At 36.8% G+C, this 57,671-nt stretch carries 49 protein-coding genes and 1 tRNA gene (1 of these 50 running past the window's edge); 21 read left to right on the top strand and 29 right to left on the bottom strand.

The features are described from left to right. The 5 genes from argS to H562_RS0102750 form a co-directional block, all read left to right on the top strand. Window positions 1-20 carry the final stretch of an arginine--tRNA ligase gene (gene argS / locus H562_RS0102775; RefSeq protein WP_027376117.1) on the top strand. It extends 1,741 nt beyond the left edge of the window, so only the last 20 of its 1,761 coding nucleotides appear in the window; its start codon lies off the left edge, out of view; it ends in the stop codon at window positions 18-20. A gap of 168 nt (window positions 21-188) precedes the next feature. Continuing rightward, window positions 189-1,238, top strand: a complete 1,050-nt coding sequence (locus tag H562_RS0102770; protein ID WP_027376116.1) for an AMP-binding protein — start codon at window positions 189-191, stop codon at window positions 1,236-1,238. A 109-nt stretch (window positions 1,239-1,347) separates the two neighbouring features. After that, entirely contained in the window at window positions 1,348-1,740 is a 393-nt protein-coding gene (gene arfB / locus H562_RS0102765) for an alternative ribosome rescue aminoacyl-tRNA hydrolase ArfB (protein ID WP_027376115.1), read from the top strand. 505 nt (window positions 1,741-2,245) lie between these two features. Next, the gene (locus tag H562_RS0102760) at window positions 2,246-3,220 is read left to right on the top strand and encodes a deoxyhypusine synthase family protein (protein WP_027376114.1); all 975 of its coding nucleotides are present in this window, start codon (window positions 2,246-2,248) and stop codon (window positions 3,218-3,220) included. A 231-nt stretch (window positions 3,221-3,451) separates the two neighbouring features. After that, a complete protein-coding gene (locus H562_RS0102750) occupies window positions 3,452-3,748 on the top strand; it encodes an MGMT family protein (protein WP_027376113.1) in 297 nt (98 codons plus the stop codon). A gap of 78 nt (window positions 3,749-3,826) precedes the next feature. Here H562_RS0102750 and htpG read toward each other — a convergent pair whose 3' ends face one another. Beyond that, window positions 3,827-5,719 (bottom strand): molecular chaperone HtpG, encoded by a 1,893-nt coding sequence (gene htpG, locus H562_RS0102745; RefSeq protein ID WP_027376112.1) that lies wholly within the window; start codon window positions 5,717-5,719, stop codon window positions 3,827-3,829. 738 nt (window positions 5,720-6,457) lie between these two features. Beyond that, a complete protein-coding gene (recA, locus tag H562_RS0102740; RefSeq protein WP_027376111.1) occupies window positions 6,458-7,471 on the bottom strand; it encodes a recombinase RecA in 1,014 nt (337 codons plus the stop codon). A gap of 147 nt (window positions 7,472-7,618) precedes the next feature. Between recA and H562_RS0102735 the strand changes: the two genes are divergently transcribed. The 8 genes from H562_RS0102735 (at window position 7,619) to H562_RS15760 (ending at window position 12,016) form a co-directional block, all read left to right on the top strand. After that, window positions 7,619-7,689, top strand: a tRNA-Gln gene (locus H562_RS0102735). Between the two features lie 214 nt (window positions 7,690-7,903). Beyond that, window positions 7,904-8,212 (top strand): ArsR/SmtB family transcription factor, encoded by a 309-nt coding sequence (locus tag H562_RS0102730; RefSeq protein ID WP_027376110.1) that lies wholly within the window; start codon window positions 7,904-7,906, stop codon window positions 8,210-8,212. A 35-nt stretch (window positions 8,213-8,247) separates the two neighbouring features. Beyond that, entirely contained in the window at window positions 8,248-8,715 is a 468-nt protein-coding gene (locus H562_RS0102725) for a DUF6428 family protein (protein WP_027376109.1), read from the top strand. 15 nt (window positions 8,716-8,730) lie between these two features. Beyond that, a complete protein-coding gene (locus H562_RS0102720; RefSeq protein ID WP_027376108.1) occupies window positions 8,731-9,363 on the top strand; it encodes an arsenate-mycothiol transferase ArsC in 633 nt (210 codons plus the stop codon). A gap of 3 nt (window positions 9,364-9,366) precedes the next feature. Next, a complete protein-coding gene (gene arsB / locus H562_RS0102715; RefSeq protein WP_027376107.1) occupies window positions 9,367-10,413 on the top strand; it encodes an ACR3 family arsenite efflux transporter in 1,047 nt (348 codons plus the stop codon). 424 nt (window positions 10,414-10,837) lie between these two features. Continuing rightward, the gene (locus H562_RS0102710; RefSeq protein WP_027376106.1) at window positions 10,838-11,212 is read left to right on the top strand and encodes an ArsR/SmtB family transcription factor; all 375 of its coding nucleotides are present in this window, start codon (window positions 10,838-10,840) and stop codon (window positions 11,210-11,212) included. Further along, window positions 11,209-11,808 carry a mercuric transport protein MerTP gene (gene merTP / locus H562_RS0102705; protein ID WP_027376105.1) on the top strand — a complete coding sequence of 200 codons (600 nt, stop codon included), beginning with the start codon at window positions 11,209-11,211 and terminating at the stop codon, window positions 11,806-11,808. The genes H562_RS0102710 and merTP overlap by 4 nt, the downstream gene beginning before the upstream one ends. A gap of 1 nt (window position 11,809) precedes the next feature. Continuing rightward, entirely contained in the window at window positions 11,810-12,016 is a 207-nt protein-coding gene (locus tag H562_RS15760; protein WP_083993621.1) for a GDCCVxC domain-containing (seleno)protein, read from the top strand. A gap of 119 nt (window positions 12,017-12,135) precedes the next feature. Here H562_RS15760 and H562_RS14545 read toward each other — a convergent pair whose 3' ends face one another. From H562_RS14545 to H562_RS0102585, 24 genes are all read right to left on the bottom strand, one after another. Beyond that, window positions 12,136-17,721 (bottom strand): helicase-related protein, encoded by a 5,586-nt coding sequence (locus tag H562_RS14545; RefSeq protein WP_233701966.1) that lies wholly within the window; start codon window positions 17,719-17,721, stop codon window positions 12,136-12,138. 44 nt (window positions 17,722-17,765) lie between these two features. Continuing rightward, window positions 17,766-18,488: a hypothetical protein gene (locus H562_RS0102695; RefSeq protein WP_233701965.1), complete on the bottom strand. Its 723-nt coding sequence runs from the start codon at window positions 18,486-18,488 to the stop codon at window positions 17,766-17,768. A gap of 77 nt (window positions 18,489-18,565) precedes the next feature. After that, a complete protein-coding gene (locus H562_RS15310) occupies window positions 18,566-20,722 on the bottom strand; it encodes a JAB domain-containing protein (RefSeq protein ID WP_051190370.1) in 2,157 nt (718 codons plus the stop codon). A gap of 32 nt (window positions 20,723-20,754) precedes the next feature. Beyond that, window positions 20,755-21,459 (bottom strand): hypothetical protein, encoded by a 705-nt coding sequence (locus H562_RS0102685; RefSeq protein WP_027376103.1) that lies wholly within the window; start codon window positions 21,457-21,459, stop codon window positions 20,755-20,757. Then, window positions 21,449-22,279: a M23 family metallopeptidase gene (locus tag H562_RS0102680; protein ID WP_394330163.1), complete on the bottom strand. Its 831-nt coding sequence runs from the start codon at window positions 22,277-22,279 to the stop codon at window positions 21,449-21,451. The genes H562_RS0102685 and H562_RS0102680 overlap by 11 nt, the downstream gene beginning before the upstream one ends. Window positions 22,280-22,289: 10 nt before the next feature. Next, entirely contained in the window at window positions 22,290-24,278 is a 1,989-nt protein-coding gene (locus H562_RS0102675; RefSeq protein ID WP_027376101.1) for a type IV secretion system DNA-binding domain-containing protein, read from the bottom strand. Window positions 24,279-24,289: 11 nt separating this feature from the next. Next, window positions 24,290-25,159 (bottom strand): conjugative transposon protein TraN, encoded by an 870-nt coding sequence (gene traN / locus H562_RS0102670; protein WP_394330164.1) that lies wholly within the window; start codon window positions 25,157-25,159, stop codon window positions 24,290-24,292. Beyond that, window positions 25,152-26,369, bottom strand: coding sequence for a conjugative transposon protein TraM (gene traM / locus H562_RS0102665; protein WP_027376099.1), 1,218 nt, complete (start codon window positions 26,367-26,369; stop codon window positions 25,152-25,154). Before traM ends, traN begins: the two co-directional genes overlap by 8 nt. Continuing rightward, the gene (locus H562_RS0102660) at window positions 26,359-26,718 is read right to left on the bottom strand and encodes a hypothetical protein (protein ID WP_156831951.1); all 360 of its coding nucleotides are present in this window, start codon (window positions 26,716-26,718) and stop codon (window positions 26,359-26,361) included. The genes traM and H562_RS0102660 overlap by 11 nt, the downstream gene beginning before the upstream one ends. Window positions 26,719-26,723: 5 nt before the next feature. Then, a complete protein-coding gene (traK, locus tag H562_RS0102655; RefSeq protein ID WP_027376097.1) occupies window positions 26,724-27,338 on the bottom strand; it encodes a conjugative transposon protein TraK in 615 nt (204 codons plus the stop codon). A 49-nt stretch (window positions 27,339-27,387) separates the two neighbouring features. Continuing rightward, the gene (locus H562_RS0102650) at window positions 27,388-28,611 is read right to left on the bottom strand and encodes a membrane protein (protein ID WP_027376096.1); all 1,224 of its coding nucleotides are present in this window, start codon (window positions 28,609-28,611) and stop codon (window positions 27,388-27,390) included. Window positions 28,612-28,614: 3 nt separating this feature from the next. Next, window positions 28,615-29,439: a hypothetical protein gene (locus H562_RS0102645; RefSeq protein ID WP_156831950.1), complete on the bottom strand. Its 825-nt coding sequence runs from the start codon at window positions 29,437-29,439 to the stop codon at window positions 28,615-28,617. Between the two features lie 35 nt (window positions 29,440-29,474). Further along, the gene (locus H562_RS0102640) at window positions 29,475-30,149 is read right to left on the bottom strand and encodes a hypothetical protein (RefSeq protein WP_027376094.1); all 675 of its coding nucleotides are present in this window, start codon (window positions 30,147-30,149) and stop codon (window positions 29,475-29,477) included. 9 nt (window positions 30,150-30,158) lie between these two features. After that, a complete protein-coding gene (locus H562_RS0102635) occupies window positions 30,159-30,836 on the bottom strand; it encodes a hypothetical protein (protein WP_027376093.1) in 678 nt (225 codons plus the stop codon). 17 nt (window positions 30,837-30,853) lie between these two features. Continuing rightward, a complete protein-coding gene (locus H562_RS0102630; protein ID WP_027376092.1) occupies window positions 30,854-31,510 on the bottom strand; it encodes a hypothetical protein in 657 nt (218 codons plus the stop codon). Then, window positions 31,497-34,562 carry a TraG family conjugative transposon ATPase gene (locus H562_RS0102625; RefSeq protein ID WP_027376091.1) on the bottom strand — a complete coding sequence of 1,022 codons (3,066 nt, stop codon included), beginning with the start codon at window positions 34,560-34,562 and terminating at the stop codon, window positions 31,497-31,499. The genes H562_RS0102630 and H562_RS0102625 overlap by 14 nt, the downstream gene beginning before the upstream one ends. Before the next feature lie 16 nt (window positions 34,563-34,578). Beyond that, window positions 34,579-34,806, bottom strand: a complete 228-nt coding sequence (locus H562_RS0102620) for a DUF3482 domain-containing protein (protein WP_233701963.1) — start codon at window positions 34,804-34,806, stop codon at window positions 34,579-34,581. A gap of 77 nt (window positions 34,807-34,883) precedes the next feature. Continuing rightward, complete coding sequence (locus tag H562_RS0102615; protein ID WP_394330162.1) at window positions 34,884-35,177, bottom strand: DUF4134 domain-containing protein; 294 nt, start codon at window positions 35,175-35,177, stop codon at window positions 34,884-34,886. A 62-nt stretch (window positions 35,178-35,239) separates the two neighbouring features. Further along, window positions 35,240-35,779, bottom strand: coding sequence for a hypothetical protein (locus tag H562_RS0102610; RefSeq protein ID WP_027376088.1), 540 nt, complete (start codon window positions 35,777-35,779; stop codon window positions 35,240-35,242). 40 nt (window positions 35,780-35,819) lie between these two features. After that, entirely contained in the window at window positions 35,820-36,470 is a 651-nt protein-coding gene (locus H562_RS0102605) for a ParA family protein (RefSeq protein ID WP_027376087.1), read from the bottom strand. An 11-nt stretch (window positions 36,471-36,481) separates the two neighbouring features. Then, entirely contained in the window at window positions 36,482-37,972 is a 1,491-nt protein-coding gene (locus H562_RS0102600; protein ID WP_027376086.1) for a relaxase/mobilization nuclease domain-containing protein, read from the bottom strand. Next, window positions 37,969-38,322, bottom strand: a complete 354-nt coding sequence (locus H562_RS0102595) for a hypothetical protein (RefSeq protein ID WP_034690471.1) — start codon at window positions 38,320-38,322, stop codon at window positions 37,969-37,971. The genes H562_RS0102600 and H562_RS0102595 overlap by 4 nt, the downstream gene beginning before the upstream one ends. Window positions 38,323-38,568: 246 nt before the next feature. Continuing rightward, the gene (locus tag H562_RS0102590; protein ID WP_156831949.1) at window positions 38,569-40,515 is read right to left on the bottom strand and encodes a T9SS type A sorting domain-containing protein; all 1,947 of its coding nucleotides are present in this window, start codon (window positions 40,513-40,515) and stop codon (window positions 38,569-38,571) included. 8 nt (window positions 40,516-40,523) lie between these two features. Further along, window positions 40,524-42,056 carry a hypothetical protein gene (locus H562_RS0102585; protein ID WP_027376083.1) on the bottom strand — a complete coding sequence of 511 codons (1,533 nt, stop codon included), beginning with the start codon at window positions 42,054-42,056 and terminating at the stop codon, window positions 40,524-40,526. A gap of 1,046 nt (window positions 42,057-43,102) precedes the next feature. On the opposite strand from H562_RS0102585, the gene H562_RS0102580 reads away from it, so the two are divergent. The 8 genes from H562_RS0102580 to H562_RS0102545 all read left to right on the top strand — a co-directional run bounded on the left by H562_RS0102580 (window position 43,103) and on the right by H562_RS0102545 (window position 54,075). Continuing rightward, window positions 43,103-43,660, top strand: coding sequence for a restriction endonuclease subunit S (locus tag H562_RS0102580; RefSeq protein ID WP_027376082.1), 558 nt, complete (start codon window positions 43,103-43,105; stop codon window positions 43,658-43,660). Between the two features lie 6 nt (window positions 43,661-43,666). Further along, window positions 43,667-45,199, top strand: coding sequence for a type I restriction-modification system subunit M (locus tag H562_RS0102575; RefSeq protein WP_027376081.1), 1,533 nt, complete (start codon window positions 43,667-43,669; stop codon window positions 45,197-45,199). Window positions 45,200-45,201: 2 nt separating this feature from the next. Continuing rightward, window positions 45,202-46,416 (top strand): restriction endonuclease subunit S, encoded by a 1,215-nt coding sequence (locus H562_RS0102570; protein ID WP_027376080.1) that lies wholly within the window; start codon window positions 45,202-45,204, stop codon window positions 46,414-46,416. Between the two features lie 15 nt (window positions 46,417-46,431). Continuing rightward, window positions 46,432-47,739, top strand: a complete 1,308-nt coding sequence (locus H562_RS0102565) for a nucleotide-binding domain-containing protein (RefSeq protein WP_027376079.1) — start codon at window positions 46,432-46,434, stop codon at window positions 47,737-47,739. A 13-nt stretch (window positions 47,740-47,752) separates the two neighbouring features. Beyond that, window positions 47,753-48,310 carry an SLATT domain-containing protein gene (locus H562_RS0102560; protein WP_027376078.1) on the top strand — a complete coding sequence of 186 codons (558 nt, stop codon included), beginning with the start codon at window positions 47,753-47,755 and terminating at the stop codon, window positions 48,308-48,310. A gap of 11 nt (window positions 48,311-48,321) precedes the next feature. Next, entirely contained in the window at window positions 48,322-49,992 is a 1,671-nt protein-coding gene (locus tag H562_RS0102555) for an RNA-binding domain-containing protein (protein WP_027376077.1), read from the top strand. A 148-nt stretch (window positions 49,993-50,140) separates the two neighbouring features. Next, window positions 50,141-53,365 carry a type I restriction endonuclease subunit R gene (locus H562_RS0102550; protein ID WP_027376076.1) on the top strand — a complete coding sequence of 1,075 codons (3,225 nt, stop codon included), beginning with the start codon at window positions 50,141-50,143 and terminating at the stop codon, window positions 53,363-53,365. Next, a complete protein-coding gene (locus H562_RS0102545) occupies window positions 53,365-54,075 on the top strand; it encodes a M48 family metallopeptidase (RefSeq protein WP_034690463.1) in 711 nt (236 codons plus the stop codon). The genes H562_RS0102550 and H562_RS0102545 overlap by 1 nt, the downstream gene beginning before the upstream one ends. 544 nt (window positions 54,076-54,619) lie before the next feature. Here H562_RS0102545 and H562_RS15705 read toward each other — a convergent pair. The 3 genes from H562_RS15705 to H562_RS0102530 all read right to left on the bottom strand — a co-directional run bounded on the left by H562_RS15705 (window position 54,620) and on the right by H562_RS0102530 (window position 57,508). Next, on the bottom strand, window positions 54,620-54,898 hold the full coding sequence (locus H562_RS15705) for a hypothetical protein (RefSeq protein ID WP_185096056.1): 279 nt from the start codon (window positions 54,896-54,898) through the stop codon (window positions 54,620-54,622). Window positions 54,899-55,154: 256 nt separating this feature from the next. Then, on the bottom strand, window positions 55,155-55,934 hold the full coding sequence (locus H562_RS0102535) for a toprim domain-containing protein (RefSeq protein WP_316928497.1): 780 nt from the start codon (window positions 55,932-55,934) through the stop codon (window positions 55,155-55,157). A 476-nt stretch (window positions 55,935-56,410) separates the two neighbouring features. Further along, complete coding sequence (locus H562_RS0102530) at window positions 56,411-57,508, bottom strand: hypothetical protein (RefSeq protein ID WP_027376072.1); 1,098 nt, start codon at window positions 57,506-57,508, stop codon at window positions 56,411-56,413. Window positions 57,509-57,671: the final 163 nt, after the last annotated feature.

The raw sequence follows: 57,671 nt of genomic DNA, 5'->3' as shown, positions 1-57,671 counted from the left end.
ACACGGTTGACCGGATGTAAATTTTGGGCGTGCCCCTTTTGCCACTGTCAAGCCTTCAAGGTTTTAAAAACCTTGAAGGCTCCCCCACCGCCAAGGGTCGGTCTCCGTCTCCCAATCCCCGAAGGATCGGGGGATTTCCGCCTCCGCCCTCACGCGGCGTAGCGCTGACCCATAATTTATATCCAAGTATGAAGATTAACTTTCCAACCACAGACTTCCCGCTCGCCGAAACAGAATTTGACCGCGAAGTTCTTTCTTTTCTGGACGAATGGTTTTCTGAGTCAGAAACAGTGAAAGTACAGTCCTCCGGCTCTACCGGGACGCCAAAAGTTTTTGAAACAGAAAAAGGCCGCATGCGCAGCTCAGCAAAACTCACTTGTGATTTTTTTCAACTAAAAAAAGGTGACAGCGCGCTGCTTTGTTTACCTGTGCAGTACATTTCGGGCAAGATGATGGTGGTGCGCGCTGTGGAAACACAGCTCAGCCTGAGCGTTGTTCTACCGTCAGCAAAGCCTCTTCAGGACTTGGAAGAAGAAACTCACTTCTGCGCGATGTCGCCTTTGCAGGTGGAAAACTCACTGGATAAACTTCATTTGCTCCGAAATCTGATTATAGGTGGCGCTGCAGTTTCAGAAACATTAAAAAATAAAATTCACACTTCGCTGGCTTCTGTGCGCGCGCAGACAACGATTTATGAAACCTATGGTATGTCGGAAACGCTGTCGCACATTGCGCTTAAACAGATTTTTCCGGTGAGCGATGACTATTTCCAGGTTTTGGGCGACGTAAAGATTGATCTTGATCCACGCGGCTGTTTGATGATCAACGCACCAAAGTTAAATCCGGAAATTTTGGTCACGAACGATTTAGTCGAAATAAAAGAAGCTAATGAAGGAGGGCAAGCTCCGGCAAAATTCCGGTTTTTGGGCCGTATAGATAATGTGATAAATTCTGCAGGTCTTAAGATTTATCCCGAGCAGTTAGAAGATCTCGTAAAAAGAATCCTGCCACGTGAAGTTGTTTTTCTGGGCCTTCCGGATGAAACACTGGGTGAAAAACTCATCCTCGCAGTTGAGGGTGAAGAAAATCCTTCCATTTTTCAAAAGCTGAAAACCGTTTCCTACCCCACCAAAAACCATCAGCCAAAAGAAATATTCTTCGTAAAAGAGTTTCCGCGGATTCCGAACGGGAAAATCAACAGACTGAAACTGAAGAAAGATATTCTTGCCCTTAAATAAAAGATCGGGATTAAGAATTTTTAACGGCAAACTGAAAATTTTCTATTTAAATAAACCTTACTTTTTTCCTTTTGCGTATTAACATTTAAATTTGTTAATTACATGTCCAATGAAAGATTTCAGGAGAGAACTCACTTATAAAACCTCGCGCAGCAGTGGCGCGGGCGGACAGAACGTGAACAAGGTAGAAACTGCAGTCACGGTTTTATGGAACGTACACGAAAGTGAATCTTTCTCCATCGAAGCCAAGGAAATGATTTTCGCCAAACTCAAGAACCGGATCAATGCGGAAGGTGTATTGCAGCTCACCGCTTCCGAAAGCCGCACGCAAATTCAGAATAAGAAAACCGCAACCGAAAGAATCCTTCAGCTTGTAGAAAAAGCACTGTTTATACCCAAACACAGGAAAGCTACAAAACCTTCGCGCTCTAAAATCGAAAAACGGATTAAAGCGAAAAAGCAGCTTTCGGAGAAAAAGGAAAACCGCCGGTTTAAATTGTAAAGCCAATGTTAGGTAATGTTGATTATGGTATTTGTTTGACTGCCGTGATAAAATTTTAAGGATTTCGCCCTTTCAGGGCTCCTAACTATTCACCTTCTTTTTCACAGGACTGCGTCCTGGGCTGATGACATCATCCTTTCAGGACTGGATTGCACTTTACAATTGCAATTAAAAAAATCGTGGCTTATGTACGCGAAGATCAGATCAGGATTTCGCCCTTTCAGGGCTCCTCAACTATTCACCTTCTTTCTCACAGGACTGCGTCCTGGGCTGATGATATCGTACTTTCAGGACTGCCCTGCACCTCACAATTGCAATTAAAAAAGTCGCGCCTTACCTACGCGTCACGATCAGTCCTATTCTGATGACATCATCCTTTCAGGATTGTGAGGTTATCAACTGAGATCTTTTTTTTCGCTAAAGTCCCCGCTCGCCGGTTCTGCGCGTCCCGCTTCTCGCCGGCGAAAATTCTTAAAATTCCTTACCTTTGTGAAAACAAAAAATTATGAGTAAACCGATCACGGAATTTATTGAAAAATATTATCTGCATTTTAACTCTGCCGCCTTAGTCGATGCCTCCAAAGGTTACGTGGCGCACCTGAAAGACGGTGGAAAAATGATGATTACTTTGGCCGGTGCCATGTCTACCGCAGAAATCGGTAAGATCCTCGCCGAAATGATTCGTCAGGATAAGGTAGATATCATTTCCTGCACGGGTGCCAATCTGGAAGAGGATCTGATGAACCTCGTGGCGCATTCACATTACGTTCGTGTTCCCCATTACCGGGACCTGACACCGCAGGAAGAATGGGATCTGCTGGAAAAAGGCCTGAACCGTGTGACAGACACCTGCATTCCCGAAGAGGAAGCTTTCCGGCGTCTGCAGAAACATATCGTAGAGATTTGGAAAGATGCTGAGGCCAAAGGTGAACGCTATTTCCCGCATGAATATATGTATAAAATGCTTCTTTCAGGAGTACTGGAGCAGTATTACGAAATTCCGAAAGAAAATTCGTGGATGCTTGCTGCGGCAGAAAAAAATCTGCCGATCGTGGTGCCGGGTTGGGAAGATTCTACCATGGGAAATATTTTTTCGAGTTACTGTATAAAAGGTGAACTAAAACCTTCGACGATGAAATCCGGCATTGAATACATGATGTATCTTGCAGATTGGTATCCGAAAAACTCGGGTGGAAAAGGTGTTGGTTTCTTCCAGGTTGGCGGCGGAATTGCCGGCGATTTCCCGATTTGTGTAGTGCCGATGCTTTATCAGGATCTGGAAATGACGGACATTCCGTTCTGGTCGTATTTCTGCCAGATCTCTGACTCTACAACTTCTTATGGCTCTTATTCCGGTGCAGTTCCCAACGAGAAAATCACCTGGGGTAAACTGGACATCAATACACCGAAATTTATAGTTGAAAGTGACGCAACCATCTGTGCGCCGCTGATGTTTTCTTACATTTTGGAAAACTCCTAAAGTTCGGAATTGCTATAAAAACTGTGATCCTCCATTTTTTGGGGGATTTTTTTTGGAGCAGATCAGATCCGGACTCTCCGAAAGCTCGGTCGCGCTTTCCGCTGTATCTTTCGGCGGCGCTGGCGCGCCGCCGAAAGGATGCCGCTGCAATCACGGCTATAAGAAAAGCAACAGTGTATTGCGCAGTTTTTTCCTTGGGATTTATTTTCACAAAAAGATTACCTTTAAGCAATGGATCCGCTGTTTCGAAAACATATTTACGATATCACCCGCGCTATTCCCCGCGGCAGGGTGACGACTTACGGCGCCATTGCTCTGGCCGCGGGCTATCCGCACCACGCCAGGCATGTCGGCCAGGCTATGGGTTTTGCACCGCCCGATGTGCCGGTGCAACGCGTAATTGGTGCCGGCGGCAGGATTGCTGTCATGGCACATGCTGCCATTCTCAGCGGCGAAGGTCTGCATGTAGAAAACTTTCGGGTAAGGAGTTTTGACAAGGTGTTCTGGAATCCGCTCGAAGAGCTGTAAGTCATCAAAAAAAACCTGCCAACATTCTAAAATGCTGACAGGCTATTGCAAAACTGAAAAACAGTTATCTCTTTATATTTATTTACTCAGATTCTGATAACTTCTCTGGATAAAATCGGTAAGATCTTTGCCCTTCAACAGATTTTGGGAGAGTTTCGCCAAATCCAAAGCATATTTAATTTTTGAATTTTTATCCTCAGCACTGTCTGTTTTCAAAATGTCAGACGCCAGTTCACTGTTTGAATTCACCACCAGATTATACATTTCCGGGAAACCGCTCATACCAAACATGCCGCCGCCACCTGTCGCCTGCATATCTTTCATTCTGCGCATAAACTCGGGCTGGGTGATGATGAACGGCGCTTCCGTACTGTCCAGATCCTCTACCTGTATTGTAAACTTTGTATCATTTACAGCTTCTTCAATATTCTTCTTCAGTGATTCTTTTTCAGTATCGTTCAGTTTGGAGACTGCAGCATCTTCTTTCCTGATCAGATTATTGATGTGGTCTGCGTCAACTCTTGCAAAAGTGATCTTTTCCTTTGCCTGCTCCAACTTCTGGATAAGGTGTGGCACGATCGGTGAGTCGAGCAGCAGTACTTGGTAACCTTTCTCTTTGGCAGACTGTATGTAACTGTGCTGCTCATCAGCATTGGTTGCATACAGAATTACGAGATTACCGTCTTTGTCGGTTTGGTTATCTTTGATCTTTTCAGAAAGTTCGTTCCACAGATAGTAGTTCCCGTCGGTTGTCGGATAAAGCGCAAACTTATCGGACTTATCGAAGAATTTTTCTTCTGAGATCATTCCGTATTCGATAACGATCTTGATGTCGTTCCATTTTTTCTCGTAATCCTCGCGGTTTTCATTAAACAGGGAGACCATTTTATCGGCCACTTTTTTAGTAATGTAGGAAGATATCTTTTTTACCGCGCCGTCAGCCTGCAGATAAGAACGCGAAACATTCAGCGGAATATCCGGAGAATCGATCACGCCACGCAGTAACATAAGGAAATCCGGTACAATCCCCTTCACCTCATCGGTTACGAAAACCTGATTTTGGTAAAGCTGAATTTTGTCTTTTTCAATATTTAAACCGTTAGTGAGTTTAGGGAAATAAAGAATTCCGGTAAGGTTAAACGGATAATCTACATTTAAATGAATATTAAAGAGGGGTTCCTCAAACTGCATTGGATACAGCTCATGGTAGAACGCTTTGTAATCAGCCTCAGTCAACTCACTTGGAGTTTTTGTCCACGCGGGGGTTGGATTGTTGATGATATTATCAACTTCTACGGTTTCCGGCTTCGCATCTTCAGCGGCATCTTCCGGCAAAGGAAGCGTTTCTTTCTTAGTTCCAAACTTAATAGGAACAGGCATGAATTTATTATATTTCAACAACAGTTCGCGAATTCTGGACTCTTCCAAAAACTCTGTAGAATCTTCAGCGATGTGGAGGATAATTTCTGTTCCCCTGTCGGTTTTTTCTGAAATTTCTTCCAGCGTAAATTGCGGACTTCCGTCGCAGATCCATCGTACCGCAGGTTCGTCTTTATAAGATTTGGTAAGGATCTCCACTTTTTCCGCCACCATAAACGCGGAGTAAAAGCCAAGACCAAAATGGCCGATGATTCCGGAATCTTTTGCGGAATCTTTGTATTTTTCCAGAAATTCTTCCGCACCGGAAAAAGCCACCTGATTGATGTACTTCTCTACCTCTTCAGCGGTCATACCGATGCCCTGATCTTTGATCCGGAGTGTTTTATTTTCTTTATCCACGGAAACTTCAATTTGCGGCGTACTGTCGGAAATCTCGATCTCGCCGATGCTGCGCAGATGTTTAAGTTTTAGGGTCGCATCAGTTGCATTAGAAATAAGTTCGCGCAGGAAGATTTCGTGATCGCTGTAAAGAAACTTTTTTATCAGTGGGAAAATATTATCCACCGAAACATTAATATTTCCTTTTGTCATGTTAATTGATTTTTAAGTTCTGCTGTTGGTTTCTCAAAAAAAACACCAATCTTCCGAAGGTGACATTTTGTCAAAGTTTCGAGGGAGTTAGGAAGTGCTTTACCATTTAAATAGCTTTTAAAAATTGGGAGAGAGAGAGAGAGAGGATCATGGCTGAAGCCCAAAACCCCCGGAATAAATTTTGGATAAAGCCGAAAACAGTCTGAAGGAATCGGGCTAAAGCCCGCCGCTATCGATCCAATAATACCAAAGTTTTTAATAGTTATATTATAAAAAGCAAAGCCTTTGGCAATAATCTTTTACTAAGTCCAGCGCGCAAAAAAATGAAAATAGAGTTAGAATCTATTAATCTTGCTTAATGGTAAAGACCTCCGGAATTTTAAATGATCATGTTAAAAATTCCGTTTTCTTGTATCGCTTCCGCAATCAGTTCTTCGAATAGCAGAAAATGTAGAATAAAGGAAAAAGTGCTTAACGAATAAGTTTTGGCTAAAGCCGAACGCAATTTTTTTTAAAAAGAAAGCGGGCTAAAGCCCGCTCCTATTAATCCAGCTGGATTCTTTAAAATAATTACTGTAAAAAAACAAAGGTCAGTTTGCGCTAAAGTCGAGCGCAATTTTTTACAAAAAAAAAGCGGGCTAAAGCCCGCCCCTATTGATGACCAATGGAAAATATTTAGTGCGGATATCAAAAAAGACAGCAAAATTATGCTGTCTTTCTGTATAAAGTTGACTTAAGTTACTTACTGTCTTTTCGGGATTTGACCTCCTCCTTGATCTTTGCTTCAAGTTCGTCGGCAAGTTCAGGATTGTCTTTCAGCATATCACGTACCGCATCACGGCCCTGACCGAGTTTTGTATCCTCGTAACTGAACCACGAACCGCTTTTCTTCACAACACCCATGTCCACGGCTGCATCCAGGATTTCTCCGGTTTTAGAAACGCCTTCGCCGTACATGATATCAAATTCCGCCATTTTAAATGGTGGAGCGACTTTATTTTTTACGATCTTCACTTTTACGCGGCTTCCCACAGCCTCGTCGCCCGTTTTAATCGGCGCACTGGCCTTTCTGATATCAATCCTTACGGAGGCGTAAAACTTCAGCGCATTTCCGCCGGTTGTAGTTTCCGGATTTCCGAACATTACACCGATCTTCTCCCGAAGTTGGTTAATGAAAATAACAGTTGATTTGGTTTTTGAAATTGTACCGGTTAGTTTCCTCAGCGCCTGCGACATCAGTCTCGCATGCAGACCCATTTTAGAATCGCCCATTTCACCTTCGATCTCGGCTTTTGGCGTCAAAGCTGCGACAGAGTCAATCACCACGATATCTACGGCTCCTGAACGGATCAGGTTGTCGGCGATTTCCAGCGCCTGCTCGCCGTTATCAGGCTGGGAAATGATCAGATCATCCAAATTGATTCCCAGCTTTTTTGCATAACCTCTGTCGAAGGCATGCTCGGCATCGATAAAAGCTGCTATGCCGCCTGCTTTTTGCGCTTCTGCGATCGCGTGCAAAGTCAGCGTAGTTTTACCGGAGGATTCCGGACCGTAAATTTCGATCACCCTTCCTCTTGGATAGCCGCCCACGCCCAATGCCAGGTCAAGACCCAGGGAGCCTGAAGGAATTACTTCGATGGAATCGTCTACAGAAGTGTCGCCCAAAGTCATTACGGTGCCTTTTCCGTAGGTTTTATCAAGTTTATCCAGCACTAAGGCAAGTGCTTTTTTCTTATCTTCGATACTGCTCATTTGTAATAATTATTTGCTCAAAAATACGATATATTAATTAATTAACCGAGCGGGAATTATAATTTCTCGCGGCAAATAAAAATAATTTTTCAATTTTTTTTGTTCGGTAAAGAAAATTTTTCTAGATTTGCACCACCAAAATCAAATAGACCCATGGTGTAACGGTAGCACTCTGGTTTTTGGTACCATCAGTTGGGGTTCGAATCCCTGTGGGTCTACAAACAACTACTGTTAATCAGTACTTTACGATTATTAGGGACTAAATCAGGGACTAAACGTTCCTGATTTTTTCTTTTATAACTGTCAAAAAGTTTCCTCAGAAGACACTCCTCATTCTCCAATTAAACAAAAGAAAATAATTACACCTTGAAATTTATAGGAATTGATTTATTTATCGTAATATTGCGATTAAACAATAAATAAGTAATACATATGTACACTGAAGATCAAAATGAAATCGCACTATTCGCAAAAGTCTTCGGACATCCTGCGAGAGTGGCTATTCTACAACAGTTATTTAAAATAGATGCCTGCTACTGCGGGGATTTATCAGAAGAGATTGGTTTAGCACAACCAACCATTTCCCAACACTTAAAGGAGTTGAAAAACACAGGATTAATCAAAGGAACAGTAGAAGGCGTAAAAGTCTGCTATTGTATTGACAAAGAAAATTGGAGTAAAATGAAAAAATTACTGCACGGATTTTTAGATCAAAATATTCCTAATGCGGATTGTTGTTAAATTATATAGTAAATCAATCATAAAATCAATATAAAATGAAACTTTCAGAAATTAAGAGCAAATTGAATAAATTGGAAACCATCGCTTTTCAATTGCCCAACGGAGAATTAGTGCCTAGTCACTTCCACGTGACTGAAATCGGAAAAATCACCAAAAACTTCATTGATTGTGGGGGAATAGTTAGATATGAAGAAGTGGTGAATTTGCAATTATGGAATGAAAATGATTATGACCACAGATTGCAACCAGAAAAATTATTGAACATCATCGAGCTTTCCGAGAAGACTTTGAACATTGGCGATTTGGAAATAGAAGTTGAGTATCAAGCTGACACGATAGGGAAATTCGGATTAGACTTTGACGGAAAAAACTTCTTATTGACCAATAAACAAACAGATTGTTTAGCAAAAGACAAATGCGGAATCCCAGCAGAAAAATCCAAGTTGGTACTATCGGAATTAAACAATGCGTCAACTTGTACGCCAGGTGGTGGTTGCTGCTAAAATTAAATTATAGAGATGAATACTACAAAACCAGCATTATTTTCAAGGATAGAAGAAGTAATTCAGACGATAGAACCAAGAACAATTTCAGCCGATCGCCAAGTCGTTTTGCAACCCTTAATTGATTTTATTCAAGGGAAGGTTTTAACTAATCAGGAAGTCAGAATTAACTTTATCTGCACGCACAATTCACGGCGAAGTCATCTATCTCAAGTTTGGGCACAAACCATGGCGCGCTATTTCCAGATCGATAACGTTTTTTGCTATTCCGGCGGAACAGAAGCTACGGCAATCTTCCCGACGGTTATAGACACTCTTGAAAAAGCAGGATTCCAGATCCAGATGATTTCAAAAAATCAAAATCCAGTTTATAGCATTAAATTTTCTGCGAACGAACATCCAATTATTGGGTTTTCAAAGAAACTAGACCACGATTTCAATCCAAAATCTGGTTTTGCAGCAATCATGACTTGTGATTCAGCCAATGAAGCATGTCCGATTGTTTTTGGTGCCGATATACGGATTCCGATCATGTATGAAGATCCAAAAGTAGCAGATAACACGCCTCAACAAGAAGAAAAATATCAGGAAAGAAGTATGCAAATTGCAACCGAACTATTTTATGTATTCTCTAAAATAAACGCTTAAAAAATGGCAACAAAAAAACTAAGTTTTCTCAATAGTTATTTGACTCTTTGGATATTTACCGCGATGGTTATTGGTGTTGGAATTGGATATTTTTTTCCATCTTTTCCAAGTATGATCAACTCTTTCAGCAGAGGGACCACTAATATTCCAATCGCGATTGGATTGATTGTTATGATGTATCCGCCTTTGGCAAAAGTGAATTATGCGTTGCTTCCGAAAGTTTTTAAAAACACAAAAATCCTTTCTACTTCACTGCTTTTGAACTGGATCATCGGTCCGATTTTAATGTTTGTATTGGCCATTACGTTTTTACGTGATTATCCCGAATATATGGTAGGAGTTATTTTAATCGGACTGGCACGATGCGTGGCAATGGTCTTAGTTTGGAATGATCTGGCAGAAGGCGATAGCGAATATGGCGCCGGTTTGGTGGCACTTAACAGTATTTTTCAAGTCTTTGCGTATAGTTTTTATGCATGGATTTTTATTACGGTGCTTCCTCCTTATTTCGGTTTTGAAGGGGCGATAGTTGATATTTCTATTGGCACCGTTGCAGAAAGTGTTGCAATTTATCTCGGATTACCTTTTTTACTTGGAATTGTAAGTCGGCTCATCTTAGTTAAACAAAAAGGAGAAAAATGGTATTCCGAAAAATTTATTCCTGCCATCTCACCCTTAACTTTAATTGCACTGCTATTCACAATCGTCATTATGTTCTCGCTAAAAGGGGAACTTATCGTAGAAATCCCAATGGATGTTTTAATTATCGCGGTGCCGTTGGTTATTTACTTTAGTTTAATGTTTATCATCAGCTTTTTTGCTACCAAAGCCATAGGAGCCAATTATAAACAAAACGCGGCAGTTTCATTTACAGCCGCTGGCAATAATTTTGAACTTGCCATAGCTGTTGCGATCGCCGTTTTCGGACTCAATTCAGGTCAAGCGTTCGCGGGAGTAATTGGACCGTTGGTTGAAGTTCCAGTGCTGATCTTGTTAGTTCGGGTTTCTTTCTGGTTGAAGAAAAAATATTACAACAATGAGCATTTATAATCTAATAATTGATGTTGGACAGGCAGGGTTATACAAGTAAGTCAATCAAATTATATAATCTTTTATACAATCTCTAAAAGTCTGGAGATGCATGTTTACAAACTTCATGCTATATGAAGTGAGCATCAAGCACACGATGTGGTTCAAAAAATGCAGTTCGTCCACTCAAATATTTTACGAAAAAGGGTGTAATGTGGGACAGCCTAAAGAACAATTTGATGTTTAATTTGATGTACTAGTTTTTTAAGTAAAATGGAATAATCGGAAATCGTTTAATATTTATTGCAAATAAAAAAAACAGCAACAGAAATACCGAACCTTAGTGGTAAGGTTATGATGACACAACCCGACAGATAAATCGGGTTTTTTTGAACTTTTTTATTTAAGTAGTTGCTTAAATAAACAAATTGAATACCTTTGCATTATGGATAACATTTCTTGCATACGACAACAAGCGGATATTAAACAAATAAACCGTTGTAAAGACAGAGTTTCGGAACTCAGCGGCTCGTTTGACTATTTGTCGAACGGACTTGAATTAGCGGGTAACAACGTAAGACTGAAAATTCTGTTTCTGCTTTATGAAGAAAAACGTCTTTGTGTTTGCGACATCAGCGACATTCTTGGTATGACAATTTCCGCAATTTCTCAACATTTGCGAAAACTCAAAGACAGAAAACTAATCGAAACGGAACGAGAAGCACAAACCATTTTTTACTCGTTGACGAAAGAGTATGAAAAAATGTTGAAACCATTTTTCAAAATACTTGACGAAAACAAAATTTTAGAAACAATATGAAAACCGACAACAAACTAATCGGAGCAGGACTTTTGACAGCTATTGCAGCTTCATTATGTTGCATTACACCAGTATTGGCTTTAATAGCAGGAACAAGCGGACTTGCATCATCTTTTTCTTGGCTTGAACCATTCAGACCATATTTTATTAGCTTGACAATTTTGGTGCTTGGATTTGCTTGGTATCAAAAATTGAAACCTAAAAAACAAATTGACTGCAATTGCGACATAGAAGAAAAACCACAATTCATCCAGTCAAAAAAGTTTTTAGGAATTATTACTGCATTTGCAATCGTTATGCTTGCCGTTCCATATTATTCGAGCATCTTCTACCCAAAGACGGAAAAGCAAATCATCGTTTTTGACAAATCCAATATTCAAAAAGTGGAATTTTCAATTAGAGGAATGACTTGTACCAGTTGCGGTGAACACGTAAATCACGAAGTGAATAAATTGAAAGGAATTATAAATTCAAATGCATCATATGAAAACGGAAACGCAATCGTAGAGTTTGACAATTCCAAAATAAACATTACCGAAATTGAAAAAGCAATTAACTCAACAGGATATTCTGTAACCAACAAAAAAGAAAATTAAAATGGAAACCATATTAAAATCAATAATCACTTGCCCAAATTGTGGACACCAAAAAGAAGAAACAATGCCGACAGACGCTTGCCAATATTTTTACAAGTGTGAAAAATGCAAAACTGTTTTAAAACCACACGAAGGTGATTGTTGCGTATATTGCAGTTATGGAAGTGTTGCTTGCCCCCCAATTCAGCAAGAAAAAAAATGTTGCTAAAAGAAAACTGAAAGATATACAATATGTATTTTGAATGCCTTTTTGAAATCTTTGGATTCATATTATAATAATTATTATACTATTTTTAACGTGTTTTTTTTGCTATCTAAACACGTTACCTATCTTCTCCCAATAAATCTATAACTCTCAACAGCCAGAGCAGGATTCTTTACCATTACTTTTACCTTATCGTTTAACCCGGGGGGAAGAGCGTCTCCAAATAAGGTTCTGTTCTCTGATTCTCTTTCCTTCACATGATCTTTATTGGCACTCCTCTCCATCTGTAATTCTTTTTCTTCCTGATATTGCTTTATAAGCGCATCTTTTGTGAGTGGCAATTCTTCTATTTTCGCTGCAATAATCGCAATATTATCCGCAGTACTTTTTGTTTGTTTTTCTATTTCAGTCACATTAACACCTTTAGATGCAAGATTGGTAATTGTATTTTGTACTTCTGCTTTGGCTAAATCAATGGTTTTCTGGTAAAATGGCAGTTGGTTTTCCCAATATTCCGAGTTGCCGTCGGAAGTATTATCTGCGTACTCTTTGATTCTATTGTAAGAAATTTCTGCTTTGGTAACTTCTCCCTGTACCTTTGTAAAATCTTCATATTTTCTTAAAACAAAAGCACTATCTGCAAGAAATTTATTCTTTTCACTTTCTAATTTTTTTTTCAGCATTTCTATTTCAATTTTCGCTCTTGTTTCGGGATTGGTGATGATTGAAGTTTTAAGTTCCTGTGTACTGATATCCGAAATGTCTAAAACATCTGCTCCTTTTTTCATTGCTTCTAAATATCTCGCCTGTTTTGCCTGCAATTTTTGCAACATAAAAACATCAATGCTGTCGTTGGTTAACATAAAGTTGATACGGACGTTTTCATTTCTGTTTCCTTGTCTCCAGGCGCGACCTTCAATCTGTCGAAGTGAAGTGAAGTTGTATGGTAAAGTAAGTAAATAGACGTCGGTTGTATTTTCTTGGAGATTCATTCCTTCTTGAATGGCTTCGCTACCGATAACAATTTTAATTTTTCCAGCGTTAAAATCATCTTGAATGGAAATTCGTTGCTTCTTACTTGTTGCTCCAGTTATAATTCCTATTTCTTCTGGTTTATAATTCACCTCTTTAATGAGGTATTCTTTCAATTTTGGAAATTGCGCTACTGCCAATTCGGAATAAATAATCTGTCCAGAATCTGGAAGATCCTTTTTATTTTGTCGAATCAGATTCATTGTTTCTTTTAATTTTGGAGAATTTTCTATAAATTCATTCAAGGTTGGTTCTTCTCTTTCATAATAAATTGATAGATAAGGTGAAAACGCGATTAATCTCGCGTTAAGAATATGAGTCAGAATTGCTCCTTTCGCATCATCATCAAAATTTTGATTTAATAATTCATATTGCTCTTTCGTCAAATCATTTTGCTCAATTTTGTATTCTTTATTTATTTTATTCGGACGAATTAATTCCAAATTATCTTCCTCTCCTTTTATATCAATAAATTCAGAAAGCAATTGCTGGAATAACTGATTGTTCTTAAATCTTCGCACATTTGGTTTAAATTTCACATCACCTTTTGCATCAATTTCCATATCATTATCCGCTTCCATAAAAGTTTCGAAGAACGTATTCACATTAAAATATCCAGATTCTTCCAAACGTTTGTTGGCAATTAATGATAATATGGAATAATATTCTAAAGGTTTATTGGTAAAAGGTGTTGCGGAAAGTAGCGTTACATTTCTTCCGTTTTGTTTATCCTGAATATATTGCGCGGCCATCCAAGTATTGATTCCCAATTTAGAAGTCTGTTGATTTTGATTCCTGAAATCTGATGAAAACCTCCGATCTTCAATTTTCACTTTTCCCACGATATGATTAGCATTGTGAACTTCGTCGTAAGTCAAATGGTCAAATCCAAAGTCTTCCCAATCGTAGATTTTTCCGCGTTTCATTTTGCCTTCAATTTCTTTTTCTTTCTGCAGCTCAATCTGTAACTCTCTTTCTGTGTTGGTTACACTTTTAAGTTCATTGGCAGAAATGTAATTGAATTTTGACGACAACTCTTCAGTAATTTCATTTGAAAACCCAATATTGTTAAATCCTTCATATGTAACAATAGTGATTTCTCCCTCCTTATTATCAAAATTTGACAAGTCATAGTCTTTTCCAAGATTGCCTAAAACATTGACTTTAGCATTGGGAATTGTTTCAAAAATAGTTTCTACCCACTGTTTTAAGATACTATCGTTAGGAACTACTATCAATGGTTTTTTTGAATTTCCTCTGTGCATTGCTTCATGCAAGGAAAGAATCCCGGATAATGTTTTCCCGAAACCCACTTCATGCGCCAAAAGCCCTACTCCTTTTGTAGTCTGCCTTCCTATCCCAGATTTTTGAACTTCTGTTAATCGTAGTTCAGTTCCCTTAAAGTTTTGATGAATTTTGGAAAACAGCGGAAATTTTGAATAATCCGGAACGTGAATATGATTGTAATTTTTGTTGAACTCTTTAACGAATCGAACTCTTAAATCATCAGACAATTCCTCTCTGATAAATTTTGAAAACAAATCATTTGCGGCCGTTTTTCTTCTTTCACGAATTAGAGCGTTTCGCTCTTTATCGCTTCCAGTAACCGTTTCATTATCCACAAAACTTCGAACTTCCCAAGAAGATGACCCCGCGAAAGCATCGCTGGGAAGTTGGCTAACGAAATCTTTAAATTTTTCCGCAAGATTATATTCAACAATTACCGTTTCAGTCTCTCTTTTTTCATGATTATACTGCTCTTTTTCTATAGTTCCTAATTTAAAATTATGTACAAATTCATGATTTGGATTGATCGAGATCTCATCTAAACTTTTCAGTTTTGGAAGTACATTTAATAAAAGTGCCTTTTGCTTTTCATAATACTTCTTTTCGAGACCCATAATTCCCCAATCTTCTTTAAAATCCTTTTCGAGTTGGTCTAATTTCTCATAAATATTTCCTTCTGCATAATAAAAATCATGAACATATTTTCCGTCTTGGTAGTTAGCGTATTCAAAATGCCTAGAGTGATTATTAATCGTGCCATCATATGAAGTGGCTTTAAATGTTGCTATTTGGTCCTCAGTAATGTCTGAACTGTTTTGCAATGATGCATCTACAACACGATCTTCTTTCGCAAATTGGTATTTCAAAATACCTTTTTTAATTAATGGCTGTGACTGAAATTCATATTCAAAATTTTTAATGGTTTCTGATTGAAGTATTTTATCTGCTTTCTCTCCAAGATCTCTTAATTTTTCATTTGAAAAAATCTCCGGTTCATGAGATATTTGGACTTTCCACTTTGCGAATTTTTCAATTTGTGCAACAATAGAAGGGGATTTAAACTTGACGGTATTTAGTATTAACAGGGCTTTCTCTAATTTTTCTAAAACAGTTTTTTTAAGTAGTTCATCTTCAATTTTAGAATTGTCCCGAATATCTTTTTGCGAAATTTCAGGAATTATATTTATTAGCGGAACGATCTTGTCAACATCATGTACATTAATTTCTAAATCCTCGAAAAGATTGCCAATTCTTACCGCTTCTTTTTTATTTCGAAGATTACTCAGTAAAGCAATAGCATCGTCCAAATTGCCATGAACGTAAAACTCCGAACGGCCGAAGCGATTGGTTTTCTCTCTAATTTCCCCTAAGATATTTTGTGGGTTTTTATCGAAGTAATCAGAAAGATTTTGAGCGGGAGATTGACTGTTCTTTTTAAGAATTATAATATCCGTTCCAATCTGTGTACCCGCAAAAGCACCACTTGGCAAACGAAAAGCACTTAATAATTCAGCATTATTCAACTTTTTCTGACGGTTTAACCAGCCGGAAGGAACAACCATTGCCAAAATTCCATCTTGTTTCAAAGAATCTAGACCACGTTTAATAAAATAATCCTCATATTTTGAGATTTTACTTTCCTCCCCCAATCCTTTATAAAAACCTCTGTGTTCTCCATAAGGAGGATTTCCAATGACCAAATCATACTTCTCGATATAATCATTTGGACCTCTTTTGTTTCCATTATCGTCAATAAATTCTGTTTCAAAAGATCGGAGATTGATTTCTGCTTCCGGATGAAAGATCTTTGCAATTTTCGCAGTGGTTGGGTTTATTTCAAATCCTTTTACGTGAGATTTCATGGCTAATTCATCAGAGGCATTGATGAAATTTCCTGTTCCAACACTTGGCTCTAACACAAATATTTCTTTTTTATTTTTAAACTGATCTGATATTAAATTGCGAACTACCCCGACAATTTTGTGGTCTGTGTAATATTCATCAAGAATTCCGCGTCCTTCTTTGGCAGTTCCTCCGCTCTTAAACTGTTTGCAAATATCTTTAAGTTCATCTGTAATGATTACGGCTTCATTAATCAATATTTTGCCAGTTTCAGAAACGAAACAAGCCGCAGAAACTACTTCTGCGACTTGTTCATTGGTCAATTTTTGACCTTTATATTTTTCTATTAACTTGTCTAACTCTGTCGACTCTGTGGAAATTTGTATTAATTTTCCATCCAAGGGAGTTTCTCTACCTTCATTTTTCGAAGCATCTTCTCGTTGTGCATTTGTAACGGATTTTCTAACTCTTCTTCCTGATAGATCGATCCACTTTGATTCTGCAGATCCATTTCCAGCATTTTCGCTGCCCACTCTTTGTCCGCTGGAGTTATCTCGTGTTTGTTTGGATTCGAGAGCTTGGCTAAATTCTCCGCTACCTTTTCTTTGCGATTGGATTTTAAAGTTTTCATTTGAGACTGTGTTTTGTTCTACTAAATTAGCATTTATATTGTGAAGTCCAAGCTTATTTTGCAAATACTCATTCAAGTCATTGTGACCATTTTCTGAAATTCTATATAAGGCTCGAATGTCTTTAATGTTGTCGCCATTAAACGAATTTAATAATTTTGTTGTCGCTTCATTTCCGGCTTTGTCGCCGTCCAGACAAAGAAACATTTTACCTTTGTAATTAGTATATTTATTAAAAAATTTCTCAAGATTTGTTATGGAATTAAGGGTGACCAGTGTTCTGTTATTTTTTTGATTATTTATTTTCAAAAGTTGCGCAAAGGATAACATATCGGTCATTCCTTCAAATACGATCACCTCATTTTTTTCACCTATTATTTCTGAAATATTATTTTTCCCCACCTTCGACTTCATTAATGAATTTCGAATTTCAAATCCGCCAGATATATTTTCGATTCCGATTCCAAAATAATTCTTACCTGCAATTTCGTAATGAATTTGCTTTGTGTAATCCACTAAAATCTGCTTTGAAATACCACGACCTTCAAAATAGGAAATCAGTATTTCATTGTTGGGCACGAATGAATTTGTAATGTGAATATTCGCAGACTTGCTTTCATCCTTCAATAAACTGGTTTGTTCCTTTTCAAAATTATTTTCGTACAGCATAAAATTTTGATTAAAGTTTTTCGCAAATTCCAGCGCACTTTTCCAATCTACTTTCTCGAATTCCATTACTGCTTTTATGATCTGTCCACCTTCGCCCGTTTTAAAATCATAATAGCCCTTGTCTGATACAGAAAATTTATTACGGTCTGTTTTAAAGTAATATTCACTACCAATTTTATGGTCGAAGTATACTTCACCTCTCTTTTCAAGATGAAGAAAATAGTCAAGTAAGGACAGACTGTTTGACATATTGTCGATTTCTGAATCGGAATAGTAAATTGAATGTGCGGGCACTATTTTTTCTTTTTTACAAACTCATTAAAATCAAATATTTCTTTGGCTTCATCGTCCCAATTCTTTCTGGTTAGCAGCTGAAGTGTTACGAAAATATCTTTGTCTTTATTGTAAGAATCAATTCGTTCAAGCCTTCCGCCGTAATCAATTTCTGCGTGCCTATAAATAGAATAAGGCAAAATAGTGTCGGTTGGAAAGATGTAATAGCGTGAAAAACTTTTTGCAGAATTTACTTCAAAGCGTTTATAATTTTTATTGAAGAGCACGGTGTCGCGAATGTTTTTTCGATGAAGATAATTTGGAATCCACTCCTCTGTGAAAAGTGCGCCTTCTTTCTTTTTAGTAACTGAAAGTGCCTTTTGATGACTTGGAAGATCTGAAAGAATTGCACTGCCACTATTCTCAAGTCCAACATTAAAATAGATTGAATCTTTGATGTAGTAAATGTTTTCGGTCACTTCTGGAAAATTCATATCCGGTATTAACTCTATCAGGTTAGAACCTGAATAATTCATTCTTGAAATGTGAAAATTCTGCACCTTATCCAGTCCTTTTGAGGCATCCAAATAAACATTAGAAATAAGATCCAGACCACCCTTTTCAGGTCTTATTTCTTTTCTACAAGAGTAAGTCACCAGTAATACTAGGGGCACTAATATTAATGTTACTTTCCTCCGTGACCTGCATATACTTCTACTAAACATCCTAACTTTGTGTAACATATCTTTGCTTTTAAAAAAGAAAAAAAACGGTTAATTAGAGTAAACCAACCGTTTTTATAATCCAACGATTGACGGTCTTACCTTTTGATACTCTGTTCCTTCACCTTATTTTTATCGTGCTTATTCTCGTTCTCCAAACCTTCCAGAGGCTTATTGGTATTAATCCGGTTCAAGTCCTGATCGTAGATACTCAAGTTCTTGTATTGCGGATTGAGCACTGCTTTCCCTTCCACAACATTGTCGTCCATTTCAAATTTCACTTTGACCACATTCCCTTTTTCTAAAGATTTGATCGTACTTTCTTTGTACTCTGGCTTGTCGAAAATTAGGTTAGATTTTTCTACGATCTGATCGGTATCTACCCCATAATTTTTGTAGAAATTTTGGAAATTGTAATTTCCTTTTTCCGTTTTAGGTTCTGCAAAATTGAGTTTTACAAATGCCGGTTCCAATTGTTCTGTTTTCGGATTAGTGAATTCAATTTTTACAGATCGACCTTCTAATAAATTAACCGCTTCCTTTGCAGTAAAGGTATTCTCTCTGTTCACTGCGAAATTCTGGGATATTTCTTCTCCTTTCTCATTATTCAAAACAGCTTGATAGGAATTAAGAAAAACTCCTCCACTGTCTGTTTTGTTAAATTTCAACGTAAAATCCACTTTGTTACCAGGTGATGCTTTGTCTGAAATGGTTTTAATTTCAAATTGGTTTTCCGCGGAATTCATTCCTGTTTCTAAATCTTTGTGAAGTTTTTCACTCTCACCAAACCCAAGGTATTTCAGTTGATTTTGCAAATACTCTACTTGGTTAAATTCTTTCTTTTCCATAATTTTTGATTTTTGATTTTGTTTATAATTAGTAATATTTGAATGTTCCCGTACTTCGCCATTCATTTCTCTTGGACTTTTCAACGCTCCGCTGTCAGCGAAGGATTCATATAATTTTCTACCATTACCACTGTTAAATCGAATTGCATCTAAAATTTCGATTCCTGAAAAATGTAGCTTCTGGTTGTAGGTGTTAACTTGCTCCGGAGTGATATTATTTCCATACAAAATGCACTTTGATCCACCGAACTTTGCGACCTTCCCGATGATAAAATCAAGCTGATTATCAGGAGGCATAATGAATTTCCCCACGATATTCAACTGGTTGTTGAGCACCAATAATTCTGTCTTATCAGAGATCCCGAATTTTTGAGAGGTAATAAATTTTGCAATATCTGTTGAACTCGTAATTTTCACGGGTTGATAATTTTCTACCAGAACCTGTTTACTAAAAGAATAGGGCTGTATTTCCTTGAAAGATTCCGGATTAGATTTCATATAGATATGAGCAGTTTCATTTTCATCAAAAACGACATACTTTCCGCTTCTTAAATTGATGATGACCCCACTATTTACATTAATATCTGAATCTTCTAATGCCTTTTTCAACTTGTTAATACAATCCACATCTGCTTTAGAAACTTTCAGATTTCCGCTCGGATGGTTATGTACCAAAGTGATTGCTGAAGGGTTTGCTTCAAGTACATTTCCGATCAATAGTCTGTTATCAACAAATGCTGCATCAAAAGTTCCAGTGGAAATATGTTGAACAAAATATCCTTTGTCTTTAAAGTCATAAACTAAAAAAGCATGCTCTACAGCTTCATCTTCTAAGGCTTTAAAAAGCCAGGCAACATCATCGATACTTCCGATTTTTTCATTCCCGAAGAGTTGCAGTGATTTGTTCTCGGCAAAACGTCTTTCCACTAATGCAAAATCGTCGGATAGTAAAGGATCTTGCGGTTCCCGTAGCAAATTGGATCCGGCACCAGTTTCATTGGGATTGAACAATTTAAAAGGTAATTCTTCGCCAGATGATGTTTTTGCATACCTTGTCGTTGCATCCGCTTCAAAACTAAAGTTTGAGTTTGCCGATATTTTCGTTTTGCCATTTGTTGTAATCGATCGGATTTCATTTTCATTTTTCTGAATGTGAGGATGGTATTTATCTTCGAGTTCTTTTCTAATTTCCTGGATAGGAATAACCGCTTCGTAATCTATTAGATGCGGTTTTGTTCCTTCTGCTAATCTTACAACTAACGATTCTCCAGTTTTAAAATAATTGAAACCCATTTTCATAAATTCGAGATTAGCAATCGCTTCATCGATGTCGGAAAATTCCATTTTTTGAAAACCTGCGCTTTCAACTTTTTCGTTGTACCTGCCTATTTCTAATGTTATAGTCATATTTAGTTTTTAGAATTGGGATTTTTAATAGTCTATCTTTTGAAACCTCGCGACTTCTCCTTCTTTTCTTCTTGGTCGAATTCTTCGTCTCTTTTCCGATGAGCATCATGGTATAAATCGGGATCATTCACATTGAGCTGAACTTCTGATCGTCCTTGTTTTGGAGAATTGCTCTCATTTTGTGAAATACTATTTATGGTGTTGATTTCTTCTGATACAATGTTCAAATCGCTAGTGATTTCTTTCGCGATCTCTGGAAACTGATCCATTTTATCCTGCAGAAAACTTTTCAGTTTTTGCAATTCTATTTTGTAACGGTTGATTTCAATCGCATCTTTTTTATCGGCTATAATTGCAGTCAGTTCCATTGCGTTTTTCACCAAATCAAACTCAACCACATTTTTGGTTTCTTTATCATATACAAAGGCTTTCTTTTCGAAATTTAATTGGTTCTCACCTTTTGATAAATCCTTGATTTCCGAATATTCTATCCTTTCCTTACTTTCAGCCAAAATGCTAGAAATATTCTTATCTCTTTCCAGAAAAACCACATTTAAACGGCTGTTATTTTCAACGAGCTGAAAAGTTGCTCTGTTTTTATCATTGTCTGCAACAATGGTATATCCACTCAGAAACTTCTGGATATCCTCTGCAGATAGTTTTTTTGAAAATGAATTATCGGGTTCTACAATTCCATATTTCTTTAGGTCTTCTGTGGGTAAATTGTTAGTTTGCATAATGTGTTGCTATTAAATTATTTGCTTTGATGAGATCATTTAAAAAATGAATTGGGTTAATGTAATTTCCATTTTCGCTTACTGAAAAATGAAGATGTGCACCTGTCGAATTTCCGGAGTTTCCACTTTTTGCAATGATAAATCCTGCTTTTACATATTCTCCAACTCGATAATAGATTTCAGATAAATGCAGATAAGAAGTGACAAAGGAATTAGAATGTTTGATTTTAATATAATTTCCACCCCCTTTAGAATCCCAACCTGCCACCGTTACAATACCATCCATTACTGCATATACCTTTTCGTATGATGCTTTTAGATCTGCCCCGTTGTGCATTTTCTTTATTCCAAAAATAGGATGAGTCCGGGATCCAAAAGAAGAGGTGACAGAAATTCTATTTTTGAGCGGCATGTGAATTCTGGATGTTAAGTTTAGTTCGTTGTCCTCTATAAAATCAAAGGTTTTCAATGGTTTAGATTTTTTTATCAGAACTGCATTTGCTTTCAAAATGATAATTAATGAATCTTCAATTCTTTTAAAATCAAAATTTTTATCCTTGATTTTCGGAGCGCTATTTTTAATCAACGATGATTTTAAGGAATCAATTTTTCTTTTCAATTCTGCTTTGGAAGGGGAACTAAATAATTTTATACCTCTGTTTATCTTTTCACTTTTATCGCTTTTCTGATTTTGAATTTTTAAGTCCAAATTTGTAATTGATTCTTTTTCAACTTTACTTCGCTTCAAAGTATTGAATTGAGCATTCAATAACTGGCCGCACATAACCCCGAATAACAGAAATGCTATTTTAAATTTCACCTTCATCATTTTATGCTTTAGCCGTTTCATTTACTATTAATTCTACTTCCATATTTATTTTCCGGAAGTTGGTCATTAGGACTTCCTCTTTTCTATTGTTTCCTTTTTTGTCCAAGAATGAGTAATAATCAGGCATTGCCACATAATTTTCTTCTTCATTTTTAATGGCATTCATATCTAGATTAATTTTTCCACTAATCGCAGAAGTTCTGTACTCTTCTGTATTATTTTCTTCACCTTGCGCAATCATTCCAACCATCTCACCGGTTTTGAGTGCTGCTATTTTTCCAGCGGGAATCATGAAATCCATTTTCTCATTGATGCTTGTAGAAGTTCCTGTTTGAGAAATGGATTGCGAATAACTTTTCTGCTTGATTTTTCCAAACATTTTCTCCATCCAGTCCAAAGTATTTTTGTCTCTTGCTGATCCTGAAATGATATTTCCTACAATCGCTGAGATGGTTTCTGCTACTTCTTTTTTGTAGAATTGTCGCAATTGTGGAATTTCCTGCAAGCCTAAAAGCACAGCAATTTTATTACTTCTGGCCGTTGCCACAACATTGTCAATTTTGTGAATGTAAATTGTTGGGAACTCATCTGCTATAATTCCACCCGGCAAATTATTTTTAGAATTAATCAGTCGTAATGTTCTATTTAAAATAGATGAATACAAGGCTGAATTAATGTCTTGCGTTCCCGGATCGGAAGCCAAAATGATAATCGACGGTTTTTCTTTATCAGTTATTTTCAACTCTACTTCATCACCTGAAAAAACCCAAAAACTTTCTTTGGTCGCCAATCTGGAAAGGAAAATTTTTAATGTTCCAACTTGTCCTTCTAATTGGTCAAACGCTCTATTATCATACGCGGTTTTAAATGGCGAAAGCAGGGAAAATATTTCTTCATTCGAGAAAAGAGTATCAAAAATATCTTGGTAACTCCTGTTCATAAAAGACAGAATATGCGGTAAATCTGAATATTTTCCATTTTCAAATCGTGCAAAGAAATAAATGCAGGAGGAAAGAAAATTTATTGCCGACTGCGTAAAAAATGCTTCTGATCCGCCGCCAGAACTTGGACCACCTTTTTGCAAAGAGGAAACCATAGATTCTGCCATTTCCTGTGCTTCTGCTAAAGTTTGGATGTATTCTTTTTTAAATGGATTTACCCTTTTTGATTTTTCAACCTCATTTAAATTAATTACATGAAATTCATGTTGATACGCAGGATCTCTGTGTTTCTTTAATAAATAGTGATAGTAGGCAATCTTCGCTAAATCTGGAAATTTAAAATCATAGATACAAAGACAAAAACCTTTATTAATCATCTGGCGAATCGCAGGATTAATAACCCCAAAGGATTTTCCTGATCCTGGCGTTCCAATGACCATCGTACCTCGAAAGGGGTTAATGTTAATCCAACCCTTATTAGTTTTTTTATTAAATCTAAAGAGATATGGAATGTTCACAGACGTATCCGTTTTTACCAACTCTTGATTTTGAGCAAAACTTTCTTCCTCAATATTCCATCGATCTTTTCCCATCTTCTGCTGCATCAATTTTGAGATATTATCTGCACCAACTTGTGCTATCAATGCACCTAAAAAAGAAAGAAGCGTGTAAATGATTTGATAGAAATTTAAAGGCGGGATAACCTTTGCCAGTGCATTGTTACCTGCTTCTGAAACAATTAACAGAGAACTAAACATCAAGGCTAATCCAATTAAAATTGGAAGAATAATTTGCTTCCCAATATTAAGATCGATTTTTTTCTTGGCTCTTGTTCCAATTGCAACCAATGCTATTAAAACTATCGTGCAAAATTTTGCGTTTAGAGGTGGGTAAAATAAACCCATCTTCGAAAATTTCGTGAGCAAATCAGTTACAAATGGGATTTTTGCTGAAAGGAAAAACAGAGATGCACAATCTAACAAAACGATGAAATAAACCATCTTTTGGAAAAAACTGTAAATCTTAATTTGATTCTGTTGCTCTTGCATTTTCGCTTAATTTAAAATGTATCTGCGTTTAATATATCCGAGTATTTTACGGTCATCTCTATGGCTCTTCCAGACAACTGTTCTTCCACTAAGCGTATTTTCATCACTTTACTGTTTGGGTACGTGAACTTTTTAAAAACATAAATATTCCGATAGTTTTTCGTGAATTGTTTCTGATTATACAGCTGGTAAACTGGATTCAATGCGATACTTTGATTGTTTGTTGCTTTGTAGATTTTCTTGTCTTCCACGGAGAACTTTATCGCATCGATATCATATCCCAAATTGGTTGAATTAAGAAAAGTCATATCCAAAAAAATGTAATCATTTACGACGTACACATTATTTATCTGCATTGTTAGTTTTAAACTTTTTACTTCACGGATTGGTTTGTTCACAATCTTCTTTCGTAGAATATCTAGGGAAAATTTTTGCAGTTCCGTATTTGAAAAAGCTAATTTGGGATATTCCAAAGGTTGCATATCTTCTGGCTGAATTTGAATATTCGTCACTGCATCTCTTTTAAAATCTAAATAGTTCACTTTATACTGCGCCATATAAGATTGGCAAACAATTGTAATAACACCCAAATCATTAAGGTCAATATTTTGTTTGGCTGCAGTGGAATCTGATTCTGACACCGCAGTAATTTTAATTCTTGCGATGTTTTCAGCAGGTAAATCTCCGGTCAAATTATTGGTGGACAAATCCACAAATTGAATCGGCTCAGGCGAAATAATATGAAGACTAATACCTTTTGAAATTTTCAGCGCAGTAAGATCTGTAACCCTTTTTTCTGGCGTTTCAGTTTGAGCAAAAGTTGATACCGAAGAAAAAAGGAATATTCCGCAAATCATGTTCTTTATTGAATTTTTAATCATCATTATTTTTTTTAAGTTCTTTGTCATTGATAAGATATAGGTAGGAGTTGTATTTCAGTTTCGCTTTATTTTGCCGTATCATATTCGCAATGGTTTTGGAAGTGGAACTGAACAAACTGGAAAAAAGACTTGTAAAAAAACTTTCTCCTCCACTATCCATTTGAGTTCCCTGTACAGAATTACTGCCCATTTCCCGAAGCATTTCCCGAAAGTCACTTTGAGGAATATAAAGTCCCTGCATTCCATCCATATCAAAAACTGAAAGATTGACCGGTAAGATGTTTCCATCTTTTAAAATGGAGACTACATTCAAATTGACGCGCTGTAATGAGAATCCAGAAATTTGACCGTAGAGAATTGTTCCCTTATTTATTTTGTGTTTTCCAACATTTATGTCTTCAAGTAATCTGAATCTAATCCTGCTTCCTAAATAACCTTTAGTGTTCTCATCAATCACCGCTTTAATAAAACTATCACCGTTTTTCTTGGCAATTGAATTAAAACTGGGATTAAGTGAAGATTTATCGACGCGAAGTGTAGAATTTAGAAAAGCAGCCATCTTTTTTTTATTCATTTTTAACTTATTTTCTGCTGCAAGCGCCGATTGATATTCTGGATCTTTGGCTTTTTCCAATGAGTCCATCATTAACATTTGCTTTTTTAACATCTTCACCGGATCATTTTCGACTTCATTTCTTGCCGATCTGAAACTATTTTGGTTAGCAGAGTTCGTATTTTGCCCATTTCCATTACTTTCATTATTCAGCATCCTAATCATTTCTGCAGAACGTTGAAAATCTTTTTCATCAGAATTTCTTTGGGAGTTTTGTTTATAATAAGACTCATTTCCAACATTACCATTGGCTCTACTATTCAGACTTCTTACCATTTTTAAAGAATCGATATACCTCTTTTGCTTGTCATCTAAATTGTCAGAATAATTTTGCAAACTGTCTTCATCTTTATCAATACCGTCGAGCATAGAACGTCCATCTCCCTTTTCAAATAAGTCATCGTATGCAGCATTTTTTGAAAGAATGGAATCCTGCGTTTCTCCCAAATTCAGAGATAGATCTTGCGAGACTTCTTCTGGTTGTTTCTCTTTATCTATATATTTCGTGGTCTGGAAACCGAGAAATAAAATGACCGGCAAGAGAATCAATGGAAAAATATATTTGGGTTGTTTAAAATTAATTTTCTTAAAGTCCATTTTTTAAAGTTTGATATTGGTGGTACAAATATTCGATACGCAGACTGTCATTTTTTGATAATGGACCGCTTTCTCTTTTCTTCTTCAATGATTGGAGTTCATTTACGATGACATTCATTTTCTGGTCATTTTTATCCAAATCCGCCTTTACTTGGTCACTTTCAGAATACATCGTCGGAATTTTAATTCCCGTAGAAACTTGAGGTGTAAAAAAGTAATATTGAATGAAAATCAGCCCAAAAGAAATTACCAAAACCACCATCACATACCGATAGACTTTCTTCGGATGATTGTAAATCCACTCTTTTAATCGAAGTAGATTTTCTTTAATCAAATAATATTTTATCATAACCATTAGTAATTTGGCTTTGCTTTGTTCGATAATTCACTATTATCTAAAATCCGCCAGTTTCTTAATAAAACACCGTGCGGATTATTAGGACTTCTGATCATGTCTTCGAAATTTCCTTCTGTTATTAATTTTCTAATGATTAATGTGTTTTTCCTGTTAATCATTTGAGTTCCGTAGTAGATAAACTTCTTGTTTGGCAAATCCATTTTTATCGAATCGTTGCGAACCGTAACAAGAGAATTTCCCGAGATGATCTGATTATAAAAACCTTTCTCTCTTAAATTGGTATATTCTTTTTTACCGCTGTCATCAATGAGATAAAGTGATTTTTCAACATTCTCTTTAATATATCTATCATCTGGAGCAAGCGTGAAAAACAGTCGATGAAATAATTCAATTTGAGATTTATACTCAACCGGTCTATTTAAAAGTTCATCGGTTTGCTTTACCAAAACTGGTACACCATTATCAATTACATAAAGTGATTTTCTGGAATCTTGGACTAATTTATAGGCGAAAACAAATCCTACAATTACAATCAAAAGAGCAAATACAATAGATGCTATGGAAACAGTCTTATTGATTTTTATTTTTTGTTCTATATTTTTTACAAGCATTTTAAAGTGATTTCTGATTATAATAAGTTTGAAAAAATTGATTTTAAACCTATTTTTTATTCATTTTATTTACTGATTTAGCGATTTCTCTTGCAGCCGTTATTGCACCCGCGGCTCCTCCAACTGCCGCTGCTGTTGCTGCTCTACCAACACTTGCAACTGTTCCACCTGCAGCTTTACCTTTGCTCATAATCCCAGCACCACCTGCGGAAACAATGGAATCAGCGATTGAGGGAACCATGAGGATTCCAATTCCGGTTATGATGTATGCCACGCAAGGGAAAAGCGCGGTGTACATCATTCCGCTGTTTTGAACATAAACCCGAAGCGTATTCATGTCTGCAACGCCCGCTGAATCAATTATAAGTGCGTATCGATCCAGTTCCATTTGATAACCCGACATAATGAGTTGCTGACCAATATTGATGATCGTGTAAGTGATGAAACTGTAGAGATTGATATTGATGAATTTGGTGACCCAATTATTAAATGAATTTTCAAAACCTGGAATAAGCGACATTCCAACAGCAATGGGACCTAAAACGATTAAAACGTAGCTCCATATTTTTTGAATAAAGAAAATGAGGTAAGTACAAACCCGAAGTATGGTTAAGGACACCGCTTCTATAATTTCAGACAGGGTTTTTTGGATTTTAAATTCCATTTTCATGTACCACTCTTTCGCAGGTGCCAATAATTTATCGACATCGATATCAAACCAACTGTCGTCTGCTTTTTTTTCTAACTTATCTAAACTTTCCTGTTTCGCTTCTTCCTCTGCCTGCGTTTTAATTAATACTTCTAATATTTGATTTTGCTTTTTAAATCGCTCAATTCGTAAATCATTTGCATCCTGCTCTATATCTTGAAAAAGTGCAATTCCCGGTTCCGCAAGTGATTGTAGTGGATATTGAATCATGCTTGTGAAAGCACCCCAATACATTAAAATAAAAGCAATAATCGTCGGTCGAATCATGGGCGTGACTTCCCACGGTCTTGCACCTTCCTGCATCTGCCAACCGAGATAACCCATATAACACAAGGCCCCAAAACCCCCAATTGCCTGACCTAACATTACCGCGCCCGCAGATTGTGCCGCCATCGTCGTGTCGAGTTTTGTAAAGGCTTCCATAAACCACTTTTCAAAGGCACCGTCACCTTTTAAAAATTGCAGTAGTTTGCTGTAACTTTCAGTATCTCCAGTTTGTCCAAAGGCAACCGTCGGCAAAAGAAATAGGACAAAACAGATTATCAGAGTTAAATACTTTTTCATGACCTAAAATTTGTTATGATATTCAATCATTATTTTTTGCGCGATTTGTAGATCTACAGAATTCCAGTCGGTTCCTAATTCCGTTTTTGATATTGTCAGCAATTTTTTATAGTCGAGAAATAAATTATTTTTTTGATCAAAAGCCCTTAACTGATTTTTAAAATTTCTCCAACCGATTAGGGTTTCATGATACATCAGAAATCGTTTTCCGCGAGGCATGTCCATCGTCCTGGAGTTTTTATATTTATCTTTTAGAAGTGCCAATTCTTTTTCGAGGTGCGCAATTCCCCCATTTGCCAACATATTCTGATAAATTTTATCATTCTTTAATTGCCATTGCATATAATTTTGAGGATTCTCTGCAAAGTCGTTTAAAGGTTTTAGCATTGTTTTATAATAAAATAGCCACAATGGATCTGCCGCTACCGTTGCCGATGTCCAGTGGGCTAAATCCTGAACATTTCTTGTATAAAGTGTGTCAACCTGAACTTTAATTTTTTCCGCTTCCGCTCTTTGAAATTCCAATTCTACCAATCTTTGTACTTCAAGTCCAGTGGGTTTCAAGGGACGAATATCTGCACCGTCTTTATAATCTCGATTTCTTGCCGGAGCGAGCCAACCCCAAACCGTTGCATATGCGAAGTTGGTTTGTACTCCCAATGTGTATTTCGGATAGGGTCGGAAATCTCCCCAAGATTCAAACACCATTCTCTTATTGTGCGCAACGATTGAAGGATCATTTAGCCTCTTTACTTGTCCGAAAACACCTATCGTAGCGAAGGAAAAAAGCAGTAGTAGAAATGTTTTTATAAAATTTTTTTTCATCATTGTGTTTATTTTTGTGTGAAATACTCTGGAGTTAATTACTTTACAGATAATATAAATTTGTACTTTTCGATAATTCCCTTTACGATCATTCTATCTAAATTGACATACGTATTGATGGTTGGGATTTGGTAGATGTATGGTATTTTTTTAGCGTTTTTCAACCTGATTTTTATGCATATCAAATACCCATTAATCATTTGCGCTTTAGTCGATAAATTTTGAATCAGTACTTGTCGGTCATAAGGATCCATTAAAAAATCATTTTCTTCATGTAGAATATCATTCGTTAGTTCTGATTGCATTTTCAAAAGTTCCTGTGCCGCACCGATGTAAAATCTATTCAGCAGAATGGCATATTCCGGATATTGTACAGTGAGAGACAAAACATCATTGGCATTGGCACCGATTTGAGCAAAGGTTTTGGACAAATAATACAATTGTTTTCCCTGCTTAATGGCGGAATTCACATTAGTAAGTTTATCATAGATGAAATTTTGAATAGCAATGATTTGTGCTAATTTTTGATTGATTTCATCATACGTTTTTTTCTGTTTTTCATAAGAGTTTAGATAAGATTCATTGCTCGCTAAACGAACCGCTTGATTTTTGGTAATTTGCATCAACAATTGATCGTTATACACAATAGTTTGAGCGCATAATTTGACATAAGAACAAAAAAAAGCAAGAGTAAACAGCAATATTTTTCTCATAAAACCGATTTAAAAATGACTGATAATTTGTTCTACAATCTGTTTGTCTTTATTGATATAATTTAGAATTACAAATTTTGTCCATTCTACTTTCCGTTTTATATCTCGAACTTTCATTAACATAAAAAGAGAATCTCTTCTTAGGTTTGTTACTTCTCCCAGTGCGTATTCCAACAATATTTTTCTTTCTGCTTTCTCCATTTGGTTGATAGCACCATAAGAAATCACGATACCTGAAAGTAATCTCACCACCATTTGCATATCATCTACAAACTTAATTTCGGCCGGCAAAACCACGAACAAAGAATAGGGAGCCGTTTCGATTTCCGTAATAATTTTCGATTGAATATCTTGTATTTTCTGGCTTTCTAAATAAATGGCATAACCTGTAGGAATGGCTTGCATGGCAAAATCTACCAGTCGTAATCGCTCCTGAATTTTGGTGGTGGTTTCTTTAAACTTTTCCCATTGTTTTTTGTTTACAACTTCCGTGGTCAGATTAATATCCTGCCTATTTTTCATCGTTTTCTGCCGATCATTCTCTTGCATCGTGTGGCGGATTTCTTGATTCATCATTGGAAAAGACACGTTTTCTTTTTGCCATGGCGGAGTTGTATTTCCACCCGAAGATGTTAAGACCACATAAACTGCAGGTAAAATAATGGAAAGGATCAATCTCTTTTTCATGCCTCACTTTTTTACGTTTAAAATCTGTTTTTGTAAGTCCATATGACATTTTCCACAATATTTCTGTCTGTATTGATGTAGCCCTGAAAAGGATTTATAGATTGAAACCAACCCAGTCTTATTGCTCGTTCAATATTCAATTTCGTGGCAAGCAACCAGATTTTAAGCATGATTACGTTTTGCGAAACTGAAAAAAGCAATTTGTACCGATCACCTGCTGTCGCAAGATTTAGTTCTCCAGGTTTTAACAGGTCTGTTACATCAGTGGTCAATTTTATAACTTGTTCATACGCTTTTTGAGTTGCTTTCACACCAAAAACTGAGTATTGTGGTTTGTCCTTTGTTAATTCTAAAATGTCGCTTGAATATTGTAAGCATCGGTCTAACTCATTATAAATACTCACAACTTGAACCCCATTTTTAAGCGTTCCGGAAACTTCATTTAGACCCTTCAATACTTTGTTTTGAATATTGTTTGCAACTGCCATTTGAGTACTGACCCAAGTTTGCGCTTGTTGTAATTTAGTCTGCTGCTCCAAAGTTTTTTCCTGCTGATTTTCCAAATTATCAGAATATAATTTAAGAGCGAGTGTGGTAGTCACATCGATGTACGTATTTTGGGCAAAGGCAAAACTCCCGACCATTAAGAATATTGAAACACTAAACTTTTTCATATTCACATTTTTTAGATTGAAGGAGTTCTTTGAAATTCATTTGGCTATCCAGTAGTTCTTGACCAATTATTTTCAAAATGCTTTGTTGATTGTTTTGTTCTTTTACATGATTGTAATAATCAAATACATCCTGATCCAATGGTTGTTGATAAAGATTCACCAAGCCAACCATGTTTTCCATCTTATCATCAAGATTCTTAAAATCCTTGACAAATAATTGAAGGGCTTCATCGTAATTTTGACAATGGTCTGCGTAATATTCAATGGCTATTTTTTCCGGCTTTTCTGTGGTATAGGTCAAATATTGTTCAAGTGAAACTTCATTTCCATAGACCTCTCCTTTAGATCCGCGCTTTATATAAAACTCTTTGAATCGACTGCGTCCGAATTTGTTGTTCAGATTATTAATGGTGAAAATCTTATTCTGTTCCACTTTATTAAGGGAAAGAAGAGAAGCGATTTTGTCAAAATTATCTTTGAATTTCGTCTGATCTAATAATATAAAAGTGTCAGAATTATTGATGATAGAATCTTTAACGACCGTATTTCCTATAATATCATCTAACTCTTGAGTAACCACCACGGCTTCACCCCAGAATTTTCGCACCGTTTTGTACAGGTAAAGGATATATCCACCCATTAATTTAGATGCGATTGCTTTCCAGGCCTCTTCGATTATTAAAGCTTTCCTTCTGTCTTTCCTCAAGCGCATTTTCTGGATGAAAGTATCCATGATGATGAGCGTTACGATGGGAAATAATTTGGGATTGTCTTTTACATTATCGATTTCGAATACGATAAAAGGTTCATCAAACAAAGTATTATCAGCATTTTCATTCAATGTTGTTCCATATCTTCCTCCTTTATAAAAATCTTTTAAAACAAATAAAAACGTGCGAAGTTTAAATTCACTTTCATCAATTTTATGTTTTTTATTATTCAAATAAATCGGTAAAAATTGATCGCAGTAATCATAGAAACTATTGAAAGACAATTCCGAAACAGAAAGTTTTTCTTCTAATTCGATGATTCTTTTTATTAATGCATTTCTAATTGCAAAATCCCATTCATCACTATTTTCAGGGCGTTTGATAATGGATTTTGTCTTGGTGATAATGAGTTGTGTTTCGTCATAAATTTTTCTTCTCTTCTCATCATTTAAAGTTTCATAGGCTTCAAATACTTTATAAAATTTAGAAACATCATAATCCGGATTATTCACGTTTTTATCGGGATGGAATAATTGAATTAACCTCCTTCCCTTATCTCTAATATCCGTTGAAGAAGCATCAAATGCAAGTTCTAAAACATCATAATAATTTTCCTTTTCTTTGATTTCGTTCTCGTATTCCGCATAGATATCTTCCTCATGAATGTTATATTTTCGCAGATACTGAAATAATTCTTCCGAGGTTTTGGTCTCAAACCAATCACTTCCACCATTGAAAAACTGATGGTAATAAGCCATCAACACATTATCTAATATTGATTTTTGAGTAGAACTCATCGATGCATCTGCTCCCTGCCAAATGAGAAAAATTAGATTGCTCAAAAATTCTATTTTTTCGATATTGAATTCATTCTTATCCATCAGAAATGGATTCATCGTGATAGGCTTTTCTTCAGTATATTGAATATATCGCCCGCCTTTATAGGCACAAAGTCCAGAATATGAATCGCCTGTATCTACAATGATCACGTCATAATTGTAGGTGAGATATTGCTCCACAATATTATTCATCAAAAAAGATTTACCCGAACCGGACGGACCAAGTACAAACTTATTTCTGTTATTTATCCTGCCGGTTTTCATGGGTAAATCTGAAGGATCAATCTTTAATGGAACTCCTTGTCGATCGGTAAATCGCAGGTAGAAATTGGAATCTTCATTCACGGGGTAACTTTCTTTAAAAAAAAAACAAAGCGCCGCTTCGCTTGTCGTTGTAAAAAGATCGTATGATTTTAATTCCACCGCATTGCCTGGAATACAACATCTAAATAGTTCCAACTGATTGTATGAATTTTGCGAAACAATAATCCCTTTCATAAACAGTTTGTTCTCAATCAGAGACTGGGTTTCTTCCATTTTTTCCAGCGAATCTGTGGAATAGGATATTGAAAAATGAGCATCGACTATCAGTTGACCGTCCATTGCAATATTGTGTAAGAGTTCCTCTATTTCCTCCGCTACAATGGCATTAGATGGTGAATTATTTGCTACCCCTTCGTGTTTTTTCTTCTTTTTTTCTAGTTCCCGTTGCTTGGGTGCTTGCTGAGGAATGGAAATAATTTGATTATAAATAATGGTATTATAGTCTTCCAACTCATTGATAAAAGAAAAATTATCCACCGCAGTTTCTGATGCGGAGCCATTTCCACCTAAATAGGAATAGGTCTCAATTTCAGAAGGCAACTCAATTTTTTCTACATCTACAAAACTGATTGTTTTTACGAATTGTTTACCAATAATCAGATGCTCACTCGTGGCTTTGATATTATTAAATGAAGGTGTTTTCGCAAAGTTCACCGTAAGAACACCGTTGATGTAGTACTCTAAATCCTTTTCTTTCAGAAACTGCGGGGCGCATTCATTCTGAGAAAGCAACATGAATATCTTAAGACATTTGTCTCTAAGCACTTTATAAGATTTTGCAGAATATTTATAGGTATTCTTCTTTGAGTTTTGATCTACAATGTCTGTGAACAATAAAAGCGTGTCAATTGTTTTAAAAAGTCTTCCATCAAAATGTTCTGAATATTTTTCTTGCAGAAATTCGTTTGATCTTTCTGCCACATATTCTTTTTTGCTGAAAATATCAATCTTTTGTACGATATGATTTTCACCGATGATTGCAACAACTTGGTTCAAAATGGTATGAAATTGAAGATAGGCATCCGGATCCGCAGAATATTGTTCCACATTATTTTTAATCTGGATTCCAATAATTGGATTACCAAACTGCCCAATAAGTGCATCAAAATTCCAATTATTGTCTTTTCCATAATCGTAACCGATAAACGGAATTTCAAATGTCTTTTTCTTTAAATTCATATGTAGATTTTTGAAATTAGAGCTTAGTTTTTAGTGTTCTATACTTGATATTTTTGAGGTTGGATGGAATGATATGAAGCTCTTTTTCGTTCTTTGTTTTATTGTACAGCCCTTTAGAATCCTGTGTTTTGTAACTGAGAAAAACTCCGGTTCCACCAATTGCGGCTCCGATGAGCATTCCGAAAATCCCAAATAGTGAGGAAAGAATTGCGACGGTGAGGAGTCCGCCAATCGCTGAACCCATTGCATAGTAGATGTATTTATCTTTCAGTCCGAAAAATATAAGGGGTTTTTTAAGCCCCTTATAAAGAAAATACCCCACTAGAATATTGCTGCAATAAAAGTCGGAACTAACAGTAGGAAAATACAGGCACCGCCCCAACCAACAATCTCTTTGTTGATGTCCTGGTCTCCATTCGTCCATTTGTTATAAATCCGGATTCCACCAACCGTTCCTACAATAGCACCGATTGCGTAAATCAGTAATCCAAGATCATTCATATAACCTGAAATTGTAGTTGCAGCGGCGCCCAATGCAGCACTTCCACCAGATTGCGCAAGCGCCGTACTCAAGGAAAAGAGTACTGCAAAAGCAGTTAAACTTCTTTTCATCATTTTGTGTTTTTTTAAATTTTGAATCATCTTCTTTAAAATATTTAAGGTTTAAATTGTAATTTTTAAAATCCTGCTGCCTGATAGACTTTATGGCCGTTCGTATTCGAAATCATTTGCACGGTCGTTTCTGCATCATTCAACATTTGGAACCATCTATCGTTGTTGATTTTGCGAAGATTCTGATTCGCTTCGCTCTCAGCTTCATCTCGGAGATTCGCCTCATTTCTTTCGGCCCCAATTACTTCATCCAAATTATTATCATCTCCAACAAATTCTAGAGTCCCAGAATCAAATGAATCTATATTTTGTTCCGATTCAAATCTTTGTCGCCAAACTTCTATATCTTCTCTTTCTTCCGAAATTTCAGTGTCAACTGGAAACTCTTTTTTGTTAAATGATTTCGGCGTATTCAGATTTTCTACATCTTCTATTCCGACGGTTGTTACTGCATCTCTATTTTGCTCTTCAAATTCTACCAGCGAAAAGACATTAATTTCCTCGGTAACTAAAGTAGATTCCTTTTTCACGAATAGATCGTACACGATATTTCCGATATAGTAAAGGAAGTAAAGCACGAGAAGAATGATTAGAAATTTTGTCATATTCAATAGTTTTTCAAAAGATTGGTAGTGAATTATGGGATTAAATATTGGTATCCAGGGTTTCATTGATACAGGTGATTATTTCATTAAATGAATTTCTAACCGCGTACTTCTGTTCATAGTTCAGTTGCCTGGTATTAATTGTTTGCAGACAATTTCTTTTAAACACTGGACTTTTTAGTAGTGTTCCGTATTTTTGTATTTCAGCGTCCATTCCTTCCTGATTTAGATATTTATAGCCTTTGTCATATTTCGAGCGAATGAAAACCCGCTCTGCCTGACTTTCCAGCATTCCTAAAAAATTCACAAATACCAATGTGGACTTTGCAGACACATCTGAATACTCAAATGGAATGATGATAAAATCGCTGTAAATCAATAAATCACTGTACTTTGCATCAAGCGTACCGGCCAGATCAAAAAGATTGATGTCATCATTATCTTTCAAATCCAAGATCGTTTCGTAGTCTGAAAAAGGTTGCTCTACTTCGTCTCCTATAATTTCAACATCATATAATTTGGGCAGATCCAATAATTCATCCTCTTTCCATTTCTGGTAAAATGACTTTTGATAATCAAAATCGAAAACATTTATTTTCCTTTTTGAGATGGTGGAAATGTAATTCGCAAAAGTGATTGCAAGTGTAGTTTTCCCCGTACCTCCTTTTTGAGTTGCAAAAGTGATTATCATGCGTATTTTTATTATTTCCGTTTTCTTCTTTTCCTTTTGAGTTCGTTTTCTCCGGGATCTTTTGGTGTTCCTGAAGTTTTCATGACTTCAAAAAGCATTTCATCTACAGCTTTCATTACTTCACTTCTGGAATGTTTTTCATGTTGTGATTTTTCACTATTGCCTATTTCTGAATTTAATATTCTCTGATATTCCTTCTCTCCAATCAAACTCTGCACTTCAACAACAAAACGGTATTTTATGCTAATAGCATAGGTTTTTCCACTCCCACCTCTTATAATTGAAACATTGTCATCATCACTATTTTTGTCTGCTTTATTTTTTAAATGATTTCTAACTTCGCTTTGGATTCCTCTATAGGTTTCAAGATCTTTCTTCGCTCTGTTTTCAAAAAGCATACACTCTTGCAGGTTCGCTTCCGGATTATTTTTATTTAAAAAGCCCAACAGAATCAATTTTGATTCTCTATCTGGAATAGTAAAATCCTTCAAATGCTCGAAAAGGCGTTTGTCAACTTTCTCCTTGGTAAACCCAAACAGTTCACTCATTTTTAATACCTCACTACCTTTATAGACTCTATGTGATTTATGATCGATCAACGAATATCCAAATGGTTGGTCATTATCTTTGTGATGAAACACGATGTCTATCCCAAATAATTGCCTCAGTTTCTGCTGCAGTTCACTTTCAAATTCCAACCTTATTTTAAGTTCATTTTCGCCAAACTTATTTTTTGTTGCAGGAAATACTGATTCTTGTTTTCTCTTGTCTTCAACCCTAAACACTTTGTTGGAATGAAGATCTTTGTACTTTATTAAGATTGCTTTTATCTGATTCTTCCTGCTGTCATTTTGATTCTTCGCAAAATTTATTCTCTCAATATTTATTGTCCTATGGGTCACTCCGTTCTTTAGGATATCAAAAGCATTTTCATCCAGTTTGTTTTTAATCATTTTGAAACCATTTCTTTCAAGTAAAGTTTCCAGTTGCTTGAAAGTGCGGACTTTATAATTCAATAATTTATCAAGTTCCTCATCGGGTTTAAGATGGTATAGTTGTTCAAGGGTTCTACTTAATGCTTCTTGCGATTTCAGTTTTTCAAAACTATCGTGGATCTTTTTTCCGGTAGTCTTATCTACTCTTGTCGATACGATGTGGACATGGTTATTATCTGTGTCATTGTGAAAAACTACGGTAAAAGGCTGTTTCCCGTATCCCATTTCACTCATGAAGTTTTCTGCGATTTCGGCAAGTTGTTCTTTGGAATGTTCCTGAAACTTTGTGGAAATCATGGCATGAAATTGAGGTTTGATTATCTTTTTGTTTCCTATTGAAATGGCCCTTAAATAATCTCTTACTTGTTCTTTACCACTCGATTCATTAATGAAAGAAGGAAAGTTTTTCATCGACATCAATTCCCCTTTTCCATTGGTAATTTTTTTATCGTTGTAATTCACCCCTGGGAAACTTGAACCTGCCGCCGGCATAATTTTTACGATCATTTCGCAAGCATAGAATAAATCTTTTCAAATATTTCATTCTGCCTTATCTTTAGAAGTATCAGCTGACGAAGCGTTTCCGAAAAGTTCTTAAGCTCCGGTTCGGAGATATTCTTTTGTCCGTTCACCATTTTCGCTACTTGATTAATATTAGTTTCTATTTTCACAAATAGATAATCTTGTTTTTCGATGAACGCCAGTACTTCTCTCCTTTCGTTATCTAACAGTTTTCCCTCTACCGAGTTGACGATAAAACTGGTTAGTGTGATCTGCCTTTCTGAACAGAAATTTATCCAAACCTGTTTCCTCTCCTTATCTATCCGAAATTTTATTGTTTCTGATTTTTCTACCATACTTTTTATGAAGACCGACATAAACAATCATAAACACAGATAACGCTAACAGGAATGGGATAAATTGGTCAATAGAAACCGTGGGGTTCCCACCGCCGAAATCCGGTGGTGCGCCCGGTCCGTCACCTCCGACAGACTGTTTTTGTTCCATATAAACATTGTCTTTGAATTGCGCATTAAGAATACCATTGCATACTATTAAGGCAACCAGACACAATCTCATCAATTTATTTTTCAAAAAAATTATCATCTGTTTAATATTATTTTAGAAATTACAGTTTCACCTTTGTTTGAAATGATTTGAACCGTGTACATGGATTTTATACTATTGTTCAGTTCAATAACAAATGGGGTTGATGGCTCAATATTATTAGTCTCTGTAACGAGACGTCCGCTCATATCAAAAACAGTAACTTGAGCGCTCTGCCATTCCGGATCGAATAAGACCACATAGCTCTTTATACTCGGGTTGTATGTTACGACCGTTCGATTCGCTTTAATCGATGTAGAGGACGAAAGTGTTTTGGGAGTGCCATAATAAAGACCATATGTTTGGGCAATGAGGGGAACGGTGTCGCCTTGTTTAATTTCTATTTTTTCACCGCCGTCAATCTCATAAAAGAATTTTTTGTTTGTCGATAAATTTCCTTCTGCAACTAATTGGGCATTTTCACGGATTTCGAATTTCAAATATTTACCGCCATAAACGGCCATTGAAACTTTTTTCCCTTCGAAATCTCCTTCATTCGCTTCATTGATGTAGAGCCTGTATTTCGTGGCGAAATTTTCATCTATACCTCCGGTCTGAGTATTTTCTTCGTAAGAACTTATTAGACCTGAATTGCTGGCCTGGGCCTGAACTGAGTATTCACTTGGGTTTTCATTGTTCCCAGTTTTAAAATGAGGAGCTAGGGCATAGTAAGTTTCACCAATCTGATTGTAATTATCATCTAATAACAAGACGCCTAACTGCTTTACCGAAGTGCCATTTATCAGGTTTGCGTTTACATGATAATTAATGTTTTCCTGTCGGGGAATATTTGAAAATCTTCGAAGATTATCAAAATTCAAAATGGCTGGAGTACTATTGCGTAATTTTATTTTAAAAGTACCAAGAGGCTTTATCACCAATGCATTGATATTACCCACAGGACGGTTGTTGATATCGAAGGTCACGATTTGATTAGCGGCGTAGTTTGAAGTTGTTCCTGAGGCGGTACTGAAATGGACATTAGTTGGATTGACGGCAATTCCCCAAATGTTATCAATATTATTATTGTCGCCAACTACTGCGCCCAGCAGCGTCTCATTTATTCCTATTAAAGACAGATCCAGGTTCGTGAGAAAGGGATTAGAAAATTGATAGATAAACTTGCCGTAAGTCTGTTGCCACGAATTTTCTATTTCGAAAATATCACTGACATACGTGTTATATTTTTCTCTGTATAAATTTGTTCCGGTTCCATTAGAGCCAAACTGAACTGTTTGGGGACTTAATAGTAAAGTCAGATGGTCTGCGTAAGGAATTCCGTTTATAACACTTACATTTTCTGGGATCAGACCACCTCCCGTTCCGAGTGCGTAATAAGAAGCCCGGTCTTCAAATTTTGTTTTATCCGTGAGCTCAACGGTGATCCCTGGAGTCTCTGCAGAATTGATCGGAGTAGCCGGGATGATCGACCCATCAAATTGAATTAAGCTGTTATTCCATTTAAGAATTTCCGTTTTGGTCCATCTTTGATTAGTGAAAACAGTATTAATTTCAGATTGTAATGTCCCAAATTCCTTATCAAAAAACGGCACACCAATTTGCTGATAATCCCCATGTTTATTACTCGCAAACTCTTTACTCACTACCAAACTAATTTGGTTTTGTTCTAAACCTGTAATAAATAATTGACCGTATTTAGAAGTTTGCCAATTAGCTGGATCTGTTAACCGCAAGAAAAAATTTTCGTTAGTGGCATTAATTGCCCTCACAACGTCATTTTCGGTTTTTCCTTCAATTAGCATCTTTGAAAAAACTTCTACCCTACCATTTCCTTTCGTCTGCATTCCACCCCTGTTATAAAAAAGAGCATCATTGACAATCGTGAGCATACTCTCCTCTGCAATGTGGGTTGTTACGTCCTGCGCATAGATCGATAAAGTAGAAGCCAACACAAATAATAACACAGTACTTTTTTTCATCATTCTTGTCTTTAGTCCGTTGTCGGCATCCACTGCATTACACCATCTACCGACTTTAAAACGAATGTTCCTTTCAATGGTAACGCCGGAATTTTATTTTGACTGGCGACATAATTTTCCACCCATATTTTCGGTACGAGCTGATTATTCTCGCTGATTGAAACAGAAGGATCCACCGTCGCTTTGCCCGGTAGTGAAACACCTCGATAAGTGATGTAAAGCCCTTGAATCTCACCCGTTGCTTTATCTTTCAGAAATACTCCCGGAATAACGTCACCATCATTCTGTATAGCAAAACCTGCGATTCTATCGGCAGTTTCACTATAAAGGCCATACGTGCCAGGATACCCTACTGTATCCCCTCCTGCAATTTGGATTTGACCGGTGATCGGGTTTCCCGGCTGAGTTCCGGTGGTGGTGAGTACTGTACTAAAATCTTTTGAGCCAACTTCTCCATCGGTAGGATTATAAACTAACATTTTAGTGTAGTCTGTAGTAGCAGCGCTAATTCTTGTCGGGTTAATTTGAAATCGTCCATTTACTTTCAGCCATCTATCAACAAAATCACCTGATATCAGTGCGTTTGCCAAGCTACTTTGATCGAGATCACTAAAAATACCTTCATTAGTCACTGAATTTGAATCAGCGGCCTGCAGAGAATTATTTGAATGAATAATTAGTTTGTTGTTGAGATTGGCTTCGCCAAAACCTGCACCGGTTCCGATAAATACATTATTATTTCCGAGGTTTGAAACAGGCGCTGTTCCACTTGATGATCCTGCACTGTTTCCGATAAGGACATTGTATTTTCCCAGATTTCGAAATTGCCCTGCTTTGTAGCCGAAAATAGAATTAAAACTTCCCGCACGGTCATGAAAAGCAGCAGCCATTCCAAATATCGAATTTTTATGACCGGTCGTATTATTAGCTCCGGCTTCATCACCAAAAAAACTGTTAGCATTACCTGTCGTTATTTTTTGTCCAGCCATGGATCCAACAGCGGTAGAATACATTGAGGTTGTAATTTGCTCAAGTGCACCGTAACCGAAACCAAGATTATAAAAACCGGTATGATTTGGATTCATATTTCCGAAATACATTGAGTATGTTTCCTCACTCATACCTAACGCACCATCTCGCAAAGGAGAATTGGTGCTCCCAATAAATGTAATGTATTTCGGAGTGTAGTTTCCACTTTCAACAACTTCTTGGAGAGTTCCATTTTGAAACGATTTCCAGATCGCCCCATCAAAATAGTAGTACCCGATCTTTCTTACAGCTGCTGTTTTAATTGTGGTGTCTTCAGAAGATAACGGCTCGTTAATATACACTATGGTCCCTGTCTGCTCACTGTTATATAGATGATCCTTGCTCTTTAATTGAAAGCCGGTTAATCTCGGCGGAATGATTCCGTCGGCCTGTGAGATGTCTTGTGTATTGACAGTTACATCCAAGGTAGCTTTTGGTGCGGTGGTGTTAATCCCAACTTGAGAGAAAGCTAAAGCGTGGAAAATAAATAATAAAATAATAAAGCTCTTTTTCATGATTGTTGTTGTTAAAACAGTTACAAAAATGAAATTTTATTATCAGTATTATAGCATAATTCTGCCGTCGAACATTATTCAGTAATGTACTGGCATATAAACTATGGTATGCGTAAATTTTCTGGCTTAAATTGGATCACATTGGATGATTGCACAGATCTGTCGTTGCATGAATTGCATAACCCAAATAAAAAACGATTCCCGAAGTTTTTTCCCCTTTTGCAAAAAGGCAAGATCCGTCTCTGTGTCCCAACTTGAAAAGTTGTGGGTACAAAGACACATCTTGCTATTCAAAACCGAGTTATTTTTAAGAGGTCTGAAAAACAATTCCGCGTATTGTTAAATAATTGATCTGTATTAAGTTAGAAAAGATTGCTTCTAAAAAAAAAAGAAATTGGATTGTGTTATTTTACGCAGGTTAATTGCAAACCTATATTTTATTTACGCAGGTGCTGGTGCTATTTTACGCAGGTATGGGAAATGACTTGTAATTATTTTGGGCAGGTTGCTGTATCTTTTTTACGCAGGTGTTTATAAAAACTTGCTCTTATTTTACACAGGTTTCATAAATTTAATCTAGTCCTTCTTTACTAAGATGCATATGAATTATGATAAATTGGTATAAAGCTCCATGATCATCTTAATATTCCTGCACGAGAGTACCGGTTTTCGCCGCTTAGAAATCAAACTACTCGAATACATTCATTAATAGACATCATTAAAAGATATTCGTGAGCCGCGAACTCCTGAACACAAAACAATCTCAATAAAGTTATAGTTGCCGCTCAGGTATAAACATTTCAGATGTTTCCGTTACAAAGTTCGAGGAGGCACTTACAAAACACAATTTCAGTAAAGTTGCTAAAAATAACTCTTACGTTTACAACGAAATCAGTAAGGATAATAATATTTATTCCATAGTTAAATAAACCAACAAATCATAAATTTGATGATTTTGAAAACGTCTACTAAATAAAATATGTTGTTTATTCATTTTATTTGCTTTACTTTGCATTTAAAGTAGATCATCTACAAAACTATTGGGCATGAAAGTTAAGCTTAAAGAAATATCGGATATCCAGTTCGGAACGTTTGAACGTTCTAATAAAGAAGGTGCTGTGCCATATCTTCAGGCAAAAAATTTTACCGACGATGGCGTGATCTTACAAAACATCGACACTTTTATTCCAGAAAACATTAAGAACTCAAGAAATATCCTTGAGCTTGGTGATATATTATTTGCTGGTAAGGGAAACCGTTTCTTTTCTGCCGCATATGATAGCAGCTGGGGCAGGGCAATGGCTTCCTCGGTATTTTATGTCATTAAAGTAAAGACAGACAAGATTCTTCCCCAATACCTCTCTGCAATCCTGAATTTACCTCAGAATATTTCGTATTTTCAGCAGGCTGCAACAGGCAGTAGCATCCTCTCTTTAAGAAAAAAGGAACTTGAAGATTTTGAATTGGAAATACCTTCTTTAGAATTTCAGCAAAAAATCATCGAATTCCGAAGGCTCCATGATTTGGAAATGTCTTTATCCGAACAAATCAGAGAACAAAAAAGAATATTATATCATTCCGCAATTACAAAAATTTTAAAATAACCATTCATGACTCAGAATAAAATTACACAGAAAGAAATCAACAATATCGTTTGGAAAGCTTGCGACTCCCTTCGCCCGGTGATGGGAAGTGGTTCTTACAAAGATTATATCCTTACATTGCTCTTCGTTAAATACCTATCCGACATGTGGAAGGATAAAGAGGAACAGTATCGTCTGAAATATCCCGACAATGAGGAAATGGTAAAAAGACAGATGCAGCGTGAACGGTTCCTTCTTCCTGACATCAGCAAGTTTGAGTATCTCTACGAAAATAGAGCGGAATCCAACGTGGGTGAAATCATAGATATGGGATTAGCGGCGCTTGAAGATGCTAATCGTTCCAAACTGGCCATGGTCTTCCGTAGCATTTCCTTCAATTCAGAAACTGTATTCGGACCTACTAAACAGCGCAACGCAATATTAAAAAACCTCCTGGTCGATTTCTCAAAACTCGACTTAAAGCCTTCACACCTGGAAGGCAATGATGTCATCGGAGACAGTTATGAATTCCTGATCTCGCTATTTGCCGGGGAAGCGGGTAAAAAAGCGGGAGAATTCTACACGCCGGGCGAAGTAAGTACACTCTTGGCTAAACTCGTCAATCCACAACCTGGTAACAGAATTTGCGATCCTACGAGCGGATCCGGTTCACTGTTGATCAAAGTAGCCAAAGAAATTCCTGGCAAGAACTACTCCCTCTACGGACAGGAAAACAATGGCAGTACCTGGGCTTTATGTTTAATGAATATGTTCCTTCACGAACAGGACAGTGCCACCATCAAATGGGGTGACACCATCAACAATCCATTGTTGATCGAAAACGACAGTCTAATGAAGTTTAACATCGTAGTGGCCAATCCCCCTTTCTCTTTGGACAAATGGGGTGCTGAAAATGCTTCAGCCGATAAGTTCGGCCGCTTCCACAGAGGCGTACCTCCAAAAAGCAAAGGCGATTATGCCTTCATCAGCCACATGATCGAAACGGCAAACGAAACGGATGGTCGCGTTGGAGTCATCGTTCCTCATGGCGTATTGTTTCGCGGCAGCAGCGAAGGCAAAATCAGAAAAGAACTTATTGAAGAAAATCTGCTGGATGCGGTAATTGGTTTACCTGCCAACTTATTTTTTGGGACCGGCATTCCTGCTGCAATATTAATCTTCGATAAAGCACGTGGGGCAAACAAAGATGTGCTGTTTATTGATGCGAGCAAAGATTTCGGTTCGGCAAAAAATCAGAACGTATTACGGGGACAGGACATCGAACGCATCGTTTCAACCTTTAAAGCATATAAAGCTACTCCTCCATTAACCGGCGAACAGGGCGAAGTGCTCGCAGACAAATACGCCTATAGAGCAACCGTTGCCGACCTTGCGGAAAACGATTACAACCTGAACATCCCCAGGTACGTAGACACTTTTGAAGAAGAAGCGGAAGTGGATATAAAAGAAGTGCACCAGAATTTGGTCGGTCTGAAAAAACAGCTAAGTGAAGTGGAAGCACAGATGGAAAAATATTTAACGAATTTAAATTTATTGTAGTTATGGAAATCAAAAATCGCTACAAACAAACTTCCATAGGATTTATTCCAAATGATTGGGAGGTGAGGAAATTATCTTCATTAGGTGTCTTTTTCAAAGGAAAAGGGGTTCCAAAAGATAAGCTTACACATGAAGGTTTTAAATGTATTACATACGGTGACTTATATACAAAGTACAATTATGTTATTAAGAATGTACAGTCTTTCATTGGCTTTGAAACAGCAGCGATTAGTCAAGAAATAAAATACGGAGATATTTGTTTTGCTGGTTCCGGTGAAACACTGGAAGACATAGGGAAATGTGCTGCTTTTATCGATGGTAAAACGGGTTATGCAGGTGGAGATATCATTGTTTATCGTACTGAACAAAACCCAATAGCGTTTTCTTACCTATTGAATTCTGATATTGTTCACAGGCAAAAATTTAGATTGGGACAGGGTCATTCTATCGTGCATATTTATTCCTCACAATTAGAAAAAATAAAAATTCCGCTTCCCCCACTTCCCGAGCAACAAAAAATCGCAGAAATCCTATCCACCTGGGACACCGCCATCGAAACCTGCCAAAAAACCATAGAAAACCTTAAAAATAGAAACAAAGGTCTTGCGCAACAGTTGCTTTCAGGAAAAAAAAGAATTCAAGGCTTTAACCAAGAATGGAAGGAGCATAAATTGGGCGATTTTATAGAGGAGCATAATGAGAAGCCAAAAGCAACATGTGATTATATAATATTTACATCTTCAAATAAAGGTTTAATACCACAAACGGATTATTATTCTGGGGGTCGCATGACGCAACGCTTAGATGTAGACTACAATGTTATTCCACCAAATCACATTACATATCGTTCTAGAAGCGATGATGGGTTGTTTACTTTTAATTTAAATACCAGTTCTTCACAAGGCTTAATAAGTGGATACTATCCAGTTTTCAAGATTAAAAATGGACAAAATCTTTTTTTTATAAAATATCTCAATTTTTACAAGAAAAAACTTACCAAATATAGCAACGGGACTTCCCAGCTGGTTTTATCGATTAAAGCTTTAAAAGGTGCTAGATTCTCACTTCCAGAAAATGAAGAACAGATTAAAATAATTGAAGTATTACAAATGGGGGAAGATGAATTAATTATGTTTCAATCTAAGCTTAAAGATCTTCAAAAACAAAAAAAAGGTCTAATGCAGCAGTTGTTGACCGGTAAAGTAAGGACTATTTAAAAAAACAAAACACAAATGAATACATCAGAAAAATTTCAAGAATTTCTTTCGAATATTAAGATTCCCGATGATAAAGCAACCACAATTTCCGGCAGATATGAGCGAATAACAAAAAGATTAAATGAAGAATTTAGAAATACCGATTCAAAAACTGCTAACAGTTTGCAGGTAGGTTCCTATGGCAGATGGTCAGGTATTAAAGGGATCTCCGATTTGGATATGCTGTATATTATGCCGGTCTCTAAATGGAGCACTTACAATAAAAAAGGTGGGCAGTCACAATTATTAAAAGACACCAAAGAAGCATTAATCAAAACTTATCCTGCTTCTGACGTGAAGGTGGACAGATGTGTAGTAACTGTAAATTTTTCAGATAATTCTCATATTGATGTACAGCCTGTTTTCGAAGAAGAAAATCAAGATTACACTTACCCGGACACCTATGGTGACGGTTCATGGAAAACAACAAAGCCGCGGAAAGAAATGGATGCAATGGTGGAATCTACAGACACAGTCAATAAAAATTTGAGAAGATTGTCCAAAATGGCCCGTTCATGGAAAAGCAAACACGGTGTTGTATTGAAGGGTTTACTGCTTGATACCCTTGCTTACAATTTTCTCAAATCCACAGAATATTACGACGATAAAAGTTATTGGTATTATGACGAAATGTCAAGAGACTTTTTTAAATTTCTTTACGATCAGCCAAAAGACCAAGCGGAATATGCCGCATTAGGAAGCCGCCAAAGAGTAAAAGTTTTAAAATCCTTTAAGAAAAAGGCAAAGAAAGCGTATGATTTGGCTTGCGAAGCCATTGCAGCAGAAACAGAAAAGAAAGAACATGGTAAATGGCGGGATATCTATGGAAAAGATTTCCCTGCTTATGTAGAGGAAATAAATGAGGCAAAAGCCATCAATTTACATTTTGATAATACGGAAGAATTTATCGAAAATAGTTATGTAGTAGATATCCGATACGATTTGGAAATAGATTGCGAAGTGAAGCAAAATGGTTTTAGAGAAGGACTTTTAAAAGAATACCTACGAAAGAAATATCCGTTAGTGATAGGGAGATCATTACGATTTTTTATATCCAGCAATACGGTTCCTTATCCTTATGAAGTAAAATGGAAAGTTACCAATCGTGGTACTGAAGCCATAAAGAAGAATGCTATTAGAGGCCAGATTGTTAGCGATGGAGGAAATGAATCACGTGTAGAAACAACGAGTTTCAAAGGTGGTCATTTTGTCGAATGTTACATTATTAAAGATAATTTAGTCGTTGCTCGTGACGTTATTGATGTACCAATTTTAGAATCATAAAACACATAAACAAATGACTGAAAATAAACAATTTTTAGAGGCGCAGATTAGAGAAATCTATGGTCGCGTAATATACACTCATAAGACACATGAAAAATGTGCGGATGTTTTAAAAACAAGATATGACTGGTTTAAATACAGTGAAATAATTTTATCAGTTGTAACCACTACCAGCATTTTGGTTGTGCTTTTTGGCGATGGCAAAAGTGCTCAATTGGTCGCTGCAATTTGCTCCACCGTTTTGTTAGGTTTAACGTTATACAGTAAAGATTTTAATTTGCTGGCAATTGCAGAAAGGCATAAAGCAGCAGCTTTAGATATTCTTGAGATCAGGGAAAAACTCTTGTCTTTGCTTGTAGATATTAGAATCGGTGAAGAAAGTATTATGCAGCTTCAGGAACGCCGTGATATTCTTAATACGGATTTGGTGAATACCTATCGTGGTGCACCAAAAACAATAAATCAGGCTTATGATATTGCTTCAAAAGCGCTTAAAGAAAATGAAGAATTTACATTTACCGATGCAGAAATCGACAAGTTTCTTCCATTAAGTCTAAGACGAACCCAGTAATTATTTAAAATATGACACCGGAACAATTACAGGATACCTTAAACAACCTGCTCAGCCTCTCAGCCGAAAACGAAATCGTAGAATTCAAAGAAGCTAAAAACAATTTCGATTCTACAAAGTTGGGGCGCTACTTTTCTGCCCTTTCCAACGAAGCCAACCTTCATGGCAAGACCTGTGCCTGGCTGGTATTCGGCGTGGAAGATAAAAAACACAACATCGTGGGGTCTAACTTTCGCCCGGTAAGAAAAGATCTCGACAGTCTCAAAGGCGAAATCGCAAAGAAAACCACCAATGGCATTTCTTTTATAGAAATCCATGAACTGCATACTCCCGACGGAAGAGTGGTCATGTTCCAAATTCCCGCAGCACCCAAAGGGATTCCCGTAGCGTTTGACGGACATTACTACGCAAGAGATGGTGAAGAACTGGCACCGCTCAATATCGAAAAAATAGAGCGAATTCGTTCACAGGCAACCACCGAAGACTGGAGTGCCACAATTGTTCCTGAAGCTTCCCTTGAGGATCTGGATGAAGATGCCATTGCTTTAGCTAGAAAAAACTATAAAAATAAATTCCCGGAAAAAGCAGAGGAAGTTGACGGCTGGGATAATATCACTTTCCTGAACAAAGCCAAAGTCACCACCAAGGGAAAAATCACCAGAACCGCCCTCATTCTTTTGGGCAAAGACGAATCCGAACACTTTCTTAATCCCGCTGACGTAAAGATCCGTTGGAAATTGATGGATAATGAAGGAACCGATATCGACTATGAGATTTTCGGAATTCCGATGATTTTATCCGTGGAGAAAGTATTTTCCAAAATAAGGAACATCAAGTACCGCTATATGCAGGAAGGAACTATTTTTCCGGCGGAAGTTTCCAAATACGAACCCTTCTCCATTCGGGAAGCCATTAACAACTGTATTGCACATCAGGACTATACAAAAAGTGCCCGAATAAATGTCATTGAAATGGATGATCAGCTGATTTTCACCAATCAGGGATCTTTCATTCCCGGATCGGTGGAAAAAGTAGTTATTGAAGATGCGCCTGAAGAATTTTACCGCAACAGGTTCCTCGCAACAGCAATGTTCAACCTGAAAATGGTCGATACGGCCGGTGGTGGAATTAAGAAGATTTTCAATTTTCAGCGTGCCCGCTACTTCCCGTTGCCCGATTATGACTTGTCTGGAGATAAAGTAAAAGTCGCTATTTCCGGAAAAATTCTCGATATGGATTATGCCCGCTTATTGGCAAACCATAAAGAACTTACCCTGGAAGAAATCATGATGCTCGACAAAGTCCAGAAGAAAATTCCTTTAACAGCTTTTGAAGAAAAACACCTGAAAAGCAAAAAACTGATCGAAGGACGCAAACCCAACTTTTTTATCGGTTTAAAAGTAGCGGAGAAAACTGGCCAGAAAGCGGAGTATTCAAAAAATAAAGGCTTTGATAAACCCTATTATTTGGATTTTATTTTAAAGGCAATTTCCGAGCATAAGAGTTTGGACAGAAAGGATATCGATGATTTGTTGTGGAAGAAACTTCCTGATTGGATGGATGATAGACAAAGAAAAATCAAAATCAACAACCTGCTTTCAGAATTAAGAAAAAATCAAAAAATTCAAAATACCGGAACTTTTAAGTACCCGGTGTGGGTTCTAATAAAGGCAGATAAATAAAAATATTTATTAGAAGAATTATTAGTAAAATTATTAGAACCAACAACCGGAATTCCCCTTTTACAGCGTGGTTGCGCATTTAATTATTCGAATAGCACTCATCAGTAAATAGTAAAAATTATTAGAACAAAGTAAAGAAAAACATAAGATGTCTACACCCTCCTTTTTAGAAGATCATATCAGCCAGATCCCTGCTTTGCAGTTACTGATGAAAATGGGCTATACTTATCTTACGCCGGAAGAAGCCATGCAGCTTCGGGGCGAAAGACAGAGCACCGTTCTTCTAGAACCGGTCCTCCGGGAACAGCTTAAAAAAATAAATTCAATTGAATACAAAGAGAAATCATTTGAATTCTCCGACAGCAATATTGCTCAGGCACTCACTGAGCTTCGGGATTTGCCTGTGCAGGACGGCTATGTTAGCGCTAACGAAGCATTTTACGACCTCATTACTTTGGGTAAAAGTTTTGAGCAAACCGTCTTGGGAGACAAAAAATCCTTCTCTTTCAAATATATCGACTGGAACAATCCACATAAAAACTGCTTCCACGTAACGGAAGAATACGCGGTGGCCAGAACCAATCGTAATGATACCTACCGGCCCGACATCGTAATTTTCATCAATGGCATCCCGATGATCGTCATCGAATGTAAAACCAATGCCATAAAAAATCCACTCGACGAAGCAGTTTCACAGCACATGCGCAACCAGCAGGAAGATGGCGTGCGTGGTCTTTATCTCTATTCCAATGTATTGTTGTCACTCGCGGTCAATGAGGCCAGTTATGCGACAACGGCAACTTCTAAAAAATTCTGGAGCGTTTGGAAAGAAGTGTTCAGAACAAAAGAAGAAGGCCAGCATTATGCTGATACATTGAAGATGCTGAAAAATAATCCGCTTCCCGATAATGAAAGATCTCAGATTTTCAGGCAGCGGTACTTCAGCGTTCTGCAGCATTTCAATGAGCTCGAAAAAGAGGAAGTCTTAGTGACAGAACAAGACAAACTCCTGTTCAGCATCGCCCAGAAAGAACGTTTGCTGGATCTCATCTACAACTACATTTTATATGATGATGGCGTAAAGAAAATAGCCCGCTATCAACAGTATTTTGCTATTAAAGAAACACTGAAAAAAATCGCGGTAAAAGATGCGAAAGGCAGAAGAACCGGTGGCGTAATATGGCATACCCAGGGGAGCGGGAAATCCCTTACCATGGTTATGCTGGCACAGCTGATTGCGGCGGATAAAACCATTAAAAACCCAAAAATTGTTTTGGTAACAGACCGTATTGATTTGGATGACCAGATTACAAAAACATTCAAGAAATGTGAAGTGCCTGTTGTAAACGCGATCACCGGTAAACATTTGGTAGAATTACTCAAGGATCCTTCAGATGAAGTCATTACCACCATCATCAATAAATTTGAAGCCGCAGTAAATCAAGAAAAAGACGGCTTCTCCTCACCGGATATTTTTGTGTTGGTAGACGAAGGACACCGCAGTCAGTACGGTACATTCAATGTAAAAATGAGGAAAGCATTTCCAAACGCCTGCTTTGTTGCTTTTACAGGAACACCGTTGATGAAAAAGGAAAAGAGTACTGCCGGTAAATTCGGCGGTCTGATTGACGTTTATTCCATTACAGATGCTGTGGCAGACAAAGCTGTAGTGCCTCTGCTTTACGAAGGCCGCCACAACTTAATTGAAGTCAATGCCAATCCACTGGATACCTTCTTTGATAAAGTCTCAGAACCCCTGACCAAATACGGAAAAGCCAAACTAAAAAGAAAGTACAGTACCACCAACCAACTCAATCAGGCCGATCAGGTCATCTATGCGCGCGCCTGGGATATTACAGAACATTTCGTCACCAACTTCCAGGATACTGGATTCAAAGGAATGCTGGTGACCCCAAGTAAAACCACTGCAATACGCTACCGCGAGTACTTACGGGAAATCGGAAAAGTTTCGGCGGAAGTGGTCGTATCTCCACCTGATACCAGGGAAAATAATGTTGATGCCTTCGAAGAAAACGAAGATCTTGTAAAGAAGTTTTATAAATCCATGATGGATAAATATGGAACACCAAAAAAATATGAGGAAGCACTCATCAATTCCTTCAAAAAACAGGACAAACCTGAAATCCTCATTGTGGTCGATAAATTACTCACAGGCTTTGATGCTCCCGTTGCCCAGGTACTTTATCTTACGAGAAGTCTGAAAGAACACACCTTGTTACAGGCCATTGCCAGAGTAAATAGAAATGCGGAAGGAAAAGATTACGGCTATATCATCGATTACTATGGAAACCTAGAAAATCTTGACAGTGCCCTGAACACCTATAGTGGCCTGTCGGACTTTGACGAAGAAGAATTAGTCGGAACCCTCATTAACATCAACAAAGAAATCGAAAAACTGCCTCAGACCCATTCGGAGGTTTGGGATATTTTTAAAACCGTTAAAAACAGATACGACGCCGAAGCGTATTCCGAACTCTTGAATGATGAAAGCATCAGACATAGGTTTTATGAAAAACTGTCCCTCTTTATCCGGCTGTTCAAATTGGCTATGTCCTCTGTAGAATTTAATGACCTTAAAAATGAAAAACTGATCGACCGGTATAAAAAAGATGCGAAATTCTTTTTGAAACTCCGTGTAGATGTACAGCGCAGGTATTTTGATGAAATAGATTACAGGGAATATGAAGCCCAGGTGCAGAAACTCATCGACAAACATATTACAACGGAAGGCGAAGTATTGAAGATCACCCAGTTGGTAAACATATTCGATAAAGAGCAGCGGGAAAACGAAGTGGAAAAGATTCAGGGAAAAGCGGCAAAAGCAGATCACATTGCATCCAGAACCATCAAGGCGATTAATGTTAAAATGAATGAAGATTCATTCTACTATACCAAATTGTCAGCGCTCATCAGAGAAACCATCGAAGAGTACAGACAAAAACGCATTGACGAAGCAGAATACCTTGCAAAAGTTCAGGATCTGGAAAAAGTTTTCTTTTCCGGAAAGCAGGCGAACCTTCCAAAGGCTTTGGAAGGAAAACCTAATGCCGTTGCCTATTTTAACATCCTGGACAATCTTGCCAAAGATATATTGGTAAGCCTTCCGGAATATAAAGACACGGAAGCCCAGCTTGCCATAGAACTGGAAGAGCAGATCCGGGAAGTAATATATGAAGATGATGCCTTAATAGTAGATTGGCAGACCAATGTTGAAATTGAGAATGCCTTGCGAATCAAATTGGATGATTATCTGTTTGAGGCGCAGCAGAAATATGAGATCGCGATGCCTTTTGAAACAATTGACAAGATCATTGAAGAAGTCCTTAAAATCGCTAAAGTGCGTTACAGTTAATGAATACTGCTGAAAACATAATACATTACGGTACCCGGGAGATTAAATATAAGTTGGTCTTTGCCGAAAGAAAAACTTTGGGAATTAAAGTTTTTCCCGATTTATCCGTGAAAGTAACTGCACCTTTGGAATCAAAGATTCCCGATATTGAAGAAAAACTGAAACTCAAATCAAAATGGATCTTAAAGCAGCAGGATCAGTTCGAAAGTTACAGACCCGTAACCACCGAACGCAAATATCTGAATGGCGAAACCCATTTATACCTCGGCCGGCAGTATCTATTGCAGGTGGAAAAGGCCGAAAGTCCTTCAGTCAAATTATACCGTGGGAAAATGATCGTTTACACAAAAGATTCAAATCCTAAAGCGGTCGAACTAATAATGAAAAATTGGTACAGACAGAAAGCCAACCTGATATTTGATCAGGTACTTACAGAAAAATTAAACCTCTTTGCCCAGTACAATATAACCAAACCCGTCATTGTAATAAAATGGATGGAGAAAAGATGGGGCAGCTGCACCCGAAGCGGAAAAATCACCATCAACACGGAATTGGTAAAAGCACCAAAAGCCTGTATCGAATACGTTATGGTTCATGAACTTTGTCATTTAATCATTCGCAACCACACTAAAGATTTTTACGACCTCCAGGCAACAATTTTTCCAGACTGGCAGAAATGGAAACGTAAATTGGAAAAAACACTGGCGTGATGTGAAACACCAAAGGAATACTTAGGTAATGCAATCCTATAAATTAAAAATTAATGATATTATAGTTTTTGTAAAACATTGGAATCCTTGCTTAATGACCAAACTTTGTTTCAACTATTGTTGTAAAATCTCTAATAAACTATGCTAAAAATAACAATATACTATTTACACCAAAAAGTCCCCGTGCTGAAGCGTAACCTTTCCACAGCTGGCGCTCATGCGGGCAGAGCGTCCTCATTTTTGGTCGCTGATGCATCGCGCCCCAGCGGTTTTTCCGCTCATTCATTCGCTTCGTCTCATTTCATTCCGGAACTTCCAACCTTTGTTTACTAGTGCTCTTTCGTGGCTTCGCTTCCTCATTCCGCAGCCACACCTTCCCAGAGTTTTAACCGTCGTTTACTCCGGAATTTTTCTTTACCTTTAGTTGATAAACGATAAAGCAATAAAATTCGGTTTCCGCACTCCTTCCATCACCAAAAGAATTTCTGCCCGTACTTCCCCAAAGATTTATCCACCATAGCCTGGGCTTTAAAGCCCCGAGTGGTTACGGCTGGATCACCAATCCTAAGAAAGCGATGTATAACAGAGTGTATAATGTGACTACGATAGGCTGCGTGCTCATTTTATTCGCCCTGACTTCTGCCTTTTTTGGTTCTCTTTTAGCTGATAGTTTTTTAATTTGATCTCTCTCGTTGGACCCTCGTCTGCTCCAGAAGCCATACATAAGTCCATCTTCGGGATTCCAGCCTTTCTTAAATTCAATACGATCCCACTCAACAGTTTCGCCCGTTAGAAGATTTTCAATGTTAATGGGTAATGCCATTTTTAAATTAAATATTTGAATCAAAGATAATGAAGAATATCACGTTTGCAAAATTGGAACTTATATACACTAGTTCATTATTATGAAATACAAGACAACAAGAAAATTATTCTAAACGTTTTCTTATAGGACATATTATGACATATGTAGCAGCAGAAATTGTAGGAACTTGTATATACTTGTATACACTAGTGTATTTACTCATTTACTTAAGTGCAGCATTAATTACTAATTCTCCTATACGTGCAATATAAAATTAATCGATGATTCTATTGGCACACCCCCACTCATTCAAATCCTTAAAATCCTCATATAAAATTGAGCAATCCTCCACATTCTCATATTTGTCGACAATCTTTTCGGTCAAAATACTTCCACTCAAATCATTATCCAGAAAAAGTACAATCTTATCATATTGCGCCAATTGTTTTTCAACTTTAAAGAACATCGCCGTGGAGTTCAGTATTAGAAAATCTGAATTTGAAAATTGAACATTTGGCAAATTTAGATAAGTAAGAAAATCAAAAAAACCTTCGAAAACGCAGACTTCATTTTTCTCCTTTTTGGGATTTTTTAGTAAGGTTACATCTTTTTTGCCTAAGCAGATTTTTGAATATTTATTTCGGATTTCAACTCCTCCAGAATTGTTGTAAAAGCCAATCCCAAAGTAATTCTTTCCTTTCATTTGATAGTGAACTTCTTTAACCAAATGCTTTTGATCATGTATTTTTCTTGACTTTAAATATTCAGCCAATGCCAAATGTTCAATCTCCTTAACTTCTAAAATTTCGTAATTTTTGCTTGTCTCAAGAATACTTGTTTGTGTTGATTGGATAGAAGTGTTAAATTTTTCTAAATATTGCAACGCATCTGAAACGGAACATTTACTTAGTTGCTGAACAATTGAAATCACATCGTAACTTTTTCCGGTCCCAAAATCAAAAGCTTTGTTTTGGGCAAAATCTACGCAGAGACTTGGCGATTTCTCTTCTCGATCAATCGCGAAATAGAAAGCGGTCTTTGAATTTTGCTTCACAGGAAATAGATTGAATGATTCCAGGACTCTTCTGATGCTTACTTTGTTCTTGATTTGTTCGCAATTCATTTTTTTCTTTTTTAAAGCAAATTTTAATGATGGACATCTTTTTAGATAATAAAAAACTTTTCTTTACTTTTAAATCTCTTTTAGTGAAACCATTTACAACCTTATAGCAAAGGTTTTACGCTAGTTCCGAAATGAGTCCGATTCCGAAAGTGACATGAGTCCAATTCCGAAAAAGAGATGAGCGCAATTCCGAGAAGAAGCCCTATCCTGAATGAGTGCAATTCCGAAACTATAGATAACGGCCTAAAAACTTATCCACAATTTCACTTTTTACATAGCAAAGAATGAGTCCAAATCCGAAAAGCATCACTCAAAATTTTAAAACTTGAATTTCATTAACTTCAGGGAGTCCAATTCCGAAATACAAAGGAGTTCAAATCCGAAATTGCATGAGTGCAAATCCGAATTCAAATTATGACAGGATAACCGTTTGGAAACAATTCACCCATTTTTGTCTTTGCATAATTCTTTTTTATGATGTTCTGAATTTCATTTAAAAATGGAAAACCTTGATAATCGGTTGATTTTTTTTTCAGCATTCTGTTCGTCTGTACAAATTCAAGAAATGCATTTTCAATTAAATCTCTGGTTTGTGCAATATTTCTGTAGTGGTAAAAAAACTGAACCATTTCACCTTCCTCTAAACCATATCTCTCTTTAAAATAATTCAACCTTCTTCTAACTTTTAACTGCTCTTTGGAAAATTTTGTAGCTTCATTAATAACCTGTTTGCTGCTGTCGTATGGATAAATTGTAATTAAATCTTTGTCGCATTTAAAATTGAAAGACAAATTGTTGTGTTTATTTAAATTAATTCTTGCGGGTTTTAAGAATTTGAAACAAAAATCATTGGCTGTTTTATAATTAAGTCCGAATTTTTTATTGAGTGTTGAAAGCTTTACAGATGTTCCCATTGGAGGAATTTTTGACAGCCATATTGCAAAGATTACGTGTTTGTTGTTTCGAATATTGTATACCAAATTGTATAAAACGTAATTATATTCGGGAATGACCATCAGTTTCTTTAACCAGTAACTACTTATTAAAAATGTTGTATATCCTCTAACATCATAGCTCGGAAGGGTTATTAACCCGCCAAAAGTCTTAATCTCCTTGCCTTTTGAGTTTTCAGATTTGTACCAACCCATTTTAAATTTTGTGAGAAATTCATAAGCCGCAATTACTTGTTTGGTAGATCCACTTGGGGAAATTTTATTGTTTCTGATTTTTATGGAAGCAAATGTGTTATTGTCTGTTTCAAACTCTTCATCGAATAATGATAGTTGGTGTGGACGGTCAGCTGGTCGAAATTGACTGTTTCCTATAATGGAAACAATGTTGAAAATAACCCGAAGCGCATTGATTGGAATGTCTGCTGCCTCGCTATTTTCGAAAATAAAATCGTCCACGAAATTATTTCCTAATCTTATTTTATCAGGAAATTTTTCACTTATACTCTCAAATTCTTTTCGGATTATTCGTAGATCCTTATTGGTATGAGCCATACATTGATTTCAAAATTCTCGATTAATTTGACACTTTTACCTATCTACATTTACGCTCTAATAAGATAACCCACTGGCTTTCCAGCGTTTTACAACCACCGTTCAAACCATAATAGCTGTAGCCATTTTCTGTTGTCTCGTTAAAATTCTTCTTTCTACTCTG

The sequence above is a fragment of the Kaistella palustris DSM 21579 genome, assembly GCF_000422265.1.
Lineage (GTDB): Bacteria > Bacteroidota > Bacteroidia > Flavobacteriales > Weeksellaceae > Kaistella > Kaistella palustris.
Note: the sequence above shows the minus strand (reverse complement) of the source record. Positions and strands in the feature narration are given on the sequence as shown.

Coding starts and splice junctions, on each gene's coding strand:
- H562_RS0102770 (WP_027376116.1), top strand. CDS start 189: ATGAAGATTAACTTTCCAACCACAGACTTCCCGCTCGCCGAAACAGAA.
- arfB (WP_027376115.1), top strand. CDS start 1,348: ATGAAAGATTTCAGGAGAGAACTCACTTATAAAACCTCGCGCAGCAGT.
- H562_RS0102760 (WP_027376114.1), top strand. CDS start 2,246: ATGAGTAAACCGATCACGGAATTTATTGAAAAATATTATCTGCATTTT.
- H562_RS0102750 (WP_027376113.1), top strand. CDS start 3,452: ATGGATCCGCTGTTTCGAAAACATATTTACGATATCACCCGCGCTATT.
- htpG (WP_027376112.1), bottom strand. CDS start 5,719: ATGACAAAAGGAAATATTAATGTTTCGGTGGATAATATTTTCCCACTG.
- recA (WP_027376111.1), bottom strand. CDS start 7,471: ATGAGCAGTATCGAAGATAAGAAAAAAGCACTTGCCTTAGTGCTGGAT.
- H562_RS0102730 (WP_027376110.1), top strand. CDS start 7,904: ATGTACACTGAAGATCAAAATGAAATCGCACTATTCGCAAAAGTCTTC.
- H562_RS0102725 (WP_027376109.1), top strand. CDS start 8,248: ATGAAACTTTCAGAAATTAAGAGCAAATTGAATAAATTGGAAACCATC.
- H562_RS0102720 (WP_027376108.1), top strand. CDS start 8,731: ATGAATACTACAAAACCAGCATTATTTTCAAGGATAGAAGAAGTAATT.
- arsB (WP_027376107.1), top strand. CDS start 9,367: ATGGCAACAAAAAAACTAAGTTTTCTCAATAGTTATTTGACTCTTTGG.
- H562_RS0102710 (WP_027376106.1), top strand. CDS start 10,838: ATGGATAACATTTCTTGCATACGACAACAAGCGGATATTAAACAAATA.
- merTP (WP_027376105.1), top strand. CDS start 11,209: ATGAAAACCGACAACAAACTAATCGGAGCAGGACTTTTGACAGCTATT.
- H562_RS15760 (WP_083993621.1), top strand. CDS start 11,810: ATGGAAACCATATTAAAATCAATAATCACTTGCCCAAATTGTGGACAC.
- H562_RS14545 (WP_233701966.1), bottom strand. CDS start 17,721: ATGTCAAACAGTCTGTCCTTACTTGACTATTTTCTTCATCTTGAAAAG.
- H562_RS0102695 (WP_233701965.1), bottom strand. CDS start 18,488: ATGTTACACAAAGTTAGGATGTTTAGTAGAAGTATATGCAGGTCACGG.
- H562_RS15310 (WP_051190370.1), bottom strand. CDS start 20,722: ATGACTATAACATTAGAAATAGGCAGGTACAACGAAAAAGTTGAAAGC.
- H562_RS0102685 (WP_027376103.1), bottom strand. CDS start 21,459: ATGCAAACTAACAATTTACCCACAGAAGACCTAAAGAAATATGGAATT.
- H562_RS0102675 (WP_027376101.1), bottom strand. CDS start 24,278: ATGCAAGAGCAACAGAATCAAATTAAGATTTACAGTTTTTTCCAAAAG.
- traN (WP_394330164.1), bottom strand. CDS start 25,159: ATGATTAAAAATTCAATAAAGAACATGATTTGCGGAATATTCCTTTTT.
- traM (WP_027376099.1), bottom strand. CDS start 26,369: ATGGACTTTAAGAAAATTAATTTTAAACAACCCAAATATATTTTTCCA.
- H562_RS0102660 (WP_156831951.1), bottom strand. CDS start 26,718: ATGATAAAATATTATTTGATTAAAGAAAATCTACTTCGATTAAAAGAG.
- traK (WP_027376097.1), bottom strand. CDS start 27,338: ATGCTTGTAAAAAATATAGAACAAAAAATAAAAATCAATAAGACTGTT.
- H562_RS0102650 (WP_027376096.1), bottom strand. CDS start 28,611: ATGAAAAAGTATTTAACTCTGATAATCTGTTTTGTCCTATTTCTTTTG.
- H562_RS0102645 (WP_156831950.1), bottom strand. CDS start 29,439: ATGATGAAAAAAAATTTTATAAAAACATTTCTACTACTGCTTTTTTCC.
- H562_RS0102640 (WP_027376094.1), bottom strand. CDS start 30,149: ATGAGAAAAATATTGCTGTTTACTCTTGCTTTTTTTTGTTCTTATGTC.
- H562_RS0102635 (WP_027376093.1), bottom strand. CDS start 30,836: ATGAAAAAGAGATTGATCCTTTCCATTATTTTACCTGCAGTTTATGTG.
- H562_RS0102630 (WP_027376092.1), bottom strand. CDS start 31,510: ATGAAAAAGTTTAGTGTTTCAATATTCTTAATGGTCGGGAGTTTTGCC.
- H562_RS0102625 (WP_027376091.1), bottom strand. CDS start 34,562: ATGAATTTAAAGAAAAAGACATTTGAAATTCCGTTTATCGGTTACGAT.
- H562_RS0102620 (WP_233701963.1), bottom strand. CDS start 34,806: ATGGGTTCAGCGATTGGCGGACTCCTCACCGTCGCAATTCTTTCCTCA.
- H562_RS0102615 (WP_394330162.1), bottom strand. CDS start 35,177: ATGATGAAAAGAAGTTTAACTGCTTTTGCAGTACTCTTTTCCTTGAGT.
- H562_RS0102610 (WP_027376088.1), bottom strand. CDS start 35,779: ATGACAAAATTTCTAATCATTCTTCTCGTGCTTTACTTCCTTTACTAT.
- H562_RS0102605 (WP_027376087.1), bottom strand. CDS start 36,470: ATGATAATCACTTTTGCAACTCAAAAAGGAGGTACGGGGAAAACTACA.
- H562_RS0102600 (WP_027376086.1), bottom strand. CDS start 37,972: ATGATCGTAAAAATTATGCCGGCGGCAGGTTCAAGTTTCCCAGGGGTG.
- H562_RS0102595 (WP_034690471.1), bottom strand. CDS start 38,322: ATGGTAGAAAAATCAGAAACAATAAAATTTCGGATAGATAAGGAGAGG.
- H562_RS0102590 (WP_156831949.1), bottom strand. CDS start 40,515: ATGATGAAAAAAAGTACTGTGTTATTATTTGTGTTGGCTTCTACTTTA.
- H562_RS0102585 (WP_027376083.1), bottom strand. CDS start 42,056: ATGAAAAAGAGCTTTATTATTTTATTATTTATTTTCCACGCTTTAGCT.
- H562_RS0102580 (WP_027376082.1), top strand. CDS start 43,103: ATGAAAGTTAAGCTTAAAGAAATATCGGATATCCAGTTCGGAACGTTT.
- H562_RS0102575 (WP_027376081.1), top strand. CDS start 43,667: ATGACTCAGAATAAAATTACACAGAAAGAAATCAACAATATCGTTTGG.
- H562_RS0102570 (WP_027376080.1), top strand. CDS start 45,202: ATGGAAATCAAAAATCGCTACAAACAAACTTCCATAGGATTTATTCCA.
- H562_RS0102565 (WP_027376079.1), top strand. CDS start 46,432: ATGAATACATCAGAAAAATTTCAAGAATTTCTTTCGAATATTAAGATT.
- H562_RS0102560 (WP_027376078.1), top strand. CDS start 47,753: ATGACTGAAAATAAACAATTTTTAGAGGCGCAGATTAGAGAAATCTAT.
- H562_RS0102555 (WP_027376077.1), top strand. CDS start 48,322: ATGACACCGGAACAATTACAGGATACCTTAAACAACCTGCTCAGCCTC.
- H562_RS0102550 (WP_027376076.1), top strand. CDS start 50,141: ATGTCTACACCCTCCTTTTTAGAAGATCATATCAGCCAGATCCCTGCT.
- H562_RS0102545 (WP_034690463.1), top strand. CDS start 53,365: ATGAATACTGCTGAAAACATAATACATTACGGTACCCGGGAGATTAAA.
- H562_RS15705 (WP_185096056.1), bottom strand. CDS start 54,898: ATGGCATTACCCATTAACATTGAAAATCTTCTAACGGGCGAAACTGTT.
- H562_RS0102530 (WP_027376072.1), bottom strand. CDS start 57,508: ATGGCTCATACCAATAAGGATCTACGAATAATCCGAAAAGAATTTGAG.